At 69.6% G+C, this 57,671-nt stretch carries 45 protein-coding genes and 1 pseudogene (2 of these 46 cut by a window edge); 31 read left to right on the top strand and 15 right to left on the bottom strand.

What is annotated here, in order from left to right; all coding sequences use genetic code 11:
- The 4 genes in view from ctaD to Q7W82_RS00705 are tightly spaced (at most 19 nt apart) and all read left to right on the top strand, a layout consistent with a single transcriptional unit that may run on beyond the window.
- Positions 1–584 carry the 3' end of a cytochrome c oxidase subunit I gene (gene ctaD, locus Q7W82_RS00720; protein WP_153753398.1) on the top strand. 1,027 nt of this gene lie to the left of the window's left edge, so 584 of the gene's 1,611 nt are visible here — the last part of the coding sequence; its start codon lies beyond the left edge, outside the window; the stop codon is at positions 582–584.
- Entirely contained in the window at positions 584–715 is a 132-nt protein-coding gene (locus Q7W82_RS00715) for a hypothetical protein (RefSeq protein ID WP_255421423.1), read from the top strand. Before ctaD ends, Q7W82_RS00715 begins: the two co-directional genes overlap by 1 nt.
- Positions 712–1,302 (top strand): cytochrome c oxidase assembly protein, encoded by a 591-nt coding sequence (locus Q7W82_RS00710; RefSeq protein WP_160945720.1) that lies wholly within the window; start codon positions 712–714, stop codon positions 1,300–1,302. The genes Q7W82_RS00715 and Q7W82_RS00710 overlap by 4 nt, the downstream gene beginning before the upstream one ends.
- 19 nt (positions 1,303–1,321) lie before the next feature.
- Complete coding sequence (locus Q7W82_RS00705) at positions 1,322–2,203, top strand: cytochrome c oxidase subunit 3 (RefSeq protein ID WP_160945719.1); 882 nt, start codon at positions 1,322–1,324, stop codon at positions 2,201–2,203.
- Between the two features lie 108 nt (positions 2,204–2,311).
- Here the strand turns inward: Q7W82_RS00705 and Q7W82_RS00700 are convergent, their stop codons facing one another.
- The gene (locus Q7W82_RS00700) at positions 2,312–2,530 is read right to left on the bottom strand and encodes a twin transmembrane helix small protein (RefSeq protein WP_010341612.1); all 219 of its coding nucleotides are present in this window, start codon (positions 2,528–2,530) and stop codon (positions 2,312–2,314) included.
- 30 nt (positions 2,531–2,560) lie between these two features.
- Between Q7W82_RS00700 and Q7W82_RS00695 the strand changes: the two genes are divergently transcribed.
- The 5 genes from Q7W82_RS00695 to Q7W82_RS00675 all read left to right on the top strand — a co-directional run bounded on the left by Q7W82_RS00695 (position 2,561) and on the right by Q7W82_RS00675 (position 7,811).
- The gene (locus Q7W82_RS00695) at positions 2,561–3,319 is read left to right on the top strand and encodes an SURF1 family protein (RefSeq protein WP_242161165.1); all 759 of its coding nucleotides are present in this window, start codon (positions 2,561–2,563) and stop codon (positions 3,317–3,319) included.
- A 27-nt stretch (positions 3,320–3,346) separates the two neighbouring features.
- Positions 3,347–3,922 carry a hypothetical protein gene (locus Q7W82_RS00690; protein WP_242161166.1) on the top strand — a complete coding sequence of 192 codons (576 nt, stop codon included), beginning with the start codon at positions 3,347–3,349 and terminating at the stop codon, positions 3,920–3,922.
- 10 nt (positions 3,923–3,932) lie between these two features.
- Positions 3,933–5,096 carry a COX15/CtaA family protein gene (locus tag Q7W82_RS00685; protein WP_017914359.1) on the top strand — a complete coding sequence of 388 codons (1,164 nt, stop codon included), beginning with the start codon at positions 3,933–3,935 and terminating at the stop codon, positions 5,094–5,096.
- Entirely contained in the window at positions 5,093–5,986 is an 894-nt protein-coding gene (gene cyoE / locus Q7W82_RS00680) for a heme o synthase (RefSeq protein WP_242161167.1), read from the top strand. Before Q7W82_RS00685 ends, cyoE begins: the two co-directional genes overlap by 4 nt.
- An 88-nt stretch (positions 5,987–6,074) precedes the next feature.
- The gene (locus Q7W82_RS00675; protein ID WP_242161168.1) at positions 6,075–7,811 is read left to right on the top strand and encodes a PAS domain-containing methyl-accepting chemotaxis protein; all 1,737 of its coding nucleotides are present in this window, start codon (positions 6,075–6,077) and stop codon (positions 7,809–7,811) included.
- Between the two features lie 196 nt (positions 7,812–8,007).
- Here the strand turns inward: Q7W82_RS00675 and Q7W82_RS00670 are convergent, their stop codons facing one another.
- Together Q7W82_RS00670 and Q7W82_RS00665 are read right to left on the bottom strand one after the other, a co-directional pair.
- Entirely contained in the window at positions 8,008–9,594 is a 1,587-nt protein-coding gene (locus tag Q7W82_RS00670) for a thioredoxin family protein (RefSeq protein ID WP_242161169.1), read from the bottom strand.
- A gap of 173 nt (positions 9,595–9,767) precedes the next feature.
- Positions 9,768–10,757 (bottom strand): bile acid:sodium symporter family protein, encoded by a 990-nt coding sequence (locus Q7W82_RS00665; protein WP_242161170.1) that lies wholly within the window; start codon positions 10,755–10,757, stop codon positions 9,768–9,770.
- 249 nt (positions 10,758–11,006) lie between these two features.
- Here Q7W82_RS00665 and Q7W82_RS00660 point away from each other — a divergent pair, with 249 nt between their 5' ends.
- Positions 11,007–12,200: a lipase family protein gene (locus Q7W82_RS00660; RefSeq protein ID WP_242161171.1), complete on the top strand. Its 1,194-nt coding sequence runs from the start codon at positions 11,007–11,009 to the stop codon at positions 12,198–12,200.
- A 109-nt stretch (positions 12,201–12,309) separates the two neighbouring features.
- Here the strand turns inward: Q7W82_RS00660 and dnaG are convergent, their stop codons facing one another.
- From dnaG to rpsU, 4 genes are all read right to left on the bottom strand, one after another.
- Positions 12,310–14,052, bottom strand: a complete 1,743-nt coding sequence (dnaG, locus tag Q7W82_RS00655) for a DNA primase (protein WP_242161172.1) — start codon at positions 14,050–14,052, stop codon at positions 12,310–12,312.
- Positions 14,053–14,121: 69 nt separating this feature from the next.
- A complete protein-coding gene (locus Q7W82_RS00650) occupies positions 14,122–15,036 on the bottom strand; it encodes a YihY/virulence factor BrkB family protein (protein WP_242161173.1) in 915 nt (304 codons plus the stop codon).
- Positions 15,037–15,177: 141 nt separating this feature from the next.
- A complete protein-coding gene (locus Q7W82_RS00645; RefSeq protein ID WP_160945710.1) occupies positions 15,178–15,624 on the bottom strand; it encodes a GatB/YqeY domain-containing protein in 447 nt (148 codons plus the stop codon).
- A 249-nt stretch (positions 15,625–15,873) separates the two neighbouring features.
- A complete protein-coding gene (gene rpsU, locus Q7W82_RS00640) occupies positions 15,874–16,089 on the bottom strand; it encodes a 30S ribosomal protein S21 (protein WP_003465342.1) in 216 nt (71 codons plus the stop codon).
- Between the two features lie 121 nt (positions 16,090–16,210).
- On the opposite strand from rpsU, the gene tsaD reads away from it, so the two are divergent.
- The 7 genes from tsaD to Q7W82_RS00605 all read left to right on the top strand — a co-directional run bounded on the left by tsaD (position 16,211) and on the right by Q7W82_RS00605 (position 25,268).
- Entirely contained in the window at positions 16,211–17,296 is a 1,086-nt protein-coding gene (gene tsaD, locus Q7W82_RS00635; protein ID WP_242161174.1) for a tRNA (adenosine(37)-N6)-threonylcarbamoyltransferase complex transferase subunit TsaD, read from the top strand.
- A gap of 77 nt (positions 17,297–17,373) precedes the next feature.
- Positions 17,374–17,727 (top strand): dihydroneopterin aldolase, encoded by a 354-nt coding sequence (gene folB, locus Q7W82_RS00630; RefSeq protein WP_160945708.1) that lies wholly within the window; start codon positions 17,374–17,376, stop codon positions 17,725–17,727.
- The gene (locus tag Q7W82_RS00625; RefSeq protein WP_242161175.1) at positions 17,724–19,040 is read left to right on the top strand and encodes a mechanosensitive ion channel family protein; all 1,317 of its coding nucleotides are present in this window, start codon (positions 17,724–17,726) and stop codon (positions 19,038–19,040) included. Before folB ends, Q7W82_RS00625 begins: the two co-directional genes overlap by 4 nt.
- 79 nt (positions 19,041–19,119) lie before the next feature.
- Entirely contained in the window at positions 19,120–20,568 is a 1,449-nt protein-coding gene (locus Q7W82_RS00620; protein WP_010341631.1) for a circularly permuted type 2 ATP-grasp protein, read from the top strand.
- On the top strand, positions 20,568–21,509 hold the full coding sequence (locus tag Q7W82_RS00615; protein WP_010341632.1) for an alpha-E domain-containing protein: 942 nt from the start codon (positions 20,568–20,570) through the stop codon (positions 21,507–21,509). Before Q7W82_RS00620 ends, Q7W82_RS00615 begins: the two co-directional genes overlap by 1 nt.
- A 253-nt stretch (positions 21,510–21,762) precedes the next feature.
- Positions 21,763–23,940: a glycoside hydrolase family 3 N-terminal domain-containing protein gene (locus Q7W82_RS00610; protein WP_242161176.1), complete on the top strand. Its 2,178-nt coding sequence runs from the start codon at positions 21,763–21,765 to the stop codon at positions 23,938–23,940.
- Between the two features lie 182 nt (positions 23,941–24,122).
- A complete protein-coding gene (locus tag Q7W82_RS00605) occupies positions 24,123–25,268 on the top strand; it encodes a PQQ-dependent sugar dehydrogenase (protein WP_242161177.1) in 1,146 nt (381 codons plus the stop codon).
- A 210-nt stretch (positions 25,269–25,478) separates the two neighbouring features.
- Here Q7W82_RS00605 and Q7W82_RS00600 read toward each other — a convergent pair whose 3' ends face one another.
- Positions 25,479–25,787, bottom strand: coding sequence for a hypothetical protein (locus tag Q7W82_RS00600; protein ID WP_242081352.1), 309 nt, complete (start codon positions 25,785–25,787; stop codon positions 25,479–25,481).
- 168 nt (positions 25,788–25,955) lie between these two features.
- Here Q7W82_RS00600 and Q7W82_RS00595 point away from each other — a divergent pair, with 168 nt between their 5' ends.
- Entirely contained in the window at positions 25,956–26,459 is a 504-nt protein-coding gene (locus Q7W82_RS00595; RefSeq protein WP_242161178.1) for a hypothetical protein, read from the top strand.
- 125 nt (positions 26,460–26,584) lie between these two features.
- Here Q7W82_RS00595 and Q7W82_RS00590 read toward each other — a convergent pair whose 3' ends face one another.
- From Q7W82_RS00590 to Q7W82_RS00575, 4 genes are all read right to left on the bottom strand, one after another.
- Positions 26,585–27,082 carry a hypothetical protein gene (locus Q7W82_RS00590; RefSeq protein ID WP_242161179.1) on the bottom strand — a complete coding sequence of 166 codons (498 nt, stop codon included), beginning with the start codon at positions 27,080–27,082 and terminating at the stop codon, positions 26,585–26,587.
- A gap of 87 nt (positions 27,083–27,169) precedes the next feature.
- The gene (locus Q7W82_RS00585; protein ID WP_242161239.1) at positions 27,170–28,468 is read right to left on the bottom strand and encodes an APC family permease; all 1,299 of its coding nucleotides are present in this window, start codon (positions 28,466–28,468) and stop codon (positions 27,170–27,172) included.
- The gene (locus Q7W82_RS00580; protein WP_242161240.1) at positions 28,462–29,175 is read right to left on the bottom strand and encodes a L,D-transpeptidase family protein; all 714 of its coding nucleotides are present in this window, start codon (positions 29,173–29,175) and stop codon (positions 28,462–28,464) included. The genes Q7W82_RS00585 and Q7W82_RS00580 overlap by 7 nt, the downstream gene beginning before the upstream one ends.
- A 1,185-nt stretch (positions 29,176–30,360) precedes the next feature.
- Positions 30,361–31,338, bottom strand: coding sequence for a LacI family DNA-binding transcriptional regulator (locus tag Q7W82_RS00575; RefSeq protein ID WP_242161241.1), 978 nt, complete (start codon positions 31,336–31,338; stop codon positions 30,361–30,363).
- Positions 31,339–31,742: 404 nt separating this feature from the next.
- Here Q7W82_RS00575 and Q7W82_RS00570 point away from each other — a divergent pair, with 404 nt between their 5' ends.
- From Q7W82_RS00570 to Q7W82_RS00540, 7 genes are all read left to right on the top strand, one after another.
- Positions 31,743–34,874: a TonB-dependent receptor gene (locus tag Q7W82_RS00570; RefSeq protein ID WP_242161180.1), complete on the top strand. Its 3,132-nt coding sequence runs from the start codon at positions 31,743–31,745 to the stop codon at positions 34,872–34,874.
- Positions 34,875–34,969: 95 nt separating this feature from the next.
- A complete protein-coding gene (locus Q7W82_RS00565) occupies positions 34,970–35,728 on the top strand; it encodes a SapC family protein (protein WP_242161181.1) in 759 nt (252 codons plus the stop codon).
- A 2-nt stretch (positions 35,729–35,730) separates the two neighbouring features.
- Positions 35,731–36,750: a cupin-like domain-containing protein gene (locus Q7W82_RS00560; protein WP_242161182.1), complete on the top strand. Its 1,020-nt coding sequence runs from the start codon at positions 35,731–35,733 to the stop codon at positions 36,748–36,750.
- A 13-nt stretch (positions 36,751–36,763) separates the two neighbouring features.
- Positions 36,764–38,293, top strand: a complete 1,530-nt coding sequence (locus Q7W82_RS00555) for a tryptophan halogenase family protein (protein WP_242161183.1) — start codon at positions 36,764–36,766, stop codon at positions 38,291–38,293.
- A gap of 52 nt (positions 38,294–38,345) precedes the next feature.
- The gene (gene xylB / locus Q7W82_RS00550) at positions 38,346–39,848 is read left to right on the top strand and encodes a xylulokinase (protein ID WP_242161184.1); all 1,503 of its coding nucleotides are present in this window, start codon (positions 38,346–38,348) and stop codon (positions 39,846–39,848) included.
- Positions 39,849–39,891: 43 nt separating this feature from the next.
- Positions 39,892–41,226 (top strand): xylose isomerase, encoded by a 1,335-nt coding sequence (gene xylA / locus Q7W82_RS00545; protein ID WP_242161185.1) that lies wholly within the window; start codon positions 39,892–39,894, stop codon positions 41,224–41,226.
- Positions 41,227–41,248: 22 nt separating this feature from the next.
- Positions 41,249–43,801, top strand: a complete 2,553-nt coding sequence (locus Q7W82_RS00540; protein WP_311195518.1) for an exo 1,3/1,4-beta-D-glucan glucohydrolase — start codon at positions 41,249–41,251, stop codon at positions 43,799–43,801.
- Between the two features lie 14 nt (positions 43,802–43,815).
- Here Q7W82_RS00540 and Q7W82_RS00535 read toward each other — a convergent pair whose 3' ends face one another.
- Complete coding sequence (locus tag Q7W82_RS00535; RefSeq protein ID WP_242161186.1) at positions 43,816–44,874, bottom strand: LacI family DNA-binding transcriptional regulator; 1,059 nt, start codon at positions 44,872–44,874, stop codon at positions 43,816–43,818.
- A 111-nt stretch (positions 44,875–44,985) separates the two neighbouring features.
- Here Q7W82_RS00535 and Q7W82_RS00530 point away from each other — a divergent pair, with 111 nt between their 5' ends.
- The 6 genes and pseudogenes from Q7W82_RS00530 to Q7W82_RS00505 all read left to right on the top strand — a co-directional run bounded on the left by Q7W82_RS00530 (position 44,986) and on the right by Q7W82_RS00505 (position 55,984).
- Positions 44,986–47,130: an alpha-glucuronidase family glycosyl hydrolase gene (locus Q7W82_RS00530; RefSeq protein WP_242161187.1), complete on the top strand. Its 2,145-nt coding sequence runs from the start codon at positions 44,986–44,988 to the stop codon at positions 47,128–47,130.
- Positions 47,127–49,106 (top strand): sialate O-acetylesterase, encoded by a 1,980-nt coding sequence (locus Q7W82_RS00525; protein WP_242161188.1) that lies wholly within the window; start codon positions 47,127–47,129, stop codon positions 49,104–49,106. Before Q7W82_RS00530 ends, Q7W82_RS00525 begins: the two co-directional genes overlap by 4 nt.
- Positions 49,106–50,800, top strand: a complete 1,695-nt coding sequence (locus Q7W82_RS00520) for a glycoside hydrolase family 43 protein (protein WP_242161189.1) — start codon at positions 49,106–49,108, stop codon at positions 50,798–50,800. The genes Q7W82_RS00525 and Q7W82_RS00520 overlap by 1 nt, the downstream gene beginning before the upstream one ends.
- 74 nt (positions 50,801–50,874) lie before the next feature.
- A complete protein-coding gene (locus tag Q7W82_RS00515; protein WP_311195520.1) occupies positions 50,875–53,493 on the top strand; it encodes a glycoside hydrolase family 3 C-terminal domain-containing protein in 2,619 nt (872 codons plus the stop codon).
- Positions 53,494–53,524: 31 nt separating this feature from the next.
- Positions 53,525–54,982 (top strand): annotated as a pseudogene (locus Q7W82_RS00510) (MFS transporter); the annotation flags it as partial.
- 12 nt (positions 54,983–54,994) lie between these two features.
- Complete coding sequence (locus tag Q7W82_RS00505) at positions 54,995–55,984, top strand: glycoside hydrolase family 43 protein (RefSeq protein ID WP_353949518.1); 990 nt, start codon at positions 54,995–54,997, stop codon at positions 55,982–55,984.
- Between the two features lie 317 nt (positions 55,985–56,301).
- Here Q7W82_RS00505 and Q7W82_RS00500 read toward each other — a convergent pair whose 3' ends face one another.
- Positions 56,302–57,405, bottom strand: coding sequence for a dipeptide epimerase (locus Q7W82_RS00500; protein ID WP_242161190.1), 1,104 nt, complete (start codon positions 57,403–57,405; stop codon positions 56,302–56,304).
- Positions 57,402–57,671, bottom strand: the 3' portion of a protein-coding gene (locus Q7W82_RS00495) for an SH3 domain-containing protein (protein ID WP_242161191.1). 1,125 nt of this gene lie beyond the right edge of the window; only the last 270 of its 1,395 coding nucleotides appear in the window; its start codon lies beyond the right edge, outside the window; the stop codon is at positions 57,402–57,404. Before Q7W82_RS00495 ends, Q7W82_RS00500 begins: the two co-directional genes overlap by 4 nt.

Below are 57,671 nucleotides of genomic sequence, written 5' to 3'. Positions count from 1 at the left end.
CGATGACCTTCGAGTCGCCGATGCTTTGGGCCATCGCCTTCGTCATCCTGTTCACCATCGGCGGCTTCTCCGGGCTGATGCTGGCGATCGTGCCGGCCGACTTCCAGTACCACGACACCTATTTCGTGGTCGCACACTTCCACTACGTGCTGGTCACCGGCGCGGTGTTCGCGCTGATCGCCGCGGTGTACTACTGGTGGCCGAAGTGGACCGGGCGCATGTACAACGAGGCCTGGGCCAAGTTCCATTTCTGGTGGACGATGCTGTTCGTCAACCTGCTGTTCTTCCCGCAGCACTTCCTCGGCCTGGCCGGCATGCCGCGGCGCATCCCCGACTACAACGTGGTGTTCGCCGACTGGAACCTGGTCAGCTCGATCGGTGCGTTCGGCATGTTCGTCACCCCGTTCCTGATGGCCGGCATCCTGCTCGCCTCGCTGCGCAACGGCGCGCGCGCCGAAGCGCGCTCGTGGGAAGGCGCGCGCGGCCTGGAGTGGACGGTGCCGTCGCCGGCGCCGGCGCATACCTTCACCCTGCCGCCGGTGCTCAAGCCCGGCGACCTGGCTCACGACGACATCAGCCACTGATGACCGCGCAACCGCCGCTCGACGACCTGGTCCTGCGCCGCAAGCGTGCGGCGCGCACCGCGCTGGTGGTCGGCGCGGTGGCGCTGGCGATCTACGTCGGCTTCATCCTCACCGGGGTGCTGGGCCGATGAACGCGCCGGCGCCGCAGGTGCACAGCAGCGCCGGGCTGTTCAAGCTGGTCGGCGTGGCGCTGGCGGTGTTCCTGCTGACCTTCTCGCTGGTGCCGCTGTACCGCATCGCCTGCGAGAAGGTGTTCGGCGTGCGCCTGGAGCGCGGCCCGGGCGAAGGACCGCAGGCCGGCAAGCCGCTGGCGGGCAAGCGCACGGTGACGGTGCAGTTCGATGGCGGGGTGAACTCCAAGCTGCCGTGGTCGTTCCATCCGGAGCAACTGACCATGCAGGTGGTGCCGGGCGAGCTCAACGAGGCGCTGTACTACGCGCACAACGATGGCGCGCACGCCATCGTCGGCAGCGCGGTGCCGTCGGTGGCGCCGGCGCGCGCCTCCGGCTACTTCACCAAGACCGAGTGCTTCTGCTTCACCGCGCAGACCCTGCAGGCCGGCGAGAAGCGCGACATGCCGGTGCGCTTCATCGTCGATCCGAATCTGCCGCGCGACATCACCACCATCACCCTGTCCTACACCTTCTACAAGAACGATGCGCTGAGCGCGGAACTGGGATCGCCGAAACTGGCCGGTTCCGCGCGCGCGGCTCCCTGACCCGACCGGAATGCCTGCCATGGCCCAGCCCAGCACCGACGCCACCGCCAACGCCTATTACGTGCCCAGCCAGAGCCGCTGGCCGTTCATCGGCTCGATCGCGATGTTCGTGACAATGATCGGCGTGGCCAGTTGGCTCAACGACGCGTCCTGGGGCAAGTGGACCTTCTTCACCGGCATCGCGATGCTGGTGGCGACCTTGTTCATGTGGTTCGGCGACGTGATCCGCGAATCGATCGCCGGGCACTACAACCGCCAGGTCGACGTGTCGTTCCGCATGGGGATGGTGTGGTTCATCTTCTCCGAAGTGATGTTCTTCGGCGCCTTCTTCGGCGCGCTGTTCTACACCCGCACCTTCATCCTGCCGTGGCTGGGCGGCGAGGGCGACGGGGTAATGACCAACGCGCTGCTGTGGGACGGCTACTCCGCCGCCTGGCCGACCAACGGCCCGGGCGGCATCGGCGGCCAGTTCCAGACGATTCCAGCGTGGGGCCTGCCGCTGATCAATACGCTGATCCTGCTCAGCTCCGGCGTGACCCTGACCATCGCCCACCACGCGCTCAAGGCCGGCCACCGCACCCGGCTGATGGTGTTCCAGGCGCTGACCGTGGTGCTGGGTTGCACCTTCCTGTACTTCCAGGCCGAGGAGTACATGCATGCCTACAAGGAGCTCAACCTGACCCTGGGCTCGGGCATCTACGGCTCCACCTTCTTCATGCTCACCGGCTTCCACGGCGCGCACGTGCTGCTGGGCACGATCATGCTGCTGGTGATGCTGCTGCGGATCACGCGCGGACACTTCAGCCGCGACAACCACTTCGCCTTCGAAGCAGCGGCGTGGTACTGGCACTTCGTCGACGTGGTGTGGCTGGCGCTGTTCCTGTTCGTCTATGTGCTTTGAGGGCGGGGAATAGGGAATCGGGAATGGGGAATCGCAAGAGCGGCTTTCGCTTTCGCTTGCGCTTCTGCTTTGCCGAGTCTCTTTTCCCGATTCCCCATTCCCGGCTTCTCAGCGCCCGAGCCCGTGGGGCTTGATCACTCCCGTGTAGATGCCCAGGATCACCAGCAGGATCAGGCACACCGATAGGCCGATGCGCCAGGTCAATGCGTTCACCGTGCGCTTGCTCTGGCCGCGGTCCACCAACAGGTAGTACAGGCCGGCGCCCAGGTTCCACAGGATGAGCAGCAGGAACGCGACGATCAGCAAGGTCTTCAGCGAGTCGTTCATGGGCGTCTCGGCACATGGTGTGTCCGCATTATGACCCTCGCCGCTGCCTCGCGCGTGGGCGCGCGCCGGCGCATGCCGTTGTGGCTGGGCTGGAGCGTCGCGCTCGCGGTGGCGCTGGCCTTCTGCCTGCTTGGCCGCTGGCAGTTGCAGCGCATGCACGAGAAACAGGCGCTGCTGGCGCAGGCGGCGCATGTGCGCGATCGCCCGCAGACGCTGGCCGATGCGCTGCGTGCGAGCCCGCCCGGACACTTGCGCTGGGTGCATGGCGCCGGCCGCTTCCTGCCCGGGCAGATCCTGCTCGACAACCAACTGCGGCAGGGGCGCAGCGGGGTGAAGGTGTACCAGCCGTTCCTGGCCGACGGCGTCGCGGCGCCGCTGCTGGTGGAGCTGGGCTGGTTGCCGCTGCCGGCCGACCGCGCGCTGCCGGCGCCGGCGCCGCTGCAGGGCCGCTACACGCTGGTCGGCCTGCTCGGGCCGGCGCCGTCGCATGGGCTGGCGTTGGGTCCGGCGCTGGTGGCGGCACCCTCGCCGCAGCGCTGGCTGGCGATGCGGATCGAGCCGGCGGCGATCGGCGAGGCGCTCGGCCGCCGCGACATTTTGTCGCAGGTGCTGCGCCTGGATCCGGCCCTGCCGCTGGGCTATCCGCGCGACCTGGACCTGCTGCCGAACACGCTGCCGCCCGAGCGCCACTTGGGTTACGCGGTGCAATGGTTCGGCCTGGCGCTGGCGGTGCTGGTCACCGCGGCGCTGCTCAGCTGGCGCGCGCGCAGGGGACGGGGCGGGCGCTGAGCGCGCGCGCATGAGAAAATCCCCGGCATGAATGCTCCCACCCCGGCCCCGCGCCCGGCGGCCGCACGCGGCCGTTGGCCGCTGATCGTGTTGTTCGTCCTGTTCTTCGGTTCGATGCTGGTCGCCGGCGCGTTGCGCTTCTCCGGCTGGCAGCCGGCTGCCAGCCGCAACCATGGCGAGCTGCTGCAGCCGCCGGCCGACCTGCGCGCGCTGCAGCCGCGGTTGGCCGACGGCCGCGGCTATGCCTGGGAACCGCAGCGGCGCCTGTGGCGCATCGCGCTGGCGCCGCCGGCGGACTGCGGCAGCGCCTGCGATGCGCTGGCGCGCGACCTGGACAAGGTCTGGCAACTGTTCGGCCACGACGCCGACCACGTGCAGATCCTGTGGATCGGCACGCCGCCGGCCGCCGCCCAGGCCCTGCCGCAGGTGCAGGCGCTGCGCGCGGATCCGGCGCTGCTGGCGGCGTTGCCGCGGGTGCGCGATGCGGCCGGCGTGCCGGTCTACGTCATCGATCCGAACGGTTTCGTGGTGCTGCGCTATGCCCCCGGGTTCGACCCGGCCGGGCTGCGCGCGGACCTGGCGAAACTGCTGAAACTCCTGTGAGCCGCTTCCTATGACCCTGTTCGCGCGCCCGGCGCTGTTCCGGCATTTCCACCGCATGGCCTGGCTGGCGGCGCTGTTCACCGCCAGTACCATCATGTTCGGTTCGTTCGTGCGCCTGTCCGACGCGGGCATGAGCTGCCCGGACTGGCCGACCTGCTACGGCCGCATCACCTGGCCGCAGACCAGTGCCGAAGCCGACACCCACGCCGCCAGCAAGATCCGGCCGCTGGAGACGCACAAGGCCTGGCGCGAGCAGATCCACCGCTTCCTGGCCGGGGCGCTGGGCGTGGAGGTGCTGGTGCTGTCGCTGCTGGCGGCGCGGCGGCGCCGGCTCGGCATCGCCCAGATCGTCACGGCGGCGGCGTTGGTGGCGCTGTCGATCCCGCTGTACATGTCCGGCTGGCCGGGGCTGGCGATGCTGGTAGCGGTCGGCGGCGAGGCGATCCTGCTGCTGGCGGCGCTGCGCTGGTCCAACGACGATCTGGCCCGCGCGGCGGTGCTGACCCTGTCGGTGGTGATCTTCCAGGCCCTGCTGGGCATGTGGACGGTGACCCTGCTGCTCAAGCCGATCGTGGTGATGGGGCACCTGCTGGGCGGCCTACTGATGTTCTCGCTGCTGGTGTGGATGGCCTGGCGCGCGACCCACCTGCCGATCACCCTGGCCGATGCGCCGCGCCTGAAATGGCTGCTGCGCCTGGGCGTGGCGGTACTGGTGCTGCAGATCGCGCTGGGCGGCTGGGTCAGCGCCAACTACGCGGCGCTGGCCTGCGGCGGCGGCAGCTGGTCGGCCGACAACTTCCCGCGCTGCGTCAGCCAGTGGTGGCCGCCGCACGATTTCCGCGAGGGCTTCACCCTATGGCGCGGCATCGGCGTGGACTACGAAGGCGGCGTGCTCGATGGCGCGGCGCGCATCGCCATCCAGATGGCGCACCGGATGATGGCGATGGTGGTGGCGGCCTACCTGCTGTGGCTGAGCTGGCGCCTGAGCCGCACGCCGGGCATGCGCGGCTGGGCCGCGGCGCTGGCGCTGCTGCTGGTCGCGCAGGTGTGCCTGGGCATCCTCAACGTCAAGCTGGCGCTGCCCCTGCCGGTGGCGGTGCTGCACAACGCCGGCGCGGTGGCGCTGCTGTTCGTGCTGGTGTCGTTGCTGGCGCGATTGCGGGCACCGCAATGAGCGCGCGCGGCGTCCACTGGCGCGACTACTGGGACCTGACCAAGCCCAAGGTGGTGGCGTTGATCGTGTTCACCGCCCTGGTCGGCATGTGCCTGGCGATCCCGGGGCTGCCGACCTGGGCGCAGGTGCGCACCGGCCTGCTCGGCTTCTTCGGCATCTGGCTGGCGGCCTCGGCGGCGGCGGCGATCAACCAACTGCTGGACGCGCGGATCGACGCGCAGATGGCGCGCACCTCCTGGCGCCCGCTGGTGGTGGGCAAGGTGCTGCCGTGGCAGGTGCTGCTGTTCGCGGCCTTGCTCACCGCACTGTCGATGACCGTGCTGGTGGTGTGGGTCAACTGGATCACCGCGGTGCTGACCTTCGCCTCGCTGATCGGCTATGCAGTGATCTACACGGTGTTCCTCAAGCGCACCACGCCGCAGAACATCGTCATCGGCGGCCTGGCCGGCGCGGCGCCGCCGCTGCTGGGCTGGGCCGCGATCACCGGCATGCAGGGCCAGTGGGACTGGGCCTACGCATCGCTGCTGGTGCTGATCATCTTCGTGTGGACGCCGCCGCACTTCTGGGCGCTGGCGATCTTCCGCCGCGCCGACTACGCCAAGGCCTCGATCCCGATGCTGCCGGTCACCCACGGCGTGGCGCATACCCGCCGGCAGATCCTGGTGTACACGGTGCTGCTGGTGGTGGTGACCCTGCTGCCGGTGGCGGTGGGCATGAGCGGGGTGTTCTACCTCGGCGGCACCCTGGTGCTGGACGCGGTGTTCCTCTGGTACGCCTGGCGCATGCTCGACCCGCCGGACGAGATGTTCTCGATGCGCATGTTCGGTTATTCCATCGTGTACCTGATGGCGCTGTTCGCGTTCCTGCTGGTCGACCACTGGATTGCCTGAACCGCTCGTTCAGCCCCCCGTTCAAGTGTTGCCGGCCGCGGTCGTTATCGGACGAACGACCAAGATCGGCAAAGCCGCGGAGACATCCATGTGGGGCAAGAGCAAGCAAGACGCGGCGGAGCTGCAGGCACTGACGGAGCGCCTGCGTGAGGCCGAGGCCGAGCGCGACCGCGCGCGTGCGCAGGCCGACGGCGCCCTCGCCAATCTGGACGAGATGCGCGTCCGTTTCGACCTGGTCACCAAGGCAACCACCGACGGCCTCTGGGAAATGAGCGTGATCGCCGGCGATCCGATCAACCCCGCCAATGAATTCTGGTGGTCCTCGCAGTTCCGCGCGATGCTGGGTTTCTCCTCCGAGCTCGACTTTCCCAACGTGCTGGACAGTTGGGCCTCGCGCCTGCATCCGGAGGACAAGCAGGCCACGCTGGACGCGTTCGCCGCGCACCTGGGCGACCGCAGCGGCCAGACCCCGTACGACGTGGACTACCGCCTGCAGCTGAAGAACGGCCAGTACCGCTGGTTCCGCGCGATCGGCACCACCCAGCGTGATGCCCAGGGCACGCCTTTGCGCGTGGCCGGCGCGCTCACCGACATCACCGAGCGGCGCGAACGCGAGGCCTTCCTGGACATCGTGCTGACGCGGTTCGAACTGGGCCAGGACATGCTCAACGACGGCCTGTGGGACATGAGCGTGATCGCCGGTGACCCGATCAATCCGTCCAACGAGTTCTGGTGGTCGCCGCAGTTCCGCTCGCTGCTGGGATTCGCCTCCGAGGCCGAGTTCCCCAACGTGCTCGACAGTTGGTCCTCGCGCCTGCACCCGGAGGACGCGCAGGCCGCGCTCAACGCGTTCGCCGCGCACCTCAACGACCGTACCGGCCGCACCGGCTTCGACATCGAGTACCGCCTGCAGTTGAAGAACGGCGAGTACCGCTGGTTCCGCGCGCGCGGCCTGACCAAGCGCGCCGCCGACGGCACCCCGCTGCGCGCGGTCGGCGCCCTGCTGGACATCCATGCCGCGCGCCAGCTCGGCGAGGCCGCGCACACCCTGCAGACCGCGGCCGCGGAAATGGTCGACGACAACAGCGACCTGGCCCGCCGCACCGAGCAGCAGGCGGCGGCGCTGGAAGAAGCGGCCAGCTCGATGGAAGAGATCACCGGCACCGTGCAGCGCAACGTCGAGCACGTCGGCCATGCCAACCGCTTGGTGGACGGCGCCAGCGACGTCGCCCAGCGTGGCGGCGAGGTGGTGCGCGACGTGGTGCAGACCATGGCCGGCATCGAGAGCGCCTCGCGCAAGATCGCCGACATCATCAGCGTGATCGACGGCATCGCCTTCCAGACCAATATCCTCGCCCTGAACGCGGCGGTGGAAGCGGCGCGTGCCGGCGAGCAGGGCCGCGGCTTCGCCGTGGTCGCCACCGAAGTGCGCAGCCTGGCCCAGCGTTGCGCCGATGCGGCCAAGGAAGTGCGCGGCCTGATCGCCGGGTCCAGCGAGCAGGTCGATCGCGGTTCGGCGCTGGTCGCGCGCGCCGGCGCCACGATGGAAGAACTGCTCGGCTCGGTGCGCGAGGTGCAGCGCATCATGACCGACATCGCCGGCGCCAGCCGCGAGCAGAGCGCCGGCATCGGCCAGGTCAACCAGATCGTGGTGCAGATGGACACCGCCACGCAGCAGAACGCGGCACTGGTCGAAAAGATGGCCGAGGCCGCACGCGCGCTGGAAGGGCAGGCGCAGGGCCTCAGCGCGCATACCAGCAGCGGCCGCCGTGCCGGCGGCCAGGCAGGCGCTCAGTCGGCGGCGCCGGTCCGCGTGGCAGCCTGATCGGGCGCGCGTGAGCGCACGGCGCGTCGGCGCGCGCCGCTGCGCGAGGCGCGCAACCGGCGTGGTGCGCGGCGCGGGGCGACCGCGCTGCAGCGACGCGCGGACCGGATCTCTCTGAAGCGCGACGGCCGTGCAGCGGGCCGGCGGTTGCCGCTGGCCCGCTGCACGGCCGCCGTGTGTTACACGGCTTGCGCCCTCACCCCAGCCAATGCTGGCAGCCGTCGCGCGCCTGGCTGCCGCAGCTTTGCTGCATCTTCTGCTGCAGCCGCGCCAGCACTGCGCTGCCGTCATGACCCTTGCTCCAGGCCTGCAGGGTCTTGGCCAGGGTGTCGAAGCGCTGCCGGGTGCGCTGGTGATAGCCATCCGGCTGGCCGGCCAGTTCGCCGATCACTTGGCCGGCGGCCGCTTCGATCGCGGCCGCATTGTCCGGCTGCAGCCGGATCAGGCCGTCGACATAGAGCACGCCCCATTGCACGCGGGTGGCGGGGCCTTGCGCGCTCTCGTAGGCCTTCTTCAACCAGAACAGCGCCGTCTGCTTGTCGCCGCGCGCCTCGGCCAGGCCGGCCAGTTCCGGCATGTAGTAGTAGGGCGTCTTGCTGCGCTGGAGCTCGGCCAGCAGCAGTTGTTCGGCGCCGGCGCTGTCGCCGGCGGCGTCCAGCAGGCCGGCGGCGGTGCTGATCGTGGACTGGCGTTCGTAGTCGGTCTTGGCGGCCTGCTCGGCCCATTGCACGCGCTGCTGCACCTTGGCGACCACCGCGGGCGGCAACGGCGGCTGCGGCCCGTCGCCGGCCTCGGCCGGCTGGCCTTGCGCCAGGCGCGCCAACGCGATGTCCGCGGTGGCGGTGTCCAGGCGATCGCTGATCGGCAGGCTGCCGTCGGCATAGACCTGGTCCAGTGCATGGGTCAGCGCGCTGGACAGCGTGTTGCGCTCGGCGGCATCGCCGGCCGCGGCCTGGACCAGCTCGCGTGCCGCATAGGTCAGCGTGCTGCGGTTGGCGCGCACTTCGGCCGGATCGGCCAGCACCGCCTGCAGCAGCGCGCGGTCGGCGGCGCGGTGCTTGGCATCCACGGTGGTGGCCTTGGCCGGATCCTGCGCGGCCAGCGCCAGCAATGCGAAACGGCGCTGCAACGCCGGCTGCGGCGCGGCCGCGGCCAGGCGCGCGAGCACCTCCGGCGCCTGCCCTGGCTTGACCAACTGGGCGGCATCCACCTCCCAGCCGTATTCGCCGAGCAGGGTCCAGTCGTCGGTGCCGAGCGTGGCCGGCGCCTTCAGCGCTTGCTGCAGCAACTGCGCCGAGGTGGTGGTGCGGGTCGCGGCGACGCGTAGCGCCTCGGCCAGACGCTGCGTGTCGCTGTCGCCGGCCAGGCGGGTGATCTCGCTGTGGTCCGGGCGCAGCACGATGATGGTCGGATAGCCCTTGATGCCGAAGCGTTCGCCCCAGGCCTGCGCGCCCTCCGAATCGCCGTCCAGGTGCACCGCGACGAAAGCGCGGGTGCGGGCGATGAACGCCGGGTCCTTGAACAGCGTGGCCTTGAGCCGGTTGCAGGGTGGGCACCAGGCCGCGCCCCAGTACAGCAGCACCGGTTTGTTGTGTTCGCGCGCTTCGGCGAAGGCATCGTCGACGTCGCCCTCGCGCCAGGCGATGCCGGCGCTGTCGGCGGCAGGCGCCGGCGTGGTGGCCTTGGGCGCGGCGGGTGTTGGCGGTTTCTGGCAGGCGCCCAGCGCCAGCAGCGTGGCCAGGCTGGCGGAGATCGTCGCGGAACGGCGAAACATGCGGCTCATGGGGGGAGGCACCGGATGGGGAGGGAGACACGGCGCCGGCCGTGCCGGCCGTCTACTGTACGCAGCCGCCGCCGTGCTTGCACATGCCGGCGACGCATCTGCATATGCCGCGATTCCCGGTGCCGCGCAGGGCGGCGCGCCCGCGGTCGTGCCGGCGCGATGCCGGTCGCGCGCTAGGGCTTGGCTTCCGCCTTCGCCGCGCGCGCGTAGCGTTGCGCGATCACTGCGCAGACGATCAACTGGATCTGGTGGTAGATCATCACCGGCAGCACGATCGCGCCGAGGCTGCCGCTGGCGAACAGCACCTTGGCCATCGGCACGCCGGTGGCAAGGCTTTTCTTCGAGCCGCAGAACACGATCGGGATCTCGTCCTCGCGCGAAAAGCCCAGGCGCCGCGCGCTGAAGGTGATCAGCGTCATCGCCAGCGCCAGCAGCAGGGCGCCGACCACGGCGACGCCGAGCAGGGCCGGCAGCGGCGTCTTGCGCCACAGGCCTTCGACCACCGCGGCGCTGAACGCGGTGTACACCACCAGCAGGATGGTGCTCTGGTCGGTGTAGCGCAGCACCGCGCGGCGGCGCGCGACCCAGCCGCCGATCCAGCGCTGCAGCAGGTGGCCGGCGACGAACGGCACCAGCAGCTGCAGCATGATCTTGCCCATCGCCTCCAGCGGGTTGGCCATGGCGCTCTGCGCGCCGGCCAGCAGGCCCATCAACAGCGGCGTCAGGAACACCCCGAGCAGGCTCGACAGCGAGGCGCTGCACACCGCCGCCGGCACGTTGCCGCCGGCCATCGAGGTGAAGGCGATCGACGACTGCACCGTGGACGGCAGCGTGCACAGGAACAGCACGCCGATGTACAGGTCCGGGGTCAGCAGCCAGTGCGACAGCGGCTTGAACAGCAGGCCCAGCAACGGGAACAGGATGAAGGTGGCGGCGAAGATGGTCAGGTGCAGGCGCCAGTGCAGCGCGCCGGCGACGATGGCCTCGCGCGACAGCCGCACGCCGTGCAGGAAGAACAGCGCGGCGATCGCCAGGTCGGTGACCACGTCCATCACCGACGCCGCGCGCCCCTGCACCGGCAGCAGCGAGGCGAGCAGCACCGTGCACAGCAGCGCCAGCGTGAACGGTTCGATGCGCAGGCGCGCGAGCCAGGACTTGAGCATGAGGGGGAGTCGAGCGGGGGGAGGGGATGGGGCATTCTAGGAAGCATGGCGCCCGCACGCGAATTTGGACGCGCGGCGTAGACAACTCGCAGACAGATCGCCGCACACGCCGGCCCGGTCAAATCCACGCACCAACGGCTTGCTAGATTGCGGCCACCCGGTCGATGGGGAGCGCGCCGGGCACGCAGGCGCGCCGCGCGCGTGCGGTTCCTGCTCCTCCAGGCACTGCCACGGACTAGGAGCTTGCACATGTCATACGACCAGTATCAGACGGTTTTTGCGCTTTCGAGCCTGGCAAATTGGGTCAGCCGCCGGCATGGCGTGGCATCGGCACTACAGGCCGACTATCAACGCGTATTGCATGCGACGCTGGGTTCAGCGCCGGCACAGGCAACGATCGGTGCGTGGGATGTCGTGTGGGGGCCGCAGATTTGGCAGGCGAAGGATTCCAACCGCTCGGATAACGCGATGTTCGTCGCCAAGTCGAGCAACGTGAATGGTATTGACGGCGACGTCTATGTGGTGGCGATTTGCGCGACCAATCCGTACTCGTTCTACGATTGGCTGGTGGAAGACTTCGACGTTGCCTCCGTAGTCAAGTTCGCGAAGTACGATCCGTTGGCGCCTACTCCACCGGTCGCGGCGGGAAAATTGATTCTTCCGGAGACGCCCGTCATTTCGATGGGGGCCGCCTTGGGTGTGTGGCACTTGCTCAACATGGTGAGCCCCGCATCGGCAGCGGCCCCGGGCACAACGCTCGACACGTTCCTGAAAACCGCGGCGGAAACTGGTGCGACGGTGATCTTCGCTGGGCATAGCCTAGGCGGAGCGTTGTCGCCCACGATGGCCACTTGGTTGAAGAGCACGCAACGGCTCGATGGTTGCAAAGCGGTGTACTGCTATCCCACCGCCGGTGCTACACCCGGCAATGCGGCATTCGCGGATCTGTATGCGGCGACGTTGCCACCATCGGCCATCGGTGAAAAACCGTATCAGGCGTGGAACCACGATCTGTGGAATACGCTAGACGTGGTGCCGCATGCTTGGGTATTGAAGATGCTGGGTGAGATCCGGCATATCTACGGCAACGGGCCGATTCTCGGCGTCGAAGCTTTCGTATTCCTTGCGACATTCAATGCACTGGCGTCCGGCGTCAGCTACAGGCAGATCACCAACCAATCCCTGCAAGGAACGCTCAGCGGCTCCGCGCCGAAGAGTACGCTTGAGTTTCTCAAACAGATGGCGATCCAACACGGTACGGCGTACGAAACGCTGATCGGCGAATGGCTGACGCCGGTGGTGCCGCTGGGCTATGCATTGCAGAGTGCGGAGGTGGATGCAGAGGCCCTGCTGCAGGCGCAGGCCGCGCGTCTGGACGCTGCTAGCGAAGGTGTGCGCGCACTTCGGGCAGAAGGGCGTGCGGTGGTTGCTGCGGATGCCTGATCGTGGTTGCCGGCCCCATTGCGCGGTGGGGCCGGGTGCTTGTTGATACCGCATCGGCCTTGCACGTGGCATGGTCGGCACAATGTGCCAACCGTTGTGCCAGGCACAGCTAGTGCAGCCCCGCGCGCGCCTTCAACAGTTCCCGCAACTCGTACTTGTCGGTGTCGTCCAGGCCTTGCGCGCGCTGCTTGGCCTGCAGTTCGTCCAGGCGCTGCTGCAGCGTCTGCTTTTCCAGCTGCACGACCACGTCGTGCAGTTCCTGGCGCCAGCTGGCGGTCTCGCCGGCGATCTCCTGCACCGCCAGCTTCTGCAGCGCGGCCAGTTCCTCGCGTTCGTGAAAGTGTTCGAGCAGGGCGCCGGTGGTGATTTCCGGGCGCGCATGCACGATCTGCAGCAGTTCGATCATCAGTTCGATGCCGGGCAGGCGCAGGCCGGCGAACGGGTAGGGCGGCGGCAGGTCCAGCGCCAGCGACGGCGCCTGCAGCAGGCGCACGATCGCCTCGCGCACCAGGCTGCGCTTGTGCGCGGGGCGCGGCACGCGCGGCGGCGGCCGGCTCGCCGCCGCCGTGGCGGCCGCTGGTGCGGCGGCGCCGATGCCGGTGAGTTCGGCCAGGCGCTGGCGCATCAGGTCGCCGAAGGCGCCGTCGGGAATCTGCGCCAGCATCGGCCGCGCGCGTTCGGCCAGGCGTGCCTTGCCGTCGAGCGTGCCGAGGTTGATCTCGCGCGAGAGTTCGTCGAAGAAGAACTGCGACAGCGGCGTGGCCTGGACCAGCCGCGCATCGAAGGCCGCGGCGCCTTCCTTGCGCACGATGGTGTCCGGGTCCTCGCCATCGGGCAGGAACAGGAAGAACGCCTGGCGGCCGTCCTTCATCCGCGGCAGCACCGATTCCAGCGCCTTCCAGCCGGCACGGCGGCCGGCGGCGTCGCCGTCGAAGCAGAAGAACACGTCCGGCGCGTTGCGGAACAGCAGTTCGGCGTGGTCCGGCGTGGTCGCGGTGCCCAGCGTCGCCACCGCCTGGGTGACGCCGAACTGGAACAGCGAGACCACGTCCATGTAGCCCTCGACCACGATCAGCCGCTCGATCTTCTGGTTGGCCTGGCGCACCTGCCACAGGCCGTACAGTTCGCGGCCCTTGTGGAACAGCGCGGTCTCGGGCGAGTTCAGGTACTTGGGGCCGTCGTCCTTGTCGAGCACGCGGCCGCCGAAGGCGATGACCCGGCCGCGGCGGTCGAAAATCGGGAACATCACCCGGTCGCGGAACTTGTCGTAGACGTGGCCACGGTCGTTCTTGGAGAACAACCCGGCACGGTCCAGCAGCTTGAGCCGGCGCTCGTCGGTGCCCAATGCGTCCTTGAGCGCGCTGTAGCCGTCCGGGGCATAGCCGATCTGGAAGCGCGCACGGTTCTCCGCATCCACGCCGCGGCCGTCCAGGTAGGCACGCGCCTTGTCGCTGCCGTCGAACTGGCGCTGGAAGAACTTGGCCGCCGCTTCCAGCGCCGAGTACAGGTCGCGGTGGTCGTCGCCGGCGGCCTGGGCGGCGCCGCGCTGCTGGGCGTCGCGCGGCACTTCCATGCCGGCGCGCTTGGCCAGTTCGTCGACCGCGTCGAGGAATTCGAGGCGGTCGTAGTTCATCAGGAAGCTGATCGCGGTGCCGTGCGCGCCGCAGCCGAAGCAGTGGTAGAACTGCTTGGTCGGGGACACCGTGAACGAGGCCGAGCGCTCGTCGTGGAACGGGCAGCGCGCCGCGTACTCCTTGCCCTGGCGCTTCAGCGGCACGCGCGTGCCGACCACCTCGACGATGTCGGTGCGGGCGAGCAGGTCGTCGATGAATGCGTCGGGGATGCGGGCCATCCGCATAGGATGCCACGCGCGTGCGCCGTCACGCTGGGCGCGCTGCCTGTGTGGTTCAGCGCCGTGCGGTCAGGGCGTGGGCGGTGCCTGTGCGGCGTTGCGCGGGTCGATCCCGGCGGCGACGAGCTTGCTGTGCGAGCGCAGGCGCTCGTCGATCACCGCGGTGATCAGCGCGCCGACGAAGAACACCACGGTGGCGTAGTAGATCCACACCAGCAGGATCACCAGCGCGCCCATCGAGCCGTAGGCGCTGCCCGGCGCGGCGGTGGCGATGTACAGGCCGATCGCATAGCGCCCGGCCACGAATAGGCAGGCGGTGATGGCGCCGCCGATGATCGCCTGGCGCCATTGCACCCGGCGGTCGGGCAGGTAGTGGTAGAGCACGGCGAAGGCCAGCACGTAGATCGCCAGGGTCGAGACGTAGCCGACCGCCGGCAGCAGCGACGGCATCCGCGCGAACACCACCTGCAGCACGGTGGTCAGGATCATCGAGATCAGCAGCAGGAAGCCCAGCCCCAGCACCACGCCGAAGGAGAACACGCGCTTCTTCAGCCAGGCCATGATGCCGTCCAGGCGCTGCTTGTCGGTGCGGAAGATCAGGTTCAGCGCGTTCTGCAGCTGCGCGAACACCGCGGTGGCGCCGACGAACAGCAGCAGGGTGCTCCACAGCCCGGCCAGCGAGCCGATGTTGGGCTGGTTCTTGGCGTTGTCGATCACCGTCTGCGCGACCTCGCGCGCGCCGTGCCCGGCCAGCTGCCCGATCTGCGCGATCAGCGCCTCCTGGGCCTGCGGGTACAGCGAGGCGGTGAGCCACAGCAGCAGCACCAGCAGCGGCGCCAGCGACAGCAGGGCGTAGAACGACAGCGAGGCCGACTGGGTCATCACGTCGATCTCGACGAAGCGCCGCACCAGCGCGGCCGGCAGGCTCTGCTGCAGGCGGTCGAGGTGTTTGTGCAGGCGATCGGACGACAGGGGCAGGGACATGGGCGCGGGACCTTCGGCGCGCGGCGTCGCAACGCCGGTCCCGCACTGCGCGCTGAAGGAGGGCGCGGGCTTGCCGGGCGTTGTAGCAGCCCGGCATCGAAAGGCGGGTGAAGCCCGCCGCCCGCGCGCTCCTCGGGAGCGTCAGCCGGCCAGTTGCTGCTTGACCAGCACCGAGACCTGGCCCATGTCGGCCTTGCCGGCCAGCATCGGCTTGAGCACGCCCATCAGCTTGCCCATGTCGGCCGGGCTGGCGGCGCCGGTCTGCGCCATCGCCGCCTGGATCGCGGCGACGATCTCGGCCTCGCCCATCTTGCTCGGCAGGTAGCGCTCGATCACCACGATCTCCTCGCGCTCCACCTGGGCCAGGTCGTCGCGGCCGGCGGCCTCGTACTGGCTTACCGAGTCCTTGCGCTGCTTGACCATCTTGTCCATCACCGCGATCACCGCGGCGTCGTCCATCTCCACGCGCTCGTCCACTTCCTTCTGCTTGATCGCGGCGTTGATCAGCCGGATCACGCCCAGGCTGTGCTTGTCGCCGGACTTCATCGCGGCCTTCATGTCGTCGGTGAGCTGCTGCTTGAGGGTCATGAGGGACTCCACAGGGAAGAGAAAAGGGGGGAAGGGCATTCTAGGCAAGCGCGCTGGCGCAGGCCGTGCGGACGAGGCGGCACGCGGGTGCCGAGGGATCAGGGACGGGGCCGATACTCCGCGCGGGCGGATCGCCTGGTCCAAGCAGCAGATGCACAAAAAGCCGGCGACGCTTGCGCGTGCCGGCTTCGTGGGCTTACCGTAGCGGGTGCCGAAACCGGCACATCCCGCTACCGCAGGCCGCGATCCTCAGTACAGACGCTGGCGCTTGGTGACGTCGCGCGAGGTGCGACGCAGCTGGCGCTTCACCGCGGCAGCGGCCTTGCGCTTGCGTTCCTGGGTCGGCTTTTCGTAGAACTCGCGCTTGCGGGTTTCGGCCAGCACGCCGGCCTTTTCGCAGGTGCGCTTGAAGCGACGGAGCGCAAACTCGAAGGGCTCGTTCTCGCGGACTTTAACGCTGGGCATGGAATCTCCGGGACACAATGGTGACCGGGTCAGGCCCGGCGAGCCGCACATTATAGCGGCAGATTTCGCGGCTGCAAGCGCCGCGTTTGGCCTGCCGCCGATTCGGCCCCACAATGCACCCATGAACGTTCTCGGCATCGAATCCAGTTGCGACGAAACCGGCGTCGCCGTCTACGACACCACGCGCTCCGGCGCGGCCGCGCTGCGCGCGCACGCGCTGTACAGCCAGATCGCCCTGCACGCCGAGTACGGCGGGGTGGTGCCGGAGCTGGCCAGCCGCGACCACGTGCGCAAGCTGCTGCCGCTGATCCGCCAGACCCTGGCCGAGGCCGGCCTGCAGGTGCGCGACCTGGACGGGGTGGCCTACACCGCCGGGCCGGGCCTGGTCGGCGCGCTGCTGGTCGGTGCCGGCGTGGCCCGGGCCCTGGCCTGGGCGCTGGACGTGCCGGCGATCGGCGTGCACCACATGGAAGGCCACCTGCTGGCGCCGCTGATGGAGGATCCGGACCCGGTGCACGGGGCGCCGGCGCCGCCGTTCGTGGCGCTGCTGGTGTCCGGCGGCCACACCCAGCTGATCGCGGTGGAGGCCATCGGCCGTTACCGCCTGCTCGGCGAGACCCTGGACGACGCCGCCGGCGAGGCCTTCGACAAGACCGCCAAGCTGATGGGCCTGCCGTATCCGGGCGGCCCGCAGCTGGCGGCGCTGGCCACGCAGGGCACCTCGGGGCGGTTCCGCTTCGCCCGGCCGATGACCGACCGGCCCGGCCTGGACTTCAGCTTTTCCGGGCTCAAGACCCAGGTGCTGCTGGCCTGGCGCGACAGCGACCAGTCCGAGACGGTGCGCGCCGACATCGCCCGCGGTTTCGAGGACGCGGTGGTGGACACGCTGGCGATCAAGTGCGAGCGCGCGCTGGAGGCGGCCGGCAGCGACACCATCGTGGTCGCCGGCGGCGTCGGCGCCAACCTGCGCCTGCGCGCCAAGCTGCAGGCGATGGCGCAGGCGCGCGGCGGCCGCGCCTGCTTCCCGCGCCCGGCGCTGTGCACCGACAACGGCGCGATGATCGCCTTCGCCGGCGCCCTGCGCCTGCAGGCCGGGTTGCACGATGCCGCGTCCGCGGTGCAGGTGACGCCGCGCTGGGACATGGCGACGTTGCCGCCGTTGGCGGCGGCAACGCGGGAGTCGGGAGTCGGGATTGGGGATTCGTAAAGCGGCTCCGCGGTTGCATCAGCTTTTGCCTTTGCTCTTACCATTCCCGAATCCCCATTCCCCAATCCCGGCTCCTCATGGATAAAGTCTTCATCGAAGGTCTGGAAATCGACGCGCTGATCGGCATCTACGATTGGGAGCGGCGGATCCGGCAGACGCTGCGCTTCGATCTGGAAATGGGCTTCGACAACCGCAAGCCCGCGGCCAGCGACGACATCGCCGATACGCTCAACTACAAGGCGGTGAGCAAGCGCCTGGTGGAACTGGTCGAGCAGTCCGGCTACGGGCTGGTGGAGACGCTGGCCGAGCGCTGCGCGGAAGCGGTGCTGCAGGAATTCGACGTGCGCTGGTTGCGGCTGAAGCTGAGCAAGCCAGGCGCGGTGCGCGGGGCGCAGGCGGTGGGGGTCATCATCGAGCGCAGCCGCGCATGAGCGTGCAGGCGTTGCTGCCGTTCGCCAGCGCCTCGGCGGCGCTGCCTGGCGCGGCGTTCTTCGCCGACCTGCAGCACACCCTGGCGCCGTATCCCTGGGCCTACGACGCGATGGTGATCGTGGCGCTGCTGCTGGCGGCGTGGCTGGCCAACTGGGTGACCAAGCGGATCCTGCTGCGCGGGCTGCGGCGGGCACTGCGCGCCACCGTGCTCAGCGACAAGGAAGTGAAGCTGAGCGTGATCCCGCGCCTGGCCAACGTGATCCCGGCCCTGGTGCTGTCGTTGGGCATCGGCGCGGTGCCGCATCTGCCGGCGGCGATGGTCAGCGTGGTGCGCAACGTCTGCGCCGCCTTCATCGTGCTGACCGTGGCATTGGCCTTGTCGCGCGTGCTGGACCTGCTCAACCACGTGTACGAGCGGCGCCCGGACGCGCACAACAAGCCGATCAAGGGCTACATGCAGTTGCTCAAGATCGTGCTGGGCGTGGTCGCGGCGGTGCTGATGGTGTCGGTGCTGGTGGACAAGTCGCCGGTGATCCTGCTGTCGGGCGTGGGCGCGATGATGGCGGTGCTGATCCTGGTGTTCCAGGACACCCTGCTGTCGCTGGTGGCCAGCGTCACCATCAGTTCCAACGACATGGTCCGCGTCGGCGACTGGATCGAGATGCCGCAGCAGAACGCCGACGGCGACGTGATCGACATTGCGCTGCACACGGTCAAGGTCCAGAACTGGGACAAGACCATCACCACCATCCCGACCAAGAAATTGATCAGCGACTCGTTCAAGAACTGGCGCGGGATGAGCGAGGCCGGCGGGCGCCGGATCAAGCGCGCGCTGTACCTGGACCAGCACAGCGTGCGCTTCCTCGACGCCGCCGAGATCGAGCAGATGCGGCAGTTGACCGTGCTGCGCGAGTACATCGACCGCAAGCGCACCGAGCTCGACGCCTGGAACGGCGCGCTGGCCGAGCGCGGGGTGGCGCCGATCAACGGCCGCCGGATCACCAACCTCGGCACCTTCCGCGCCTACGTCGAGCACTACCTGCGCGCCAGCCCGCACGTGCGCCAGGACATGACCCTGCTGGTGCGGCAACTGGAGCCGGGCGCCAACGGCCTGCCGCTGGAGGTGTACTGCTTCGCCAACGACACCCGCTGGGCGATGTACGAGCAGATCCAGGCGGACCTGTTCGACCACCTGCTGGCGATCCTGCCCAACTTCGACCTGCGCGTGTTCCAGGCCTCCAGCGACGCCATGTTCATGGACAGCGCGCGCATCCGCCGCGCCCCGGAGACCGTCCCGCCGCCGGCGGCTTGACGGCCGTCACGACTGCGGGCATGTTGCGGGACAACATGCCGGCGCCTTTCGCCGCCGGCCCACAGCAACAAGGGGCGCGATGGACTGGAGCAAGTACCGCACGGCCACCTTCGACGAGCTGATCCAGTCCGATGGGCAGCCACGTCCGGCCGCGCGCCGGGTCATCGAGTACCTGTCCAGCCTCAGTGGACGCGAATTGTCCGAACGCCAGCTCGCCGCCGATGTCGCCGCGCGGGTCATGGGCATCACCTTCACCGTCTACTCCGACGGCCGCAACGTCGACCGCACGCTGCCGTTCGACCTGATCCCGCGGGTGATCCCGCTGCACGAATGGCAGCGCACCGAGGCCGGGCTGAAGCAGCGCATGCGCGCGCTCAACCTGTTCATCGGCGACATCTACGGCGCCCAGCGCATCGTCAAGGACAAGGTGTTCCCGGCGATGCTGCTGGAGCACTCGGTCAACTTCCGCCCGCAATGCGTGGGCATCACCCCGGCACTGGGCGTGTGGGCGCACGTATGCGGCTCGGACCTGGTGCGCGACGCCGACGGCACCCTGTACGCGCTGGAGGACAACCTGCGCATCCCCAGCGGCGTGTCGTACATGCTCGAGAACCGCATGGTCGCCAAGCGGGTGTTCCCGGAGCTGTTCGAGACCAGCGCGATCCTGCCGGTGGACGACTACCCGGCGCAGCTCTACGACACCCTGGCGGCGCTGTCGCCGCGCCCCGGCGACCAGCCGGTGATCGCATTGCTGACCCCGGGCATCTTCAACAGCGCCTACTTCGAGCACGCCTACCTGGCGCAGGCGATGGGCATCGAACTGGTCGAGGGCGACGACCTGTTCGTGGCCGACGACGACTGCACCTACATGCGCACCGTGTACGGGCCGCGCCGGGTCGACGTGATCTACCGCCGGGTCGACGACCTGTTCCTGGACCCGGAGGCGTTCCGCGCCGATTCGGTGCTGGGCGTGGCCGGGCTGATCCGCAGCTGGCGCGCCGGCAAGGTGGCGCTGGCCAACGCGCCGGGCGCCGGCGTGGCCGACGACAAGGTGGTGTTCGCCTACGTGCCGAAGATGATCCGCTACTACCTGGACGAGGAGCCGATCCTGCCCAACGTGCCCAGCTACCTGTGCCACGACGACAAGGACCGCCAGTACGTGCTCGAGCACCTGGACGAGCTGGTGGTGAAGCCGGCCAACGAGTCCGGCGGCTATGGCATGCTGATCGGCCCGCGCTCGACCACCCGTCAGCGCGAGCAGTTCCGCAAGCTGATCCTGGCCGACCCGCGCAACTACATGGCGCAGCCGACCCTGGGCCTGTCCACCGCGCCGATCGTGACCGAGGCCGGGCCGGCGCCGCGGCACCTGGACCTGCGCCCGTTCATCCTCTCCCGCGAGGACGTCTACGTGACCACCGGCGGGCTGACCCGGGTGGCGATGGAGGAGGGCTCGCTGGTGGTCAATTCCTCGCAGGGCGGCGGCGCCAAGGACACCTGGGTGGTGGACCTGGACGAGGAGCTGGACTGATGCTCTCGCGCGTCGCCGACAACCTCTACTGGTTCAGCCGCTACGTGCGCCGCGCCGAGACCACCGCGCGGCTGGTCGGAGTGGGCAGCCTGCTGCAGCTGGACCTGCCGCGCTCGGTGCGTTTCGCCTGGCGGCCGATGATCGACACGGTCGGCGCCGGTGAGATCTTCGCGCTGTGGTTCCCCAATGCCGGCGACGACGTCGGCGATGCCGACGTGGTGCGCTTCCTGCTGCTGGACGAGCGCAATCCGTCCTCGCTGCGCAGCTCGGTGCGCTACGCCCGCGAACTGCTGCGCAGCATCCGCGACACGCTGCCGCAGGAGATCTGGGAAGCGGTCAACGACCTGCACCTGCACATCGACGCCAACGGCGAGCGCAGCGTCGGCCGCCGCTACCGCATGGAGTTCCTGTCCCATGTCACCGATGCCTGCCTGAAGGTGTCCGGGCTGCTGACCGCCAACGTCAGCCGCGACATCGGCTTCCAGTTCCTGCGCCTGGGCACGGCGATCGAGCAGGCCGACATGACCACGCGCATCATCGATGCCGGCGCCTCGGGCCTGATCACCCCGCGCCAGGCCGACGACCGCGAGGCCTACCAGGCCATGCAGTGGATGAGCGTGCTGCGCGCCCAGGCCGCCTACCAGATGTACCGCCGCCACGTGCGGCAGCGCGTCACCGGCGAGCAGGCGCTGCGCTTCCTGCTGCAGAACAACGATTTCCCGCGCAGCGTGCAGTTCTGCCTGGTCCGCGCCCAGCACATCCTGCCGACCATGCCGCCGCGGCCGCCGGTGGAGCGCGCGCTGATGCGGATCAGCGGGCTGGTGCGCAATGCCGACCCGGCCTACCTGGCCGCGCACAACCCGGCCGGGTTCATGGACGAGATCCAGACCCACCTCGGCCACCTGCACAACGCCATCGCCGAGGCCTACTTCAGCTCCTGAGCCGCCGCGGGCGCCGCCGTGCCTGTGGCCGGCGGCCGCGATGCGGCCCTTGTGAGGCGGGGCATCTCGGCCGTGCCATCCCGTTGCTCGCCCTATGCGGCATCCGTCCGCAGGCGTATGGTGCGCGGCGGCCGGGGCGCACCCGGTCGGTAGACAGTTTTATGAATAGGCGATTCCGGCGCCGGAACTTGCCCCATCGACTGGCCGCAGAGCTAGAATTGGCGGCTATGTAAACGTTTTCTCAAAGGACCCCATGGCTTCGGATCGTATCGAATCGCTCATCGCCCGCATGACCGTCGAGGAGAAGGTCGGCCAGCTCGGCGTCTTCGCCGACATGGTGCGCCCGTTCGCCCCGGACGTGAATCCGGAAGCCAACGTCCGCAATGCCGACGAGGTGCTGCAGCAGGTGCGCGCCGGCCGGGTCGGCTCGCTGTTCAACGGCGTCGGCGCGGAGCTGGGACGGCGCATCCAGCAGGTGGCGCTGGAGGAGAGCCGGCTGGGCATCCCGGTGATCCTGGCCGCGGACGTGATCCATGGCATGCGCACGGTGTTCCCGATCCCGCTGGGCGAGGCCGCCAGCTTCGAGCCGGACCTGGCCGAGCGCACCGCGCGCGCCACCGCGGTCGAGGCCACCGCCGCCGGCATCCATTGGACCTATGCGCCGGCGGTGGACATCGCCCGCGACCAGCGCTGGGGCCGCGGCGCCGAGGGCGCCGGCGAAGACGTGGTGCTGGGCTGCGCCTTCGCCGCCGCACGCGTGCGCGGCTTCCACGGGCCGGACCTGCGCGCCGACGATGCGCTGCTGGCCACGCCCAAGCACTTCGCCGCCTATGGCGCGGTCGCCGCCGGCATGGAGTACGCCAGCGTCGACATCGCCCCGCAGACCCTGCGCGACGTGCACCTGCCGCCGTTCCAGGCCGCCCTCGGCGCCGGCGCGCTGAGCGTGATGACCTCCTTCAACGACATCAACGGCGTGCCGGCCAGCGCCAACCACGAGTTGCTGACCGAGATCCTGCGCGGCGAATGGAAGTTCCCCGGCGTGGTGATCTCCGACTACACCGCCGACATGGAGCTGATCGCGCACGGCTATGCCGCCGACGAGCGCGACGCGACCAAGAAGGCGTTCCTGGCCGGCATGGACATGAGCATGCAGAGCGGCTTCTACGCCGCGCACCTGCCATCGCTGGTGGAGGACGGCGAGGTGCCGATGGCGCTGCTGGACGCGTCGGTGCGCCGCGTGCTGGAACTGAAGGAAGCGATCGGCCTGCTGGACGATCCGTACCGCTCGCTGGACCCGGCGCGCGAGGCCGACCAGTCGCACATCGCCGCGCACGATGCGCTGGCGCGCGACGCGGCGCGGCGCTCGATCGTGCTGCTGAAGAACGACGGCCCGGTGCTGCCGCTGCGCAAGCAGGGACAGAAGATCGCGCTGATCGGCCCGTTCGTGCAGGACCGCGACAACATCGAGGGCTGCTGGACCCTGTTCGGCGACAAGAGCCGCTACGTGACCCTCGAGGCCGGCGTACGCGCCGCGCTGGACGACGCGCAGGCGCTGACCGTGGTGCCCGGTTGCGCGCTGGAAGCGCCGCTGGACGGCGGCATCGAGGCGGCGGTGGCCGCCGCGCGCGCCGCCGACGTGGTGGTGCTGGCGCTGGGCGAGCCGCAGCGCTACAGCGGCGAGGCGCAGTCGCGCACGCAGATCGTGCTGCCGCCGGCGCAGCAGGCGCTGGCCGAAGCGGTGGCCGCCACCGGCACGCCGCTGGTGGTGCTGCTGCGCAACGGCCGCGCGCTGGCGCTGCAGGGCGCGGTGCGCGACGCCGCGGCGATCGCGGTGACCTGGTACCTGGGCACGCAGACCGGCCCGGCGGTGGCCGACGTGCTGTTCGGCGACTACAACCCGTCCGCGCGCTTGCCGGTGAGCTTCCCGCTCGATGCCGGGCAGCAGCCGTACTTCTACAACCACCCGCGCACCGGCCGGCCGGAATTGCCGACGATGAGCGAGTTCAAATCGCGCTGGCGCGAGGTGCCGAACGCGCCGCTGTATCCGTTCGGCCATGGCCTCAGCTACACCCAGTTCGCCTACGGCGCGCCGCAACTCGACCGCACCCAGGTCGGTTGGGACGACACCCTGACCGTGACCACGCGCATCGACAACGTCGGCGAGCGCGAGGGCGAGGAAGTGGTGCAGCTGTACATCCACGACCGTGTCGCCAGCCGGGTGCGCCCGGTGCGCGAGCTGAAGGCGTTCCGCAAGGTGCGGCTGGCGGCGGGCGAGGGCATGGAGGTCAGCTTCACCCTCGACCGCCACGCGCTGGCCTTCACCGGCCGCGACGGACAGTGCACGGCCGAGCCGGGCATGTTCGACCTGTGGGTGTGCGCGTCCTCGGCCAGCGGCGAGCCCGTGGCCTTCGAGCTGCTGCCGCAGGGCTGATTGCGGCGTCGCGGCGTCGCGGCAGGGCCTGCCGCCGCCGCGGCGACGTTCTTGAATAGGCGACGTGTCTACCGGACCCGTCGCCGTGACGTGACCGCGGCCACGCCCTGGCCGCGGCATGCTTGCCGTGCACATGGGGTCTGCTAGGTTCGGGATTCGACCCCAACCGATAGGTGCACGTCATGCAACGTACTCCCCTGGGTTTGGCTTGCGCGCTGGCCATTGGCCTGGCGATGTCCGCGGCACACGCCGCGCCCGCCGACAAAGCGGCCGAGCGGCGCGGCGACTGGCCGTTCTCGGCGACGCCGGTCGCCACCTTCAACGAACCCTGGGCAATGAGTTTCCTGCCCGATGGCACCGCGCTGGTCAGCGAGAAGGGCGGCACGCTCAAGCGCATCGACCCGGTCAGCGGCCACACCGGCGCGGTGACCGGCGTCCCGGCGGTGGCCTACGGCGGCCAGGGCGGCCTGGGCGATGTGCTGCCGCATCCGGGCTTCGCCAAGAACGGCTGGGTCTACCTGAGCTACGCCGAACCCGGCAGCGGCGACACGCGCGGTGGCGCGGTGATGCGCGCCAAGCTCACGCTCGACAACAACGGCGGCGGCACCTTGTCGCAGCAGCAGGTGATCTGGCGGCAGCAGCCCAAGGTGTCCGGCAACGGCCACTTCGGCCACCGGCTGGCGTTCGGCCCGGACGGCAAGCTGTGGATCAGTTCGAGCGAGCGGCAGAAGTTCGACCCGGCGCAGGACATGAGCGGCAACCTGGGCAAGATCGTGCGCCTCAACGACGACGGCAGCGTGCCGGCCGACAACCCATTCTCCAACCGCGGCGGCGTCGCCGCGCAGGTCTGGTCGCTCGGCCACCGCAACGTGCTCGGCCTGGCCTTCGACGCCAACGGCCGGCTGTGGGAACACGAAATGGGCCCGGCCGGCGGCGACGAACTCAACCTGATCCAGCGCGGCGCCAACTACGGCTACCCGATCGTGTCCAATGGCGATCATTACGATGGCCGTCCGATCCCCGACCACAGCACGCGGCCGGAATTCGCCGCGCCCAAGGTGAGCTGGACGCCGGTGATCTCGCCGGCCGGCTTCGTCATCTACAACGGCAGCCGCTTCCCGCAGTGGCGCGGCAACGGCTTCATCGGCGGCCTGTCCTCGCAGTCGCTGGTGCGGATCGAGTTCAACGGCGAGACCGCGCGCGAAGCGGCGCGCTACGACATGGGCAAGCGCATCCGCGAAGTGGAGCAGGGCCCGGACGGCGCGCTGTGGCTGCTGGAAGACGGCGCCGGCGGGCGCTTGCTGAAGTTGCAGCCGCTGGAGAGTTGAAGCACGCACCCGGCAGTGGCGGTTGCGCCGCTGCCGGGTGAGCGGCATGGGCGTGTGCCTGGCGATGCGTCGGTTTCGTCGGGCGCGTAGTGCTATTAGGAACAACGCCGTGCTGCCCTCGTACGAGCGGCTTCAGCCGCGACGCGCTTGCTCGGTAAAGCCCGTCGCGGCTGAAGCCGCTCCTACGATCGGGGATGTGGCGCGTCCGCCTCAGTCGCCGTTGCCGGCCCGCTCCCAGGCGCGGCGCACCGCGTGGCGGGCCTTGCTCCAGCTCAGGGTCTGCGAGCCTTTGTTGTTGTCCCAGTCGCGGTGCAGCTCCGCTTCCACCTGCTCGTAGGCGCGGTTGAAGTCGCGGATGCGCGCCTCGTGGCCGGCGTGGTAGGCGGGCTCGTAGTCTTCGAAGCGCTCGCCTTCGCTGTAGTAGGGCTCGTCCGCGAAGCGATCGCGCCAGTACTGCGAGACGCTGCTGCGGTCCTCGTCGTTGGGGGCGCGGCCGGGAATCTGATACGGAACGCTCATCGTGGGTCTCCGTTGCGGTGAATACGCTCCACGCTAGTCAGGCGCTCGTTAATCCTGTCCCTGCGCGGCGTGATCGCGGTATGAAACATTCATGCCTTCTGGCAGGCTGCGCCCGCGCGCACGGTGGCTTACGATCCGCCGCTACACCCTCGCTTTCCGGCAGACCCCATGGCCGCCAACGGCATCGCCTTGCTGACCCCGTACCTGGCCACGGCCGGCGTCGGCTGGTTGTATTACCGGCGGATCCGCCGCTACTTCGGCCGCCAGCCCTGGCAACCGCGGCGCACCGGCGTGCGGCTCGGGTTCCTGCTGCTGGTCGCGGTCCTGCTGACTTGGCTGGCTGCGCAATTGCCCGCCGTGCGCCTGGGCATGGCGCTGGGTGCCGTGGGCGGTGCCGCGCTGGGCGCCTTCGCCCTGCACCACACCCGCATCGAGGTGCAGGACGGCGCGCGCTGGTATACGCCCAATCCCTGGATCGGCGCCGCGCTGAGCGTGCTGTTGCTGGGGCGCCTGGCTTGGCGCTGGGCCAGCGGCGCCTTCTCCGGCGGGAGTGCGCAGACCCTGCAGAACGCCAGCCCGCTGACCATGAGCATCGCCGCGGCGTTGATCGCCTATGGGCTGGTGTACGCCGCTGGGCTGCTCGTGCGCATGCGGGCGTCGACGACCGCCTGATGGCCAGCGCGCGCCGGTTGCGGCGCCGTCGTGGTCGGTCTCCAGGCTACGCAGACCATCGAGCGCCGCGCCTCGCGCGCGAGATCGGCCGCAAGCCGATGTGGCGTTCGCTCCGTGGCGCCGCGTCAGTGCGCGGCTGCCGCCGCTTCGTACGGCAAGGCCGTGGTGCCGGCCGCGCGCAGCGGGGCATCGGCGGCGTCCAGTTGCTCCGGCTCGCCTTCGATCACCACCAGGATGCGGCCGGCCTCGATTTCCTCTTCGAAGTTGCGCCGCACCGGGTCCGGCACAGTCGACCCGACCAGGGCCGAGGACCAGCTGCCGACCAGCGCGCCGGCAATGGCCATCACGCCGGCGCCGGCCAGGGTGATGCCCAGTGGCGGTACCGCGATCGCCGCCAGCCCGGCCAGCAGGCCCGCCGCGCCGCCACCCAGGGCGCCGCGCGCGGCGGCCGGCACGGTGTCGGTCTTGCCTTCCTTGCGGTCGTCGGGGATGGCTTCCAGTTCGATGTCGCCGCGGGCGACCAGCGACAGGTTGTCGTTGTCGACACCGGCGCTGCGCGCGGCCTGCAGCGCACGGGTGGCGGTGGGCAGATCCGGGGCACTGTAGACGCGGCGTCGTTTCATGGCGGGCGGCCCTTGCTGTCGGGCGTCCAGCCTCCGGGGGCTGGAGTTATCCGCGCGTGACCTGCGCGCAAGGCGGCGTGAAGGCGTTCAGGCCGCGTCCTTGCGCGGGAAGCGATAGAACAGCGCGCCGACCAGCAACGCCACGCCCGCGGCGGCCAGGTTCTGCCAACTGGCGCTGAGCAGCAGCGCCAGCGCCAGCAACAGCGCCGCCAGCGGAATCAGCGGCCCGCCCGGCAGCCGCAGCGCACCGGGCCGGTCGCGGTAGCGCCGTGCCAGCACCAGCACCGCCGCGGCGGTGCCGATGTAGGCGAACAGGCGGGTGACCATCGACAGCAGTGCGAGTTGTACGAACGAGCCGGACAGGGCCAGCGCCAGCGACAGCACGCCCTGCAGCAGGATCGCCGCGGCCGGCGTGCGGAAGCGCGGATGTACCCGTGCCAGGAACGCCGGGCCATAGCCGTCCTTGGCCAGCGCGAACAGGAAGCGCGGCCCCAGCATCACCGTGTTGCTGGTGGTGCCGAGGATGGAGATGGTGGCGCCAACGGTCAGAATCAGCGCCAGCGCCTCGCCGCCGAAGCCGCTGGCGGCGTCGGCCAGCGGCGTCGCCGATTGCGCCACGTTGGGCAGCGTGCCCTGCGCCACCACCTGCACCGCGGCATAGATCAGGGTGACGGTGACGATCATGGTGATCAGCGCGAACGGCACGTCGCGGCGCGGATTGCGGTATTCGCCGGCAGCGGCCGGGATGTTCTCGAACCCGGCGTAGGCGAACAGCAGCAGCAAGGCCGCTTCGCCGAGGTTGCCGACATCGCGCGGGTCCGGGGTCTTGCCCGAGAACGCCCACGACCAGTCCACGTAGAACACGCCGATGGCCACGAACAGCAGCAGCGGCACCAGCTTGCCGATCACCAGCGCCACGCCGGTGCGCGCGGCCGACTTCACGCCGATCACGTTGATCGCGGTGAGCAGGCCGAGCGAGCCGACCACGATGCTCAGGCGTGCGCCGCCACCGGCTGCGGCCGGCCAGAAGCGCACCACCGCATCGGCCAGGCCGTTGCTCAGCGCCGCCGCCGAACTGATCCGGGTCAGCCAGATCATCCAGCCGATCTCGAAACCGGCGAAGCGGCCGAACGCCTCGCGCGCATACAGATAGCTGCCGCCGGGCTCGTCGAAGTAGCTGGCCGCCTGCGCGTAGCACAGTACCAGCAGGGCCACCGCGACGCCGGCCAGCAGCACCGCCCACAGGCTCAGCGGCCCGAGCAGGGCGGCGGTGGCCGCCGGCAGCAGGTAGATGCCGCTGCCGATCACGTCGTTGATCGACAGCCCGACGATCTGCCAGCGGCTGACCGCACGGACCAGCCCGGGCGCGGGCGCCTGGCTCACGATGCCGGCTCCACGGCCGGCAGCGCCCAGTCGGCCTGCAGGCGCCGGTAGGCGTCGCGGGGCAGCAGCACGAACAGCGGCGCGGCCGACGGCCGCAGCCATGCCAGCAGCCCCTGCATGTCGGCCGGCTGCATCGCGGTGCAGCCGGCGGTGGGCGCGCCCGGCGCACGCCACAGGTGGGCGAAGATGCAGCTGCCGGCCCCCGGCGAGCCCTGCGCGTTGTGCTGGATGACGAAGCCCTCGCGGTAGCGCGTGTCGCCGGCGTGGCGCAGGTCCAGGCGCATCGGCTCGGTGGACCCGGCCACCGCGGCGCTGCCGACCTCCTTGGCATCGACGATGCGGTTGTACAGCGGCGAGGTGGGCACGTCGATGCAGTAGTTGCTCTCCTGCATTGCCTGGTAGGGCATGGCGCTGTCGATGCGCGGCGCATAGCCGAAGGCCTCGCCGATGGTGAACACGCCCGCCGGGCTGCGGCCGTCGCCTTCGCGTTTCTGCGGGCCGTCGTCTTGTGCCGGATGCAGGCCCAGGCCCCAGGCGCTGCCGTGGCGGCCGAGGCTCACGTCGAAGGCCTTGCCATGCGCGCGCCACCCCTGCGCGTCGCGCTCGAACGCCTGCAGCTGCCCCTGCGGGCTGTCCCAGTCCGGCGCCAGCACCAGGATCAGTTGCTGCGCGCGCTGCAAGGCGGGCACGGCGGCGCTGTCGGCGGCCATGCTCGGCGCGGCGATCAGGGCGCACAGCAGGGCCAGGCCGATGCGCCAGGCACGGTGGCGGCCGTTGTGCGCTAGCGCGGCTGGGGACCGATGGAGCAGGGGCATGGGCATCTCCGGTGGCGGCATGGGCGCGAGGCGCGCCTTGGGTGCAAGGTAGCGCAGTTGCGAGGCGGATGGCGTGCGCTGGTGCCGCCATCTCGGCCGACTGCTCGACCGATGAAGTGGTTGGCAGTGATGTGCGTGCTGACGACGCATGGTCGGTGCGAGCAGTCTTGTCGCGTGATGGCCTGGTTCCGAAACCGGGCAAGACGACCCATGCCGTCGCCGTTGCTCCGGCTGTTGCTTTGGCTTTGGCTGTTGCTGTCGCTTTTGACTTGCCGGGTTCCTTTCCGAAGCGGCGGCCAGCCCGGGGAAAAACCCCGAAGGGGCGGCGCACAAGGACGTGCGCCGTTCGCGGCAGGGGCAGGATGCCCCTTCCGCGAATCCCCGGGCTGGACGCGGACCCGGAGCGCGTTAGCGCGGAGGGCGCGAGGCAGGGTGTGCTTTCTTTTGGTTACTTTTCTTTGCACAAGCAAAGAAAGTGACTCGCCGCAAGGCGAAAGCTTTGCTCTTGAAGATGCTGCCGCCATGGCTGAATTGTAGGAGCGGCTTCAGCCGCGACAGGCACAATGGACTCTCGCTGTCGCGGCTGAAGCCGCTCCTACAGATCTTCTCGTCCGACAGACAAACTTGAATCAACAGCAGTAGCAACAGCAAAAGCTTTAAAGGCTTTCGCCCTTGCGGGCGAGTTACTTTTCTTTGCTCGCGCAAAGAAAAGGTAACCAAAAGAAAGCGCGCCCTGCCTACGCGCCCTCCGCGCTGCGCGCTCCGGGTCCGCGAACCAGACGGGATCCGCGGAAGGGGCATCCTGCCCCTGCCGCGGACGGCGTACATCCATGTACGCCGCCCTTCGGGTTTTTCCCGCCTGATTCGCCGCTTCGGAAGGGAACCCGGTAAGTCAAAAGCGACAGCAACAGCCAAAGCCAAAGCCAAAGCAACAGCGGCAGCCGGGGCAACGGCAACGGCCGAAGCAACAGCAACAGCCGAAGCAACAGCAACAGCAAATGCGCTGCACGGCGGTGCGCTTGTGCGCAATGCGTGGGACGCAGCGGCCGTGCGCCGTCCTCCAGCCCGCATCCAATGACGCTAGCGATCCAACAGCGGCCGCGACACCGAATCGCGTGTGATCAAGCGGTGCGGTACCACGTGATTGACGCTGGCGCGCTCCGCCCCGGCGGCCTGCCGGATCTCGCGTAACAGGAGGTCGATGGCGGCATCGGTCATGTCCGCCACCGGCTGATGGATGGTGGTCAGCTCCGGCCACACCATCGTCGATGCCGACGTGTCGTCGAACCCCACCACCGACAGATCCTCCGGCACCTTCAGGCGCCGGCGATGCGCCACCGATACCACCGCCGAGGCCATGTCGTCGTTGCTCGCGAAAATCGCGCTGGGGCGCGGCTGCAGCGCCAAGAGCCGCTCGGCCGCCTCCAGTCCGGCGCGATAGGTGAAGTCGCCGGCTTGCACCAGCGCGGCGTCGTAGCCGATGCCCGCCTCCGCCAGGGCATCGCGGTAGCCCTGCCAGCGGTGCGCGCTGGCGGTCTGGTTCGGGTCGCCGGTGATGTAGCCGATGCGGGTGTGCCCGTGCGCGATCAGATGCGACACCATGTCGTGGCTGGCGCGGCGGTCATCGATGCGCACGCAGGAGACCTTGTCGCTGAACCGGCTGGACGCGATGGCGACGACGGGGATGCCGGCCTCGACGAAGGCGCCGACGATGGCCTTCGATTCGCACAGCGGCGGCGGCAGGATCACCCCCGCCACGCTGTTGCAGAGCGTCTGCGCGGCAGCGCGGCGTGCCCGCGGACCCAGGCCATCCCAGGTGGCGATCACCAGTTGCGCCGCTGCACGGGTGGATCCGCGCAGTGCCCCGACCAGCAGTTCGCGCAGATAGCTGGAGCTGGGATTGGTGTAGATCAACGCGATGCACAGGTGTTGCGCCGCGGCGAGGGCGCTGGCGGCCGGGTTGGGCCGGTAGTCCAGGGCGCGCACGCTGCGCATCACCCGCTCGCGGGTGCTCTCGCGCACGCCGGCATGGCCATGGGTGACGCGCGAGACGGTCATGGGCGAGACGCCGGCATGCGCCGCCACGTCGTCGATGGTGATGGTGCTCGCTTTTCGACGCAGCGTTTTGGGGGTGCTCTTCAAGGAATGCGTTCCTTTGTTGCGACGCATGATGACAAGCGATATCGGGGGTGCGTAGTCTGCGCCGTGACGTGATGATAGCGCTATCAATTAGCGGCAGTCGGGCTCGGGGGGAGCCTTTATCGCGCGTCGTCTGGCAATCCTGAAACGGAGTTTTGAGTCGCAGCGACCGCACAGCGCGCTGCGATGTTCGGCGTGGAAGACGGGCATCGCCCGTGCGTGCCTCTTTGGGGGAGGGGCGGTACATCCATCGATCGCATGTCAGAGGGGAGAGTCATGAGCGCTTCTATGTTTCGTCGTCTGCCAGTCCTGAGGGCTCGTCCATGAGCCGGGCGCTGGCGAAGTTCAAATCCAGGGCCATGTTCACGTTCGTCGGCGGCGTGCTGGTCATCAATCCCGCCTTCGCACAGGACGCCGCGACGCCGGCGCCGCCCGCCCAGCAGCAGGCCCAGAGCAGCCCGACCCAACTGGATACCGTCCAGGTCACCGGCCTGCGCAACAGCCTCAGCCAGGCGATGGACATCAAGCGCGATTCCGCGGGCGTGGTGGATGCCATCAGTGCCGAGGACATCGGCAAGTTCCCGGACACCAACCTGGCCGAATCCTTGCAGCGCATCACCGGCATCTCCATCGAGCGGCGCGATGGCGAAGGCGCGCAGGTCACCGCGCGCGGCTTCGGCCCGCAGTTCAACATGGTGACGCTCAACGGGCGGCAGATGCCGGGCGCCGATGCGTTCGGCGCCGCCGGGCAGGTCGCCATCGGTGGCGTCGACGGCGGCACCCGCGCCTTCAACTTCGCCCAGTTGGCCGCCGAAGCGATCAACGGCATCGAGGTCTACAAGACCAGCCAGGCCAACGTGCCCAGCGGCGGCATCGGCGCCACCATCAACATCCTGACCTCGCGTCCGTTCGACCACCAGGGCATCGTCGCCAGTGCCGGCGCCAAGGCGGTCTCCGACCGCAGCCAGCCGTTCGACAACGACCTGACCCCGGAACTGTCCGGCATCTTCAGCTACAGCAATCCGGACAAGACCTTCGGTGTCGGCGTCAGCGCGAGCTACCAGAAGCGCAAGGGCGGCTCGGTGCAGGCCACCGAGAACTACTGGAACGTGCAGCCGTGGACCGGCTCGCTGCCCGGCAACCCGACCGTGGTCAACGCGCCGCAGATCGGTGCGCTGTACGCGCGCCCGAACGATCTGCGCTATGCGTTCTCCGAGTTCGAACGCGAGCGCGTCAACGGCCAGGCGGTGCTGCAGTTCGCGCCCACCGACAGCCTGACCCTGACCCTGGACTACACCTACTCGACCAACGAGATCACCGAGAATCGTGGCGAGCAGGGCATGTGGCTGCAGAACAGCAACTACACCGACGTGACCTTCGACACCAGCGGCGCGGTGGCGGTGCCGACCTACATCCGCGAAATCGCCGGCACCAAGGATTTCGGCCTCGAGCAGCAACGCAGCATGCAGAAGTACAAGCTGGGCTCGCTCGGCCTGAACGCGGTGTGGAACGTGACCGACCGGCTCAAGCTGAGCTTCGACGCGCACGACTCGAAGAACGAAAGCCGCCCGAACGATCCGCTGACCGGCGGCGGTTCTCTCTTCATGAGCATTGCCGGCACCAACAACTGCACCACCGGCCCGCACTGCGGCGGCTCCTGGGTGCAGGAGTTGAACTTCAACAACGGCCTGCCGATCGGCGCCCAGGTCTGGTATCCGAGCGACGCCGCTGCCGCGGCCAACGTCAACGGCGTGGTCAACCCGGGCTTCGTGCCGGGCGAGATCGGCACGCAGGTGCTGCGCGTCAACTCGCAGAGCCAGATCAGCCAGATCAAGCAGGCGCGCGTGGACGGCGAGTGGAGCTTCGACCAGGGCCGCTTCCAGTTCGGCGTGGACAGCAGCAAGTCGACCACCCACCGCATCCAGGCCGCCGAGGCGTATTCCACCCTGGGCGACTGGGGCGTGGCCAATGTCGACCGCGATACCGCCGGCGGGCTGATGAACCTGATGCAGCCGGTCAACATCATCGGCCTGTTCGACGACTACGGCGGCACCAGTTGGCCCGCATGGCGGGGCGATGCCGGCCGGCTCGCGGAATGGGCAGCCGGCCAGTACGGCGTCGGCCTGGGCGTGAGCCCGCAACGCGCCGCCGACAATTTCGTGGAGGAGAAGACCCGCTCGGCTTACTTCCAGGTGGAACTGGATGGCGAGTTGGCCGGTCGGCGTACCAATACGCGGTTGGGCGTGCGCTACGAAACCACCGACGTGGTCTCGACCTCGGTCATCGCCACCCCCGAAGCGATCGAGTGGCAGTCCAACAACGACTTCCGCGTGGTGCTGTCCAACGCGCAGCAACCCTTCAGCGAAAAGACCACCTACAGCTATATCCTGCCCAACCTCGATTTCAGCATCGACCTCACCGACACGCTGAAGGGCCGCGTCTCGTTCGGCAAGAGCATCGCGCGCGCGCCGATCGGCAACCTCTATGCCGGCCCCGGGGCGCAGCAGCCGTTCGGCTCGGTGCTGATCGACCCGTCCTCGCGGGCCAGCGGCACCGCGCAGAACCCGGCGCTGAAGCCGCTGGAGTCCGACAACCTCGACCTGGCGCTGGAGTGGTACTTCGCCGACGCCAGTTACCTGTCGGTGACCTACTGGAACAAGTCGGTCAACAACTTCATCGGCAACACCGTGGTGCAGGAGAATCTGTACGGCCTGCGCGATCCGACCTCCGGCCCGGACGCGAGGACGGCACTGGCCTTCCTCACCAGCGGCGCCTGTCTCGCCCAGGTCGGCCCGGCCAACGCAGCGGCCTGTTCGGCCAACGATACCTCGCTGTTCACCGCGCTGGCCCTGCTGCGCAACAACCCGGCCGGCCTGGCCGCCTACAACGGTAGCGGCGCGCAGGTGCTGGCGACCGAAGCGGCCTACGATCTGTACGGCGAGGCCGACGACCCGCTGTACGAGTTCAACGTCAACCGCCCGATCAACCAGAACCAGGCCAAGCTGCACGGCTGGGAACTCGGCGGGCAGTACTTCTTCGGCGACACCGGGTTCGGCGTCCTCGCCAACTACACCATCGTCAAGGGCGACGTGGGCTACGACAACGGCGGCGATCCGGGCATCGACCAGTTCGCGCTCACCGGCCTGAGCGACACCGCCAATGCGGTGCTGATGTACGAGAAGTACGGCTGGTCGGTACGCCTGGCCTGGAACTGGCGCGACCAGTACCTGATCCTGGCCAACCAGGGCACCAGCCGCAATCCGTACTATGTGGAACCCTACGAGCAGTGGGACCTCAGCGTGAACTACACGTTGAACGACAACTGGTCGTTCGGCCTGGAAGCGATCAACCTGACCGGCGAGGACGTGCGCTGGCGCTCGCGTACCTCGCAGATGATCGTGAAGCTGGCCGACCAGAGTCCGCGCTACATGCTGGGTGTTCGCTACAGGTTCTGAAGAAGGCGAGGAGCTTCTCTTCGCGTGTCGCCACGGACGCCGCCGCTGTCGCGGCGGCGCGCCGTGCAAGGCTGCAACCAGGAGTGCGCAACACGATGCCGCGTTACGAAATGCTCAACAACATCGCGCACCGCGACCTGCGCGTGGCCACCGACTTCGGGCCGGAGTTCGGCGACGCGGTGGGCATGGTGCCGGCCTATCCGAGCGAGTTCGCCGAGCTGCAGCGGGAATATCCGCTCTTCCTGCGCAAGGACCCGGCGACAGGCGCGTGGCAGTCGGTGGCGCTGCTGGGGTTCGAGCAGCACGAGAACCTGTTCCTGCAGGAGCGGCGCTGGGCGGCCTCGTATCTGCCCGGTGCGGCCGCCAAGGGGCCGTTCCTGATCGGATTCCAGGAGCAGCGGATCGATGGCGTGCTCAGCCAGGAGGCGGTCCTGCACGTGGACATGGAGCATCCGCGGGTGACCGCGATGCAGGGGGAGCCGGTGTTCCTGCCGCAAGGGGGTAACACCGCCTATCTCGATCACATCGCCACGGTGCTGCGCGGCATCCACGAGGGCCATGCCTTCGGCGCGGAGATGTTCGCCGCGCTCGATGCGCACGGCCTGATCCAGCCGGTGACGCTCGACGTGCAAGTCGATGCGCAGCATCGGGTCGGCGTCAGTGGCCTGCACGCGATCGACCGTGAGCGCCTGTCTCAGTTGGACGGCACCGCGCTGGCTGCGCTCAACCGCGCCGGCTATCTGGAAGGGGCGTTCCTGATGCTGGCGTCGCTGCACAACATGCGGCGGCTGATCGCCGAAAAGCAGCGACGCCTGCGATTGCAGGATGCCGCCGTCGCGGCGGGCAGGAACTGACCATGCCGGACGGCGGGGCCATGCGGACACTGGAGGGCGTGCAGCCCACCGCGCTGCCAGTGCAGGACCTGGTGGCGGCCGGGGAGCCGGTGGTGTTGCGCGGCATCGCGCGCGACTGGGGGCTGGTCCAGGCCGGGCTGCGCTCCACGCAGGAGGCGCTGGCGTACCTGCGTGGTTTCGATGCGGGTGTGCCGGTTCCGTATTCCTTCGGCGAACCCGGGATCGAGGGCCGTCCGTTCTACAACGCCGATTTCACCCAGTTGAATGTCGAGGTCCGGCGTGGACCGCTCACGCAGGTGCTGGACGCGATCGCCGCCACCTTCGAGGATCCGCGGCCGCCCACCTACTATGTCGCGTCGCTGCCGATCGAGCGGGCGCTGCCGGGGTTCGCGCAGGCCAACGACGCCGGCCTGGCCGGGCAGGGCATCGACGCGCCGGCGAGCATCTGGATCGGCAACCGCGTCATCGCCTCCTGCCATTTCGACACGCCGGACAACCTGGCCTGCTGTGCCGTGGGCCGGCGCCGCTTCACCCTGTTTCCGCCGGAGCAGATCGACAACCTGTATCCGGGGCCGCTGGACCCCACGCCGGGCGGGCAGGTGGTCAGCGTGGTGGATGTCGACCGCCCCGACTTCACGCGGCATCCGCGCTTCCGCGATGCCCTCGCCAGCGCGCAGCACGTCGAGCTGGAGCCGGGCGATGCGCTGTTCATCCCGAGCATGTGGTGGCACCACGTGCGCAGCCTTGAGCCGTTCAATGTGCTGGTGAACTACTGGTGGCGCAGTGCGCCGGCCTTCCTGCCCTCGCCGCTGACGGCGCTGCAGCACGCGATGTGGGCGCTGCGCGATCTGCCGGCACGCGAGAAGCAGGCGTGGGCGCAGATCTTCGATTACTACGTGTTCGGTCCGGGCGAACGCGCAGCGCAGCACCTGCCTGAGGCCGCGCGCGGCGAGCTGGCGCCGTTCGACGAAACGCGTGCGCGCCGCGTGCGTGCGCAGTTGCTGGCGCGACTCAACCGCTGATGGGAGCATCGCCTTGACCCTGGCCACCACACCAGACGGACGCATCCGCAAGGTCGTCATCGCCGGCGGCGGCACCGCAGGCTGGCTGGCCGGCTGCGCGCTGGCGCACCAGTTCCGCGATCGCCTGGACATCACCCTGGTGGAGTCCGAGCAGATCGGCACCGTGGGCGTCGGCGAATCGACCGTGCCGCCGATCCGCATGTTCCACCGCTTCCTGCAGATCGACGAGCAGGAGTTCCTGCGCGCGGTGGCCGGCACCTTCAAGCTCTCGATTTCCTTCGAGCACTGGCGTCGCCCCGGCGATCGCTTCATCCATCCGTTCGGCACCATCGGGCAGGGCACCTGGGCCACGCCGTTCCATCATTTCTGGCTGGACAGCCTGCGCCGCGGCATGCCGTCGGACCTGGGCGATTTCTGCCTGGAAAGCGTGGCCTCGCATGCGGACCGGTTCTCGCTGGAGACGCAGCCGCAGGTCAACTACGCCTATCACTTCGACGCCGCGCTGTACGCGAAGTTCCTGCGCAAGAAGGCCGAAGGCTACGGCCTGCGCCGGGTGGAAGGGCAGATCCGCGAGGTTCGGCAGCATGCGCATGACGGCGCCATCGCGTCGCTGCTGCTGGACGACGGGCAGGTCATCGAGGGCGACCTGTTCATCGACTGCACCGGCTTCCGTGGCCTGCTGACCGAGCAGACGCTGCACACCGGCTACGAAGACTGGCGCGACTGGTTGCCCAGCGATCGCGCCGTGGCGGTGCAGACCGAGGCGGTCGCGCCGCCGGTGCCGTATACCCGTGCCATCGCGCACGAGGCCGGGTGGCGCTGGCATATCGCGCTCCAGCACCGGGTCGGGTGCGGGCTGGTGTTCTCCAGCCGCCACATGTCCGACGACGAGGCGCACGCCAAGCTGCTGCGCGACGTCGACGGTCCGCCGCTGCGCGACCCGTGGCTGGTGCCGTTCCGCAGCGGGCGCAGGTTGCAGGCGTGGAACAAGAACGTGGTGGCGTTGGGCCTGGCCAGTGGCTTCATCGAGCCGCTGGAATCGACCAGCATCCATCTGACCATCAGCGCCGTGGTGCGCCTGATCCAGCTGTTTCCGAGCGACGGCATCAGTCCGGCACTGGTGGAGCTGTACAACACGGTCAGCCGCCAGGAGATGGAGCACGTGCGCGACTTCATCATCCTGCACTACCACGCGACCCAGCGCGACGAACCGATGTGGAAGGCGTGCCGCGAGATGGCGCTGCCCGAGTCGCTGGCGATTCGGCTGCGCGCCTGGCGCGAACGTGCGCACGCCTGGCAGGACCCCGGCGAACTGTTCCGCGTGGATTCGTGGACCAGCGTGTTGATGGGCCAGGGGATCCAGCCCGGGCCGCCGCATCCGTTGGCCGCCGCCATGGGCGATGCGGATCTGCGCACGCTGCTGACGCGGATCCGGCAGCCGCTGCAGCAGGCCAGCGCGGCGATGCCCTCGCAGGCGGAGTTCATCGAACGCTATTGCAAGGCGGCCCCGGACGTCTGGCCGCGGAGCGTTGTTGTGGCGTAGCAGCCCATGCTGTCGCTCAAAAATGATAGCGCTAACTAGAAGGTGAGACGACGTGGAAGATAGGGGATTGGTGGCTGGAATCGATGCGGGGACGCAGAGCCTGAAGGTCGTGGTCTACGACCCGGTCGGGCGCAGCGTCGTGGCCAGCAGCAGTGCGCCGCTGGATCTGCATGCCGCCGCCGATGGCAGCCGTGAACAGCGGCCGGCGGACTGGGTGGCGGCCATGCAGGCCTGCTTCCGGGCGATCGATCCTTCGCTGCGGTCGCGCCTCGGCGCGCTGGCGGTCTCGGGCCAGCAGCACGGCTTCGTTCCGGTCGATGCGGCAGGCGAGGTGCTGGCACCGGCCAAGCTGTGGTGCGACACCAGCACCTCGGCCGAGTGCGTGCAGATCATGAACGCGGTCGGCGGCACGGCGCGCACCATCGCACTGGCGGGCAATCCGATCCTCACCGGCTACACCGCGTCCAAGCTGCCGTGGACCAAGACCCACCGGCCCGAGGCCTATGCGCGCCTCGCCACCATTCTGCTGCCGCACGATTACCTCAACTTCGTGCTGACCGGCCAGCGCTTCTGCGAATACGGCGACGCGTCGGGCACGGGCTGGCTGGACGTGCGCACGCGCACTTGGTCGACCGAGCTGCTGCGCGCCACCGATCCGCAGCGCGATCTGGCGGAGTGCCTGCCGCGCCTGGCCGCACCCGATGCCCTGTTCGACATCGACCCGGCCGCGGCCAGCCTGCTTGGCGTACCGGCGACGCTGAAGGTCGCCGTCGGCGGCGGCGACAACATGATGGCGGCCATCGGCACCGGCTGCGTCGTGCCCGGTCGCCTGGCGATGAGTCTGGGCACCTCGGGCACCCTGTTCGCCTATTCCGACACGCCGGTGGTCGACCCGGACGGCGCGTGGGCCGCGTTCTGTTCCTCCACCGGCGGCTGGCTGCCGCTGATCTGCACGATGAACTGCACCGTGGCGACCGAGCAGGTCGCCGCCGCCTTCGGTTTCAGCACTCGTGACGGCGATGCGCACCTGCACGCCACCGCGCCCGGTGCCGACGGACTGGTGATGCTGCCGTTCCTCAATGGCGAGCGCACGCCGGACCTGCCGCTGGGCAAGGGCGTGCTGGCGGGCCTGGACACCGCCAACATGACCCCGGCCCATCTCTATCGCGCGGCGATGGAAGGGGCGACGTACAGCCTGAAGTACGGCTTCGACGCCTTCGTGCGTGCCGGCATGCACTTCGAGCGCATCGTGCTGACCGGCGGCGGCAGCAACAGCGGCGCGTGGCGGCAACTGGTGGCCGATGTGTTCGGCCTGCCGGTGGACGTGCCCACGCAGCCGGAAGGCGCGGCCTTCGGTGCGGCCTTGCAGGCGCTGTGGGCCGTGGGCCTGGCACGCGGCGATGCCGCCTCCATCGCCGACATCGCGCAGCGGCACGTGGCGGTGGATCCGCAGCTGTCGGCCCGCCCGGATCCGGCGCGCACCCAGGCCTATGCCGCGGCCTATGCGCGTTTCCTGCGTCATCTCGACGCCCTGACGCCGCTGTTGCGCGGCTGATCCTCCGTTTCGCCCCCCTCCCACCACGACAGGACCACGCACCATGCACACCCAACCCTTCATCGGCGCCAAGGAATACTTCCCCGGCATCGGTCGCATCCCCTTCGAAGGCCGCGGCTCGGACAATCCATTGGCCTTCAAGGTCTATGACGCCAACAAGGTCGTCGGCGGCAAGACCATGCAGGAACATCTGCGCTTCGCGGTCTGCTACTGGCACACCTTCTGCAACGCCGGGCAGGATCCGTTCGGCCCGGGTACGCGCCACTTCCCCTGGGAGGTCGGCGCGCCGATGGCCAGCGCCGAGGCCAAAGTGGATGCGGCGTTCGAGTTCTTCACCAAGCTCGGCGTGCCGTACTGGTGCTTCCACGACGTCGACCTGGCGCCGGATGCCGACGATGCCGGGCAGTACGAAAAGAACCTCAAGCACATGGTCGGCCTGGCCAAGGCGCGCCAGGACGCGACCGGGATGAAGCTGCTGTGGGGCACGGCCAATCTGTTCTCGCATCCGCGCTACATGAACGGTGCCGCGACCAATCCCGATTTCGCCGTGGTGGCGCGCGCTGCCGTGCAGGTCAAGGCGGCGCTGGAGGCGACGGTGGAGCTGGGCGGCGAGCATTACGTGTTCTGGGGCGGCCGCGAAGGCTACGCCTCGCTGGTCAACACGCAGATGAAGCGCGAACTCGAGCACTTCGCGCGCTTCCTCACCATGGCGCGCGACTACGGCCGCAGCATCGGCCTGAAGGGCAACTTCCTGATCGAGCCCAAGCCGATGGAGCCGATGAAGCACCAGTACGACTTCGACAGCGCGACGGTGGCGGGCTTCCTGAAGGCGCACGGCCTGGACAAGGATTTCAAGCTCAACATCGAGGCCAACCACGCCACGCTCTCCGGACACACCTTCGAACACGACCTGCAGGTCGCGGCCGACCATGGCCTGCTCGGCAGCATCGACGCCAACCGCGGCAACGCGCAGAACGGCTGGGATACCGACCAGTTCCCCACCGACCTGTACGACACCGTCGGCGCCATGCTGGTGGTGCTGCGCCAGGGCGGGCTGGAGGGCGGCCTGAACTTCGACGCCAAGGTGCGTCGCGAATCCACCGACCTGGAGGATCTGTTCGTTGCCCACATCGGCGGCATGGACGCCTTCGCCCGCGGGCTGGAAGTGGCCCATGCGCTGCTCAACGACTCGCCCTGGGAACAGTGGCGCCAGGAGCGCTATGCCAGCTTCGACATTGGCGCCGGCGAGCAGTTCGCGCGTGGCGCGCTCGGCCTCGCCGAGTTGGCGGCATTGGGCGCGAAGGGCGGCGAGCCGCGGCAGATCAGCGGCCGCCAGGAGCGCTACGAGAACCTGATCAACCAGTACCTGCTGCGCTGAGCGCGGCGGCAAGGAGAGCACCGTGACCGACACCCATTCCGCACGCCATACCGGCGCTCTGCTGGCCGCACTCCTGCTCGCGCTTGCCGTGTGCAAGGGCGACGTCCAGGCCGCGGCGCCCGCCCGCGCGGACGCCAGCCCTTGGCCCAGCGTGCGCTGGCCGCTGCCCGAGGATCCCGCGCTGGAACAGCGCCTCACCGACCTGATCGCCACCATGACGGTGGAGGAAAAGGTTGGCCAACTGGTGCAGGGCGATATCGGCAGCCTCACCCCGGAGGACGTACGCACATATCGATTGGGATCGATCCTGGCCGGCGGCAACTCCGATCCTGGCGGCCGCTACGATGCCGCGCCGGCCGAATGGCTGGCGCTGGCCGATGCGTTCTATGCGGCGTCGATGGACACGTCGCAGGGCGGCAAGGCGATTCCGGTGCTGTTCGGCATCGATGCTGTGCACGGGCAGAGCAACATCGTCGGCGCGACGCTGTTCCCGCACAACATCGGCCTGGGCGCGACCCGCAACCCGGCGCTGCTGCGCCGGATCGGCGAAATCACCGCGCTGGAAACCCGTGCCACCGGCATGGAGTGGACCTTCGCGCCGACCGTGGCGGTGCCGCAGGACGACCGCTGGGGGCGGACCTACGAGGGCTATTCGGAGTCGCCCGAGGTGGTGGCCAGCTACGCCGGGGCGATGGTCGAGGGGCTGCAGGGCAAGGTGGGGACGCCGGCGTTCCTCGATGGCCGCCATGTGATCGCCTCGGTCAAGCACTTCCTGGGCGATGGCGGCACCACCGACGGCAGGGACCAGGGCGACACCAAAATCGGCGAAGCCGAGCTGGTGCGCATCCATGCCGCCGGCTATCCGCCGGCCATCGCCGCGGGCGCGCAGACCGCGATGGCCTCGTTCAACAGCGTCAACGGCGAAAAGATGCACGGCCACAAGGCCTATCTGACCGATGCGCTGAAGGGGCGCATGCACTTCGGTGGTTTCGTGGTCGGCGACTGGAACGGCCACGGACAGGTCAAGGGCTGCACGCCCACCGACTGCCCCGCCACCATCAATGCCGGCCTGGACATGGCGATGGCCTCGGACAGTTGGAAGGGCTTCTACACCACTACGCTGGCGGCGGCCAGGAACGGCACCATCTCCCCGCAACGCCTGGACGATGCGGTGCGGCGGATCCTGCGGGTCAAGATGCGGCTGGGCCTGTTTGAGGCGGGCAAGCCGTCGGCGCGCGCGGTCGGCGGCCAGTTCGCGCTGATCGGTGCGCCGGCGCATCGCGCAGTGGCGCGGCAGGCGGTGCGCGAGTCGCTGGTGCTGCTGAAGAACCAGGGCGGCGTGCTGCCGCTGTCGCCGAAGCAGCGCATCCTGGTGGCCGGCGACGGCGCCAACGACGTCGGCAAGCAAGCCGGCGGCTGGACGCTGAACTGGCAGGGCACCGGCACCACCCGCAAGGACTTCCCGAACGCGGACACCATCTACGAGGGCTTCGCGCAGCAGGCCAAGGCCGCCGGCGGCGAGGCCGTGCTGGCGGTCGACGGCACGTACACCACCAAGCCGGACGTGGCCGTGGTGGTGTTCGGGGAGAACCCGTATGCGGAGTTCCAGGGCGATCGGCCGACCCTGGCCTACAAGCCGGGCGACGACACCGACCTGGCGTTGATCAAGCGGCTCAAGGCCGACGGCATTCCCGTGGTCGCAGTGTTCCTCAGCGGACGCCCGCTGTGGGTCAACCGCGAACTCAATGCCGCCGATGCCTTCGTGGCGGCGTGGCTGCCGGGCTCGGAAGGCGCCGGTATCGCCGACGTGCTGTTGCGCAGCCCGAACGGCGGCGTGCAGCACGACTTCAAGGGCAAGCTGAGCTTCAGTTGGCCGCGCACGGCCACGCAATACGCCAACAACGTGGGGCAGCAGGGCTACGACCCGCTGTTCGCCTTCGGCTACGGCCTGCGCTACGCCGACAACGGCAATCTGGCCAAGCTCTCGGAGGTCTCCGGCCTCACCGGCAACGAAGGCGCGGCCGGGGTGTTCTTCGCCCGCGGCGCGGCCGGCCCGGGCATGGCCTTGCGCCTGGAAGGCAGCACCGGACAGGGCGTGACCGTCACCCGCGTGCCGGAATCGCTCGATGGCGCACTGCTCAAGGTCACCGGCGTGGACCACCTGGCGCAGGAAGATGGCCGCCGCCTCGCCTGGTCGGGCAAGCGCGAGGCGGTGGTCGCGCTGCAGTCGCATACGCCGCTGGATCTGCAGCGCGAGAGCAACGGCGACCTGATGCTGGTGACCACGCTGCGGGTGGACGCCGCCCCGCAGGGCGAGGCGTGGCTGGCGGTCGGCTGCGGCAGCGGCTGCACCGCGCGGGTGGCGATCGGGCCGGCGCTGGCGGCGCTGCCGGTGGGCCAGTGGACGCGCGTGGGCGTGCCGCTCAAGTGCCTGGCGGCGGCCGGCGCGGATCTGAGCAAGCTGGACCGCCCCTGGGCGTTGACCACGGCGGGCACGATGACGCTCTCGGTGTCGCGGGTCGCGCTCGCTGCGTTGAACGAAGCGGAGACCACCGTCGCATGCCCGAGCGCGTGAACCTGCGTCCTGCGCTAGCGCCCCTTGGGCGGGCTGGCGACCGAACCGCGCATCACCAGCCGGTGCGGGACCACGTGGTCGCTGGACACGCGTGCGTCGTCGCGCTTGCGGCGGATGCTGCGCAGCAGGATGTCGATGGCGGCATCGGCCATCGAGGCGATCGGTTGATGGATGGTGGTGAGTTCCGGCCAGACGGTGGTGGCGGCCGAGGTGTCGTCGAAGCCCACCACCGACAGGTCGCGCGGCACTTCCAGGCCGCGCCGGTGCGCGACCGAGATCGCCGCCGCGCCCATGTCGTCGTTGCTGGCGAAGATCGCGGTCGGCGGCCGCCGCTGCGACAGCAGCTTCTCGGCGGCGGCCAGGCCCGAGCGATAGGTGTAGTCCCCCTGCTGGACCAGGCCGGGTGCGACCTTCAGCCCGGCCTCCTGCAGCGCGGTAACGAAGCCTTCGTAGCGCCGCGCGCTGGCGCTGAGGTCCTGGCGGCCGCGGATGAAGCCGATGCGCCGGTGGCCCTGCCGGATCAGGTGCTCGGCCATCTCCTTGCCCGCATGGAAGTCGTCGATGCGCACGCAGGAGATCGCGTCGCTGAGCCGCCCCGCGGCGATCGCGACCACCGGGATGCCGGCCTTGACCAGTTCGGTCACCGCCGCCTGCGACTCGCACAACGGCGGCGGCAGGATGACGCCATCCACGCGCCCGCCCAGGGCACGCGCAGCCTTGCGCTCGGCGTCGGGGTCGAGGTCTTCCCAGTAGTGGATGACCAACTGGATGGCGGCGTTGGACGCGACGCGCAGCAAGCCGACCAGCAGCTCGCGCAGGTAGGCGCCGCTGGGGTTGGTGTAGATCAGGGCGATGCGCGTGTGCTGCGCGGCGGCCAGCGAACTGGCGGCCAGGTTGGGCGTATAGCCCAGTTCGCGCACCGCGCGCAGCACGCGCTCGCGGGTGGCATCGCGCACCTTGCCCTGGTTGATCGCGCGCGAGACGGTCATCGGCGAGACCCCGGCCAGGGCGGCGACCTCGTCGATCGTCACCCCGCTGGTCTTGCGGCGGACCGCTTTCTTCGGCTTGTCCAAAACGCGTTCCCTTTGCTCTTCTTGACGCTGCCGCGCCGCGGGCACGCCGTCAGCTTACAAGGTTTGCTGGCGGTGCTTGGGCGCCGTACGCATGTCATTCGGTGTCACTGGATGGCGTGCGTCGCCATGGGGCTGATGGCCTGTGCGAGCAGCGTGCGCGCGGAAGATGGTGCGGCGCTGTGGATGCGTTACGTGCCCTCGCAAGGCGCCGCGCGCGCGGCGGACGAGCGCGTGCGCCTGGACGAGGTCGTGGCGCCGGAGCGGACGCCCACGCAGCGCGTGGCACGCGACGAACTGGTGCGTGGCCTCACCGGCCTGCTGGGGCGCACGCCGGCGCTGCAGGCGGCGGCGACCGGCGATCACGCGGTGGTGCTGGGCACGCCGCAGTCGTCGCCGGCGCTCGCGCCGTTCCGCGAGGAGATCGCATCGCTGGGCGAGGAGGGCTACCTGCTCAAGCGCACTCGCATCGATGGGCATGCGGTGCTGCTGGTGGCCGCGCGCCGGGACATCGGCGTGCTCTACGGGGTGTTCCATCTGCTGCGGCTGCTGCAGACCGGCACACTGCTGGACACGCTGGAGGTGCGCGAGTCGCCATGGATCCAGTTGCGCGTGCTCGACCATTGGGACGACCTGGACGGCCATGTCGAGCGCGGCTATGCGGGCCGCTCCTTGTGGGACTGGCAGAGCCTGCCGGAGTGGCGCGACCCGCGTTACACCGACTACGCGCGCGCCAATGCCTCGATCGGCATCAACGGCACGGTGCTGAACAACGTCAACGCCAACGCGCAGAGCCTGGCGCCGGCCTACCTCGACAAGGCCGCGGCGCTGGCGGACGTGTTCCGGCCCTACGGCATCCGCGTGTACCTGAGCGCACGCTTCAGCGCACCCATCGAACTGGGTGGGCTGAAGACCGCCGACCCGCGCGACCCGGCCGTGCAGCGCTGGTGGCGCGACAAGGCCGATGAGATCTATGCGCGCATTCCGGATTTCGGCGGCTTCCTGGTCAAGGCGAATTCGGAAGGGCAGCCCGGCCCGCAGGACTACGGCCGTTCGCATGCCGACGGCGCCAACCTGCTGGCCGATGCGCTGGCGCCGCACGGCGGCGTGGTGATGTGGCGGGCCTTCGTCTACGCCCACGGCGTGCCGGTGGATCGCGCCATGCAGGCGTACACCGAGTTCGTCGGCCTCGACGGCGCCTTCCGCCCGAACGTGATCGTGCAGGTCAAGAACGGCCCCATCGACTTCCAGCCGCGCGAGCCCTTCCATCCGCTGTTCGGCGCCATGCCGCGCACGCCGCTGATGCTGGAGTTGCAGATCACCAAGGAGTACCTCGGCTTCGCCACGCACCTGGTGTACCTGGGGCCGCTGTACGAGGACGTGCTGCAGTCCGACACCCACGCCCGCGGCGCGGGTTCCACGGTGGCGGACGTGGTGGACGGCTCGCTGGAAGGCCACGCCCTGACCGGCATCGCCGGCGTCGCCAACATCGGCAACGACCGCACCTGGAGCGGCTCGCACTTCGACCAGGCCAACTGGTATGCGTTCGGCCGTCTCGCCTGGAATCCGCACCGCTCCGCCCGCGCCATCGCCGCGGAATGGGCGGCGATGACGTTCTCGCCGGCGTCCGAGGTGGTGCAGCCCATCGTCGGGATGATGATGGGCTCGCGCGAGGCCGCGGTGAACTACATGACCCCATTGGGCCTGCACCACCTGATGGCGCGCGGCCACCACTACGGCCCTGGCCCCTGGGTGGACGGCGGCTCGCGCGCGGACTGGACGTCGGTGTACTACCACCGTGCCGACCGCAATGGCATCGGTTTCGATCGCACCGCGCGCGGCAGCAATGCGGTGGGCCAGTACGCGCCCGAGGTGGCGGCCGTGTATGGCGACCTGGCGCGGGTGCCCGAGCCATTGCTGCTGTGGTTCCACCACGTGCCGTGGGACCACCGCATGGCCTCCGGAAGGCCATTGTGGGACGAGCTGGTCGGGCGCTATACGCAGGGCGTGCGCCAGGTGCAGGCCATGCAGGCCACCTGGGACGGCCTGCGCGGCAAGGTGGACGACGAGCGACATGCGCAGGTGGCGGCCTTCCTGCGCATCCAGTTGCGCGAAGCGCAGTGGTGGCGCGATGCCAGCGTGGCGTATTTCCAGTCGGTGAGCGGGCGGCCATTGCCCGCAGGCGAAGCCGCGCCGCCGCACCCGCTGGGCTGGTACCAGGCCCTGCAATTTCCCTCCGCACCCGGAGATGGACGATGAAGCCGACGACGTGGAGCGGCCGGCTGCTGGCGGCGGCCTTGGGGTGTTGCGCGATCCCCTGCATGGCGCAGCACGCAGCGCCGCCGCTGCTGCATCCGCTGTTCCAGGACCACGCCGTGCTGCAACGCGACCGGGTGATTCCGGTCTGGGGCCACGCCGCGCCGGGTGCCACGGTGTCGCTGACCTTCGCCCGGCAGTCTGTCAGCGCACGCGCCGATGCCGACGGCCGCTGGCGTGCCACGCTCAAGCCCATCGCCGCCGGTGGGCCTTACGACATGACGGTCCGCGCGGGACAGGAGCGCCAGGTCGTGCGCGATGTGCTGATGGGCGATGTCTGGCTGTGTTCCGGGCAATCGAACATGGAGCTGCCGGTGTGGCGCGCGCTGGATGCGAGCCGCGAACTGGCCGCGGCCACGCAGCCGAGCATCCGTCTGTTCGCCGTGCCCAAGGCCGCGGCGGTCACGCCGCAGGAGGCGTTCGCGGCTGCGGTGGCGTGGCAACCCGCATCGCCGCAGACGGTGCGCGAGTTTTCCGCCGCCTGCTTCTACTTCGCGCGCGAACTGCAGAAGACGGTCAAAGTGCCGATGGGGCTGATCCAGGCGGCCTGGGGCGGTGCGCGGATCGAGGCCTGGACCAGCGCCGGCGCGCTGCGCGCGCAGGGCGGCATGGACGCGGCGCTCGACGTGCTGGCGCTGTACGCCACCGACCCCGTGGCCGCGAGCGCGCGCTGGGGCCGGCACTGGCAGCAGTGGTGGAGCACACGCGCCGGCGCCAAGCCGGGCGATACGCCATGGCAACCCGGCGCTGACAGCACCGGATGGCAGGATGCGCCGGCCGCGCTCGGGGCATGGGAGCGCTGGGGCGTGCCGGCGCTGGCCGACTACAACGGCATGGTCTGGTACCGCACGCAGGTCACCCTCACCGCCGCGCAGGCGGCGCAGGGCGCACGGCTGGTGCTGGGGCCGGTCGACGAGACGGACATGACCTGGGTGAACGGCGTGGCCGTGGGCAGCCAGAACACGCCGAGCGATCCGCGCCGGTATGCGCTTGCGCCCGGCCTGTTGAAGGCGGGCCTCAACACGGTGGTGGTCAACGTGCTGGATACCTACGGCGAGGGCGGGTTGGCAGGCCCCGCGAGCGCCCAGGCCGTGGAACTGGACGACGGCACGCGGATCGTCCTCGACGCGCCCTGGCAGTACCGCGTCGCGCCCGATCCACAGTCACCGCCGCTGGCGCCGTGGCATGCGGCCTCCGGCATGTCGACGCTGTACAACGGCATGATCGCGCCGCTCGCGGCTGAGGGGCTGCGTGGGATGCTGTGGTACCAGGGCGAATCCAACACCGGCGAGGGCGCCGCCTACGCGATGCGGCTGCGTGGCTTGCGCGACGACTGGCGCCGGCAGTTTGGCACGGCGCTGCCGTTGCTGGTGGTGCAACTGGCCGGCTACGGTCGCCCGCCACGGGCGCCGGCGGAGAGCGGCTGGGCGCAGGTGCGCGAGGCGCAGCGGCGCGTGGCGGCAGAAGACCCGCACAGCGGACTCGCGGTGGCCATCGACATCGGCGATGCCTACGACATCCATCCGCCGAACAAGCAGGAACTGGGGCGACGCCTGGCACAGGCGGCGCGCCATGTGGTCTACGGCGAACGCGCACTGGCCCCGTCCGGTCCAACGCCACGCGCGGCATCGCGCACGCAGGGCGCGGTGCGGATCGCGTTCGACGACGTCGTCGGGACGCTGGTCACGACCGGTGCGAACGGTCCCATCGGCTTCGCACTCTGCGATACGCAGGCGCAGCACTGTGCGTATGCAGACGCCGCCCTGGACGGGCCCACCGTGGTCCTGCGCAGCCCGCAGGCCGCAACCGCCACGCGCATCCGCTACTGCTGGGCCGACGGCCCGGTCTGCACGCTGGGCGACAGCTCCGGCGCGCCGGCGGGGCCGTTCGAACTCTCCCTTCCTGCAGAGGTTCCCTGATGCGTGCGCTGCTTGCCATGGCCTTCCTGCTGCTGTCCGCGGCGCTGCAGCCGCTGCGGGCCGCGCCCGCGCCGCCGGTCTATTTCGACTGGTTCGACTACGCCGGGCGCGACGCGGCCTTCGAGGCGCCGCTGCCTGCCGGGCATTACCGCAACCCGATCCTGGCCGGCTTCCATGCCGACCCCAGCATCGTCCGCGAGAACGGCCGGTTCTACCTGGTCAATTCCAGCTTCACCTATTTCCCCGGCATCCCCGTGTTCGAGAGCGCCGACCTGGTGCACTGGACGCAGATCGGCAACGTGATCGACCGGCCGACGCAGCTGGACTTCGACGGCCTGAGCGTGTCGCGCGGCATCTTCGCGCCGGCCATCGCCTACCACGACGGCGTGTTCTACGTGGTCACCACCGCCGTGGACAGCGGCGGCAACTTCATCGCCACCGCGCGCGATCCCGCCGGCCCCTGGTCGGATCCGCACTGGCTGCCGGGCATCGGCGGCATCGACCCGTCCCTGTTCTTCGATGCCGACGGCCGCGTCTACCTGCTCAACAACGACGTGCCGCCCGGCCCGGCGCGCTACGACGGCCACCGTGCGATCTGGATGCAGCAACTCGACCTGGCGACCTTCACCCCGGTCGGGCCGCGCAAGGTGCTGATCGATGGCGGTGTGGAGCCGGCGAAGAACCCGATCTGGATCGAGGGGCCGCACCTGTATCGACGCGACGGCTGGTACTACCTCTCCGACGCCGAGGGCGGCACCGGGCCGCAGCACTCGCAGGTGGTGCTGCGCAGCCGCGACGTGTGGGGGCCTTACCAGCCGTATGCGGGCAATCCCATCCTCACCCAGCGCGACCTGCCCGACGCTCGGCCGCTGCCGATCGCCAATGCCGGGCATGCGGACCTGGTGGAAGGGCCGGACGGTTCCTGGTGGGCGGTGTTCCTGGCCAGCCGTACCTACGACGTGCGCCACTACAACACCGGGCGCGAGACCTACCTGCTGCCGGTGCAGTGGCGCGACGGCTGGCCGGTGATCCTGCCGGCCGGGCAGGCCATCCCGTATGCGGTCAGGGCGCCGTCGTGGATGCAGGGCGCGGCGTCGCAGGCGCCGGCCACCGGCAACTTCGCCGAGCGCGACGAGTTCGACGCGCCGACGCTCGGCCGCGGCTGGTTGCGCGTGCGCGTGCCCAAGCAGGACTGGGCGGACCTGCGCACGCGTCCGGGGCGCCTGGCCGTGCATCCGTTGCCGGAGAACCTGGATACCTTGCGCAACCCCGCGTTCCTGGGGCGCCGCCAGCAGCATCTGCGGTTCGAGGCCAGCACCGCATTGACGCGCCCCGAAGCGGGCGTGGCGGCCGGGCTTGCGGCGTTCCAGAACGAGGACTGGTGGTACTTCCTCGGCGTGCGCCGTGTGGGCCGCGATCGCGTGGTGGTGTTCCTCGAAGCGCGCGAGGGCAAGGGCGCGACCAGGGCCATCGCGACCCGCGAGGTGGACGCGCCCGGCGCGCTGCGCCTGAAGATCGCGGGCGACAACGGCACGTATGCGTTCGCGTTCGACACCGGCGCGGGGCAAGGCTGGCAGACCCTCGCCGACGACGTCGACGGGACGGTGTTGAGTACGGATCGCGCAGGCGGCTTCGTGGGCGCCCTGCTCGGTCCTTTCGCGCGCGACGAGCGCGCCTCCAGGAGCAAACGATGATGCGCAGGTCTTCCTTTCGTCGCGGCGTTCGTGGCCGCCTGTTCCGCACGCTGGCCCTGTGCGCCGCCACCACGCTGGCCGGCGTCGGCCATGCCGCGGACACCCAGCCCTGGCAAGACCCCTCCGCCAGCTTCGAGGACCGGGCGGCTGCGCTGGTCGCGCAGATGACCCTGGAGGAGAAAGCGGCGCAGATGCAGAACGCCGCGCCGGCGATCGAGCGCCTGGGCGTGCCGGCCTACGACTGGTGGAACGAGGCGCTGCACGGCGTGGCGCGGGCCGGGCAGGCCACCGTGTTTCCGCAGGCGATCGGGCTGGCCGCCACCTTCGACGTGCCGTTGATGGGGCAGGTGGCCACCACCATCAGCGACGAGGCGCGTGCCAAGCACCACCAGTTCCTCCGCGAGGGCGCGCACGGCCGTTATCAGGGGCTGACCTTCTGGTCGCCGAACATCAACATCTTCCGCGACCCGCGCTGGGGGCGCGGCCAGGAAACCTACGGCGAGGATCCCTACCTCACCGCGCGCATGGGCGTGGCCTTCGTGCAGGGACTGCAGGGCGACGATCCGGTGTACCGCAAGCTCGACGCCACCGCCAAGCATTTCGCCGTGCACAGCGGCCCGGAAGCCGACCGCCACCACTTCGATGCGCGCCCCAGCAAGCGCGACCTCTACGACACCTACCTGCCGGCGTTCGAGGCGCTGGTGAAGGAGGGCAAGGTGGATGCGGTGATGGGCGCCTACAACCGGGTGTACGGCGAGTCCGCCAGCGCCAGCCGGTTCCTGCTGCGCGACGTGCTGCGCCGCGACTGGGGCTTCACCGGGTATGTGGTGTCGGACTGCTGGGCCATCGTCGACATCTGGAAGCACCACCACCTCGCGCCCAGCCGCGAGGCCGCCGCGGCGCTGGCGGTCAGGAACGGCACCGAACTGGAGTGCGGCCAGGAGTACGCCACGCTGCCGGCGGCGGTACGCCAGGGGCTGATCGGCGAAGCGGAGATCGACGACGCGGTGACACGCCTGTTCACCGCGCGGATGCGCCTGGGCATGTTCGATCCGCCCGAACGCGTGCGCTGGGCGCGGATCCCCGCCTCGGTGAACCAGGCGCCCGCGCACGATGCGCTGGCCTTGCAGGCCGCGCAGGAATCGCTGGTGCTGTTGAAGAACGATGGCGTGCTGCCGCTGTCGCGCGACCTCAAGCGCATCGCCGTGGTCGGCCCGACCGCCGACGACACCATGGCCTTGCTCGGCAACTACTTCGGCACCCCGGCGGCGCCGGTCACCCTCCTGCAGGGCATCCGCGAGGCGGCCAAGGGCATCGAGGTGCGCTATGCGCGCGGCGTGGATCTGGTCGAAGGGCGCGACGATCCGGGCGCCACGCCGCTGATCGAGCCGACGTATCTGCGGCCCTCGGCGGACTCGCCGGAACGCGGCCTGCGCGGCGAATACTTCCGCACGCCCGATCTGTCGGGCACGCCGGCGCTGGTCCGCACCGACGCCCAGATCGGCTTCCGCTGGGACCGCGGCTCGCCGACCGACAACCTGCTGGCCCGCGGCGAAGCGGGGCCGGGGCAGGGCATTCCCAACGATCATTTCAGCATCCGCTGGAGCGGCCAACTGCTGCCGCCGGTCTCGGGCCGCTACCGGATAGAGGCGGCCGCCGACGACGGCTTCCGCCTCTACGTGGACGGCAAGCTGGTGCTGGATCACTGGACCGACAGCGACCGCATGCGCGCCGACGGTGTGGACCTGGAGTTGCAGGCGGGCCGCGCCTATGCGGTGAAGCTGGAGTACTACGACGCCGAGCGCGACGCCGGCGTGCGCCTGGGCTGGCGCATGCCTGGCGCCAAGCCGCCGTTCGAGGAGGCGCTCGATGCCGCGCGCAACGCGGACGTGGTGGTGTTCGTCGGCGGCCTGACCGGCGACGTCGAGGGCGAAGAGATGAAGGTCGACTATCCGGGCTTCGCCGGCGGCGACCGCACCGACCTGCGCCTGCCCGCGCCGCAGCGCACCCTGCTGGAGGCGCTGCACGCCACCGGCAAGCCGGTGGTGATGGTACTGACCGGCGGCTCGGCAATGGCGGTGGAATGGGCGCAGGCGCATCTGCCGGCGATCCTGATGAGCTGGTATCCGGGGCAGCGCGGCGGCACCGCCGTGGGCCAGGCGCTGTTCGGCGAGGTCAATCCCGCCGGCCGCCTGCCGGTGACGTTCTACCGGGCGGACCAGGCGCTGCCCGCCTTCGACGACTACGCGATGGAAGGCCGCACCTACCGCTACTTCCGCGGCACCCCGCTGTATCCGTTCGGCCACGGGCTCTCGTATACGCGGTTCGACTACGCCAAGCTGCGCCTGGATGCGTCGCGCATCGCCGACGATGGGCGCCTCACGGTGCAGGTGGAGGTGGCCAACACCGGCAAGCGCGCCGGCGACGAAGTCGCGCAGCTGTACGTGCGGCGGCTGGCGGCCGCACCCGGCGATGCGCAGCAGGCGCTGCGTGGCTTCCAGCGTGTGCACCTCGCTCCTGGCGAGCGGCGGACCCTGACCTTCGAACTGGACGCGCAACAGGCGCTGCGTCAGTACGACGACGCGCGCGGCGCCTATGTCGTGCCAGCGGGGAGCTACGAAGTGCGGATCGGCGGTTCCAGCGCCGATGCCCGCGTGCGTGGGCGCTTCACCGTGGAGGCGCGTCGTGACTGAGCCCCGCAGTGCGGAGACCGCCGCGCACACGCTGTCGGTGCGGGAGAAGCTGGGCTACAGCCTGGGCGACCTGGCGGCGAACCTCATCTTCCAGACGCTGATCACCTACCTGGCGTTCTTCTACACCGATGTCTACCGATTGCCGGCGGCCACGGCGGCGACGATCATCTTCGTGATCGGCCTGCTGGGCGCGTTCGTGTTCACTCCGCTGATCGGCATCGCCGCCGACCGCACGGCGAGCCGCTGGGGCAAGTTCCGGCCCTGGATCCTGTGGACGGCGATCCCCTTCGGCGCGCTGTCGCTGCTGGCCTTCAGTACTCCTGACCTGGGCGCGCGCGGCAAGGTGCTGTACGCCCTCACCACCTATGGCCTGCTGATGCTGGTGTACGCGGCCAACAACCTGCCGTACTCGGCGCTCAGCGGGGTGTTGACCGGCAACATGGCCCAGCGCAACAGCCTGTCGGCGTACCGCTTCGTGGCGGTGATGATCGCGCAGTTCATCATCCAGGTGCTGCTGTTGCCGCTGGTGCTGATCCTGGGCGACGGCGACAACGTGCGCGGCTTCGAGCGCCTGATGACGGTGTTCGCGGTGGTGGGCACGCTGTTCTTCCTGATCACCTTCGCCACCACCCGCGAGCGCATCGTCCCGGCCAAGGAACAGAGCGCCGGCGTGCTGCAGGACCTGTCCGACCTGCTGCACAACCGGCCGTGGAAGGTGATGCTGGCGCTGACGGTGCTGGTCTTCGTCAACCTGGCGCTGAAGGGCGGCACCTACATCTACTACTTCCAGTATTACCTGAGCGAGGCCGCGCTAGCGGGCTTTCTCGACGCCTCCGGATTCAATGGCTTCATCGGCGGAGTCAATGCGCTGCTCAGCGGATGGGGCCTGTCCGGTTTCACTTGGCCGCAGGATCCGGCGACCTCGGCATTCAGCCTGTTCAACGCCTGCGGGATCCTGTGCATGATCCTGGGCATCGGATTTTCCCGGCGCCTGGCCGACCGCTTCGGCAAGCGCGATGCCTTCGGCGGCGCGCTGCTGGCCTCCACCGTGTTCCTGCTGGCGTTCTACGTGTTTCCGCCCACGGCGATCGGCGTGGCCTTCGGCGCCTTCATGCTGCACGGCTTCTGCTACGGCATCACCATCCCCTTGCTGTGGGCGATGATCGCCGACGTCGCCGACTACTCCGAATGGAAGAACCATCGCCGCGCCACCGCGATCATCTTCTCGGCGATGCTGTGCGGGCTGAAGATCGGGCTCAGCATCGGCGGCGCGCTGGTCGCCGGCATCCTCGCGCACCACGGCTACCAGGCAGGCGCGCCGCAGCAGCCGCAGGCTGTGGTGGACGGCATCCGCCTGACCGTGAGCGTCTATAGCGCCATCCCGTTCCTGGTCGCGGTGGCGCTGCTGTTCTTCTATCGGATCGACAAGCGTATGGAACGTCGCATCGAACACGACCTGCAGGCGCGTCGGCAGGGAGCCGACCCGAGTGAACTCAGCGACCTGGACCATCTCGCGGCGCACGCCATCGCGCAGCCGCTGGTCACCCACATCTACACGGCCGATCCATCGGCCCACGTGTTCGAAGGGCGCCTGTACATCTATCCGTCGCACGACATCGACAGCGGCGCGCCGTTCGACGACGACGGCGGTCACTTCGGCATGGAGGACTACCACGTGCTGCGCATGGACACGCCCGACGGCGCCGCCACCGACTGCGGCGTGGCCCTGCATGTGCGCGACGTGCCCTGGGCCAGCCGGCAGATGTGGGCACCGGATGCGGCGACCCGCGATGGCCGCTACTACCTGTATTTCCCGGCCAAGGACGCGCAGGGCCTGTTCCGCATCGGCGTGGCGGTGGCCGACCGTCCGGAGGGCCCGTTCGCCGCCGAGCCCGAGCCGATCGCGGGCACCTATTCGATCGACCCAGCCGTGTTCGAGGACGACGATGGCGCGCACTACCTCTGCTTCGGCGGCATCTGGGGCGGCCAGTTGCAGAAGTACCGCGACGATCGCCACGACGCGTTGCACGCCGAGCCGGAGGGAGCTGCGCCGGCACTGGGGCCGCGGATCGCCCGGCTGGACGCTGGCATGACGCAACTGGCGGAGCGCACGCGGGAAATCGTCATCCTCGACGAACACGGCCAGCCGTTGCGCGCCGACGACCACGCGCGCCGCTTCTTCGAGGGACCGTGGCTGCACAAGGACCAGGGCCGGTACTACCTGTCGTACTCCACCGGCGATACGCACCTGCTGTGTTACGCCACGGGCGACAGCCCGTATGGCCCGTTCACCTATCGCGGCGTGCTGCTCAAGCCGGTGGTGGGCTGGACCACGCACCACTCCATCTGCAGGTTTGAAGGCCGGTGGTACCTGTTCTACCACGACGCGCTGCTGTCCGGCGGCGTGACCCACCTGCGCTCGGTCAAGTGCACGCCGCTGCACGTCGAGGCGGATGGCAGCATCCGCACGGTCGATCCCTATGGTGGCTGAAAGGCCGTCGCCCAGCGGCACTGCGGCGTCGGCACGCGGCGCAGTGACCTCCTGTGGGAGTCGACTGTCATGCAGCCGCGACGCGCGACGTGGTGTGCGTTCCGATGGCGCAATGCGTCGGGACTGAAGTCCCTCCCACAGTGCACCCGGCGGGCGCGCCGCAAGCCCCCAGTGGAAGCGACTTCGGTCGCGACGAGTGAAGCCATTCAATGACCGATTGCTACAGCGGTCGGGACTGAAGTCCCTCCCACAATTGCGCCAGCCAGCCAGCCAGCCAGCCAGCTAGCCAGCTAGCCAGCTAGCCAGGCGCGGCGCCGTTACACCGACCGCGGCAACAGCTCCAAGCCCTGGACCTCGCGAATCCCCAACCCTGGCGCTTCGCCAATCCGGATCTGCGCTTCGTCGAACTGCGCCCCGCCCACCACCGGGTCGAAGGCCCCCAGCGAGGGCCCGTCCAGGTCGACCTTGGTGATGACGTCCGCGCGCGCCACCGCCAGGTGTGCCGCCGCCGCGACGCCGATGCTCGATTCGAGCATGCAGCCGATCATGCACGGCACCCCGTACACCGCGGCGATGTCGGCGATGCGCAGCGCGTTGGACAGCCCGCCGGCCTTGATCAGCTTGATGTTGACGATGTCCGCCGCGCGCCGCTGCAGCAGCGCGATCGCCTGCGCCGGCGAGAACACGCTCTCGTCGGCCATCACCGGGGTCTGCACGCGCTCGGTCACGTACTGGAGGCCATCGACGTCGCCGGCCTTGACCGGCTGTTCCAGCAGTTCCAGGGTCACCCCGGCACGCTCCAGCGCGTGCATCGCCTGCACCGCCTGCTTCGGCGTCCAGCCCTGGTTGGCGTCCAGCCGCAGCTGCGCGCGGCCGGCGACCGCGGCATGGATCGCCTCGACCCGTGCGATGTCCTCGGCGAGATCGGTGCCGATCTTGATCTTCAGCGCCACGAACCCACGCGCCAGTGCCGACAGCGCATCGGCCACCATCGTGTCCACGGCGTTCACGCTGATGGTGAGGTCGGTGGTCAGCTGCGGCGTGCCGCCGCCAAGCAGCTGGTACAGCGGCGCACCATGCTGTTGCGCCCACAGGTCGTGCACGGCGATCTCCAGCGCCGCCTTGGCGCTGTTGTTGTGTTCCAGCGCGCCCTGGATCAGGCCGCGCAGGCGCTGCAGGTCGGCGATGTCCTCGCCGATCAGGCGCGGCGCCAGGCAGCGTTCGATCGCCGCGATGATCGCTCCGTGGGTATCGCCGGTGATCGGCGGGGTGGCCGGTGCGCTGCCATGGCCGATCCGGCCGTCGTCGGTGTGGACCATGACCACCACGTCCTCGATCGCCTGCACGGTGCGCAGCGCGGTCTTGAACGGGGTCTTCAGCGGCACGCGCAGCATGCCCAGGCGGATCTCGGTGATCTTCATTCGGTGGTCGGCGCGCGCAGGCGCTGGATGCGGGTGATGCGGTCGATGAACGGCGTGCCGTCGCCGAGCAGCAGCGGCTCCAGCGGGGTCACCGACACGCCGTTGAGGCGCACGCGCTGCACCTGGCCGGCGGCATCGCGGTAGCTGGCGCCGGCCACGTCGTGGATCACCCAGGTCTGGCCATCCTCGTGGCCGATCACCAGCATCACGTGGCCGGGGATGTAGACCAGGTCGCCGACGCGCAGTCGCGCCAGCGCCTGTTGCCG

Origin of the sequence: Xanthomonas indica (assembly GCF_040529045.1) — a bacterium.
Classification (GTDB): domain Bacteria; phylum Pseudomonadota; class Gammaproteobacteria; order Xanthomonadales; family Xanthomonadaceae; genus Xanthomonas_A; species Xanthomonas_A indica.
Note: the sequence above shows the minus strand (reverse complement) of the source record. Positions and strands in the feature narration are given on the sequence as shown.

Excerpts from the sequence above, each read along its gene's own strand:
- Q7W82_RS00625 (WP_242161175.1), top strand. The coding sequence starts at position 17,724 with ATGAGCGTGCAGGCGTTGCTGCCGTTCGCCAGCGCCTCGGCGGCGCTG.
- cyoE (WP_242161167.1), top strand. The coding sequence starts at position 5,093 with ATGAGCGCGCGCGGCGTCCACTGGCGCGACTACTGGGACCTGACCAAG.
- Q7W82_RS00685 (WP_017914359.1), top strand. The coding sequence starts at position 3,933 with ATGACCCTGTTCGCGCGCCCGGCGCTGTTCCGGCATTTCCACCGCATG.
- Q7W82_RS00690 (WP_242161166.1), top strand. The coding sequence starts at position 3,347 with ATGAATGCTCCCACCCCGGCCCCGCGCCCGGCGGCCGCACGCGGCCGT.
- Q7W82_RS00620 (WP_010341631.1), top strand. The coding sequence starts at position 19,120 with ATGGACTGGAGCAAGTACCGCACGGCCACCTTCGACGAGCTGATCCAG.
- Q7W82_RS00660 (WP_242161171.1), top strand. The coding sequence starts at position 11,007 with ATGTCATACGACCAGTATCAGACGGTTTTTGCGCTTTCGAGCCTGGCA.
- Q7W82_RS00710 (WP_160945720.1), top strand. The coding sequence starts at position 712 with ATGAACGCGCCGGCGCCGCAGGTGCACAGCAGCGCCGGGCTGTTCAAG.
- Q7W82_RS00600 (WP_242081352.1), bottom strand. The coding sequence starts at position 25,787 with ATGAGCGTTCCGTATCAGATTCCCGGCCGCGCCCCCAACGACGAGGAC.
- Q7W82_RS00670 (WP_242161169.1), bottom strand. The coding sequence starts at position 9,594 with ATGAGCCGCATGTTTCGCCGTTCCGCGACGATCTCCGCCAGCCTGGCC.
- rpsU (WP_003465342.1), bottom strand. The coding sequence starts at position 16,089 with ATGCCCAGCGTTAAAGTCCGCGAGAACGAGCCCTTCGAGTTTGCGCTC.
- Q7W82_RS00520 (WP_242161189.1), top strand. The coding sequence starts at position 49,106 with ATGCGTGCGCTGCTTGCCATGGCCTTCCTGCTGCTGTCCGCGGCGCTG.
- Q7W82_RS00595 (WP_242161178.1), top strand. The coding sequence starts at position 25,956 with ATGGCCGCCAACGGCATCGCCTTGCTGACCCCGTACCTGGCCACGGCC.
- Q7W82_RS00580 (WP_242161240.1), bottom strand. The coding sequence starts at position 29,175 with ATGGCCGCCGACAGCGCCGCCGTGCCCGCCTTGCAGCGCGCGCAGCAA.
- Q7W82_RS00665 (WP_242161170.1), bottom strand. The coding sequence starts at position 10,757 with ATGCTCAAGTCCTGGCTCGCGCGCCTGCGCATCGAACCGTTCACGCTG.
- Q7W82_RS00615 (WP_010341632.1), top strand. The coding sequence starts at position 20,568 with ATGCTCTCGCGCGTCGCCGACAACCTCTACTGGTTCAGCCGCTACGTG.
- Q7W82_RS00715 (WP_255421423.1), top strand. The coding sequence starts at position 584 with ATGACCGCGCAACCGCCGCTCGACGACCTGGTCCTGCGCCGCAAGCGT.
- Q7W82_RS00705 (WP_160945719.1), top strand. The coding sequence starts at position 1,322 with ATGGCCCAGCCCAGCACCGACGCCACCGCCAACGCCTATTACGTGCCC.
- dnaG (WP_242161172.1), bottom strand. The coding sequence starts at position 14,052 with ATGGCCCGCATCCCCGACGCATTCATCGACGACCTGCTCGCCCGCACC.
- Q7W82_RS00570 (WP_242161180.1), top strand. The coding sequence starts at position 31,743 with ATGAGCCGGGCGCTGGCGAAGTTCAAATCCAGGGCCATGTTCACGTTC.
- Q7W82_RS00700 (WP_010341612.1), bottom strand. The coding sequence starts at position 2,530 with ATGAACGACTCGCTGAAGACCTTGCTGATCGTCGCGTTCCTGCTGCTC.
- Q7W82_RS00605 (WP_242161177.1), top strand. The coding sequence starts at position 24,123 with ATGCAACGTACTCCCCTGGGTTTGGCTTGCGCGCTGGCCATTGGCCTG.
- Q7W82_RS00500 (WP_242161190.1), bottom strand. The coding sequence starts at position 57,405 with ATGAAGATCACCGAGATCCGCCTGGGCATGCTGCGCGTGCCGCTGAAG.
- Q7W82_RS00645 (WP_160945710.1), bottom strand. The coding sequence starts at position 15,624 with ATGACCCTCAAGCAGCAGCTCACCGACGACATGAAGGCCGCGATGAAG.
- Q7W82_RS00675 (WP_242161168.1), top strand. The coding sequence starts at position 6,075 with ATGTGGGGCAAGAGCAAGCAAGACGCGGCGGAGCTGCAGGCACTGACG.
- Q7W82_RS00560 (WP_242161182.1), top strand. The coding sequence starts at position 35,731 with ATGCCGGACGGCGGGGCCATGCGGACACTGGAGGGCGTGCAGCCCACC.
- Q7W82_RS00575 (WP_242161241.1), bottom strand. The coding sequence starts at position 31,338 with ATGACCGTCTCGCGCGTCACCCATGGCCATGCCGGCGTGCGCGAGAGC.
- xylA (WP_242161185.1), top strand. The coding sequence starts at position 39,892 with ATGCACACCCAACCCTTCATCGGCGCCAAGGAATACTTCCCCGGCATC.
- Q7W82_RS00695 (WP_242161165.1), top strand. The coding sequence starts at position 2,561 with ATGACCCTCGCCGCTGCCTCGCGCGTGGGCGCGCGCCGGCGCATGCCG.
- Q7W82_RS00610 (WP_242161176.1), top strand. The coding sequence starts at position 21,763 with ATGGCTTCGGATCGTATCGAATCGCTCATCGCCCGCATGACCGTCGAG.
- folB (WP_160945708.1), top strand. The coding sequence starts at position 17,374 with ATGGATAAAGTCTTCATCGAAGGTCTGGAAATCGACGCGCTGATCGGC.
- Q7W82_RS00650 (WP_242161173.1), bottom strand. The coding sequence starts at position 15,036 with ATGTCCCTGCCCCTGTCGTCCGATCGCCTGCACAAACACCTCGACCGC.
- Q7W82_RS00565 (WP_242161181.1), top strand. The coding sequence starts at position 34,970 with ATGCCGCGTTACGAAATGCTCAACAACATCGCGCACCGCGACCTGCGC.
- Q7W82_RS00530 (WP_242161187.1), top strand. The coding sequence starts at position 44,986 with ATGGCGTGCGTCGCCATGGGGCTGATGGCCTGTGCGAGCAGCGTGCGC.
- tsaD (WP_242161174.1), top strand. The coding sequence starts at position 16,211 with ATGAACGTTCTCGGCATCGAATCCAGTTGCGACGAAACCGGCGTCGCC.
- Q7W82_RS00590 (WP_242161179.1), bottom strand. The coding sequence starts at position 27,082 with ATGAAACGACGCCGCGTCTACAGTGCCCCGGATCTGCCCACCGCCACC.
- Q7W82_RS00525 (WP_242161188.1), top strand. The coding sequence starts at position 47,127 with ATGAAGCCGACGACGTGGAGCGGCCGGCTGCTGGCGGCGGCCTTGGGG.